This is a genomic window from Rhizorhabdus dicambivorans (assembly GCF_002355275.1).
In the GTDB taxonomy this organism is placed as follows: Bacteria; Pseudomonadota; Alphaproteobacteria; order Sphingomonadales; family Sphingomonadaceae; genus Rhizorhabdus; species Rhizorhabdus dicambivorans.
Genome location: NZ_CP023449.1, coordinates 2,328,596 through 2,384,123 on the forward strand (window position 1 = coordinate 2,328,596; position 55,528 = coordinate 2,384,123).

Below are 55,528 nucleotides of genomic sequence, written 5' to 3' on the forward strand. Positions count from 1 at the left end.
GGCATGCCGCAGGCTCAGGTACCGCAGGATGTGGTGATGTTCCTGGCCCGCCGGATCAGCGCCAATGTCCGTGAGCTGGAAGGCGCGCTCAACCGCGTCGTCGCCTATGCGGCCCTGTCGGGCAAGCCGGTCGATATCGATTTCACCCAGGCGACCCTGGCCGACATATTGCGCGCCAACCAGCGCCGCGTGACGATCGACGAAATCCAGCGCAAGGTCTCCGATCATTACCGCATCCGCCAGGCCGAGATGTCGAGCGCGCGCCGCGCGCGCGAGGTCGCCCGGCCCCGGCAGGTGGCGATGTATCTCGCCAAGCAGCTCACCCCCCGCTCGCTGCCCGAAATCGGCCGGCGTTTCGGCGGACGTGACCACACCACCGTGATCCACGCGGTCAAGCAGATCGAGAAACTGCGCCAGACCGATGCCGAACTGGACGCCGACGTCAGGCTGCTGATCCGCCAGCTCGAAGGCTGAGCATATCGTCGCCCGCCGGGGCGACGTATGTGGATGGGCGAAGCCTCTCGCGCAACGCCGCAATCCGCCCTACATGAGCCCCATGTCGGCCCCGCTCTACAACGCGCAGATTCTCCGCCTCGCCACCAGCATCCCGCATCAGGAGCGTCTCGCCCAGGCGCAGGCGACCGTGTCGAAGCGCTCGCCGGTCTGCGGCAGTCGCGTGACCGTCGACGTCACGATGGACGGCGAGGGCAGGGTGGCGCAGCTGGGGCAGGAGGTGCGCGCCTGCGCCCTCGGCCAGGCCTCCGCCGCACTGATGGGAGAGCATGCGATCGGTCGTACGCCGCGGGAGCTAGCGGCGGCCCGCGACGCGCTCGCGGCGTTCCTCGCCGGCGGCCGCGATGATCCCGGCGACTGGCCGGGGCTGGAAATCTTCGGCCCGGCCCGGCCGCACGCCGCGCGTCATCCGTCAATCCGGCTCGCCTTCGAGGCGGTCGCGGAGGCTGCGGCGCAGGCGCTGTCCGAACCGGTGCGATGAGCGAAGCGCCCGAAGCATTGCTGCTATGGGATGGCGTGCTGCTGCTCGGCGCCGCGATCGTCTTCGTTCTGATCTTCCGCCGGCTCGGGCTCGGCGCCACGCTCGGTTATCTGGTCGCGGGCGCGCTGATCGGGCCGCAGGGGCTGGCGCTGATCGGCGACGCCGAATCGAAGCTCGGCATCGCCGAACTCGGCATCGTCCTGCTGCTGTTCCTGGTGGGGCTGGAACTCAATCCCAACCGGCTGTGGCGGCTGCGTCGCGACATCTTCGGCCTTGGTTTCGTCCAGGTCGCCGCCTGCGGGATAGCGATCAGCGCGGTCATCTACGGTACCACGGCGTTCAGCGCGGCGGCGGCGATCGCGCTCGGTCTGCCGCTGGCGCTGAGCTCGACCGCGCAGGTTCTCCCGATGCTGCAATCCGCCGGCCGCCTCAACACGCCGCAGGGCGAACGTGCCTTCTCCGTGCTGCTGTTCCAGGATCTGTCGCTGATCCCGCTGATCACCATCATCGCCACCCTGTCGCGCACCCCGCCCGCGCCGGGAACGCCGCCGGGCTGGCTGCTGGCGATCTATACCGTCGCGGCGGTGGTCGGGCTTGTCCTGGCCGGGCGCCTGATCCTCAACCCGCTGTTCCGCCTCGTCGGCAACCTGGGCGAGCGCGAACTGTTTGTCGCCGCGGGCCTGTTCACCGTGCTGGCCAGCGCCGCCCTGATGGAAGCGCTGCACCTCTCGACCGCGCTTGGCGCCTTCGTGGCCGGGGTGATGCTAGCCGACTCGCCTTATCGGCATGAGCTCGAGGCCGATGTCGAGCCGTTCCGCACGATTTTGCTCGGCCTGTTCTTCATCGCGGTCGGCATGATGCTGGACCTGCACGTCATCGCCGAGCGGCCCCTGTTCGTCATCGCGATGGCGCTGGCCGTGGTCGCGACCAAGGCGGTGGTGATGTTCGGGGTGGCCAGGCTGTTCGGCGTGCCGAACCGCGCGGCCCTCGGCTTCGGCCTGCTGCTCAGCCAGGGTGGCGAGTTTGCCTTCGTCCTCTTCTCGCAGGCAAGCGAGGCGCTGCTGATCCGGCCCGAGGCGGCAAGCCTGTTCGGGGCGATCGTGACGCTGTCGATGGCGACCACCCCCTTCCTGATGATGATCTCACGCCGCTTCATCACGCCGCCGCCGGCGAAGGAGGAGCGCCCCGGCCCGGATGGATCGCTGAGCCCCGCGGCGATCGTCGTCGGCTACGGCCGCTTCGGCCAGACGGTGTCGCAGATGTTGCTGGCGGCCGGGGTCAAGGTCAGCCTGATCGACACCGATATCGAGACGATCGATGTCGGCCGCCGCTTCGATCTGAACGTCTATTATGGGGACGGCACGCGCGTCGATCTGCTCCGCCAGGCGGGGGGCGATCAGGCGCGTGCCATCCTGTTCTGCATAAATGGCGACGGGTTGGGGAAGAAGCAGCTGCAGCCGGTGCTCGACGCCTTCCCCAACGCGGCGGTGCTCGTGCGCGCCTTCGATCGGCGCCATATGATGGTGCTGTCGCGGCTCGACCTGGCGGGGACGGTGCGCGAACTGTTCGAATCGGCGGTGCTGCTGGGCCGCGAGGCGCTGGAGATATTGGGCGTCGGCGAAGCCGATATCGTGACGATCGAGGCCGAATATCGCCGCCGCGACGGACTGCGGCTCGAAGCGCAGATCGAGACGGGGGACCTTACTGTCAGGCGCGACATGATGTTCAACCATGAGCGCAGCCTGGATCTGCACCATGAGGAGGAGAAAGACGATGGCACGCGGCAAGGCGACCGGTGATCCGCTGGCGGCGCTGCTGGCGCTGTCGGGCGCGATCGCGGTGATCGCGGGCGCCTATGGCGCGCATGGTGCCTTTGGCAAGGCGGCCGAGTGGCTGACCACCGGCGCGCATTATCAGATGATCCACGCCGTGGCGGGGCTGGTGATCCTGCAGAAGGGCCGGGGCGCCGCCGGCCTGCTGCTGATCGGGGCGGCGATCTTCGCCGGCACGCTCTACGCGATGGCGCTGGGCGGCCCGAAATGGCTGGGCGCCGTCACCCCGTTCGGCGGGCTGGCGATGATCCTCGGCTGGATGTGGATCGCGGTGGCCTATCTGCGGGGGCGCTGACCCCGCTTATTCCGGCTTTGTCGGCGGGGCCTCGGTTTCCGGCTGTACCGCTTTGGGGTGCTTCTTCTCGCCCACGGCCCCTGCCACCAGCGAATCCAGCGTCGACCCGTCGAAGCCCAGTTCCTTCATCAGCCCGTCGACGATCGGCGCCTGCGCGCGATAACGCAGCGCCGCCGCCACCGCCGACTGGGCGAGGTTGGTCTCGCCGCCGGCCGTCACGATCTCTCCGCCGCCGCCCCCCGCGCCGGTGATCCCGTCGACCTGGACGATCCTGATCGAGTCGATCGCCTCCATCGGCTTCGCGGCTTCCCGAACGATGTCGGGCAGCACTTTGAGCAGTTCGAGCTTGGCGTGGAGCGAGATATTCTCGGATGACAGGAGGTTGGCGGCCTCGTTGACGGCGCGCTTGCCGGCAGCCTCCACCTCGAACCGGACCCGCGCGGCTTCGGCGCGCAGCTTTTCGGCCTCGGCTTCGCCCTTTGCTGCGGCGCGCAGCGCCTCGGCGCGGTCGGCGGCGGCCTGCTTTTCCGCCTCGGCCTCCACCTTGACCCCTAGTGCCTGACGCTCGGCCTCCTTGGCGGCCTGGATCAGTTCGATCCGCTTGGCGCGCTCGGCGACCTCGGTTTCGCGTGCGGTGACGACCTGTTCCTCGGCGGCGACGGCCTCGGCGCGGGCCTTGTCCGCTTCCGCCTTGGCCTGGCTTTCCTCGCGGCTCTTGTTCTGGACCGCGATCTGCTGCTCCTGCCGGGCGATCTCCAGGGCCTGCTGCTGGGCGATCTTCGCTTCCTGCACCGCGCGATCCGCTTCGATCTGGGCGGCATCGGTCAACTGCTTGGCGGAGATGCGCGCCTGCTCGGCCTCGCGCTGGCGCTCCGCCTGCTGACGGGCGACCTCAGAGGATTGCTCGGCGCGGCGCATCTCGATCTCGCGCTCCTGCTCCAGCCGGGCGAACTCGCTGTCGCGCGAGATGAGGAACGACTGGCGCTGCGCCTCCAGATTCTTCGCTTCGATCTGGACGCGGGTATCCTGTTCGATGTCGTTGCGGGCCTTCTTGCGCAGTTCGATCTGCTCGGTGAGCTTGGTCAGGCCCTCGGCGTCGAACGCATTGTTGGCGTTGAAATGCTCGATCGAGGTCTGGTCAAGTCCAGTCAGCGAAACCGATTCCAGTTCCAAGCCGTTCATCGCCAGATCGGCTGAAGACACCTGCTGCACCTTCTGGACGAAATCGGAGCGCTGCTCGTGCAACTGGTTCATCGTCATGCCTGCCGCGACCGAGCGCAGCGCGTCGACGAACTTGCCCTCCACCAGCTCCTTCAGATTTTCCGAATGCATGGTGCGCATGCCCAGCGTCTGGGCGGCCATCGCGATCGCCTCGCGATCGGGGCGGACGCGGACGTAGAATTCCGCCTTCACGTCGATGCGCAGCCTGTCGAGCGTGATCAGCGCATCGGCATTCTTGCGTTCCACGGCGAGCCGTACCGTGTTCATATTAACTGGCATCGTCTCATGAAAGACCGGCAGCACCAGCGCGCCGCCGTTCATCACCACTTTCTCACCGCCGAAGCCGGTGCGCACGAAGGCGATCTCCTTCGACGCGCGCCGGTACAGCCGGGCGAGGATCAGGCCCAGGATCATCAGGGCGACGACAGTGATGGCCGGCGCCAACACATAGATGTTGCCCAGGGAATTGAGGAATCCGCCGCTCGGGACGGTCGCAGGCAGGTTGCTCATCGGTCTATCCAGTTGGAGAAGGGGGGACGGTCGCTGGAAATGGCGCGGAAGACATGGCCCTCGCGGCGGACGAGCAATATCTCGTCCCCTTCGGCGAAGCGGGCATCGGGCATGTCGGGCTCGGCCATCACATAATGAGTCTGGCCGTGGAAATCGCGGACCCTGGCCTTGGCGGGAGACCCCTGGGAGGCGGTGCCGACGATGATCTCGGCATGGAGGCCGACGAGCTGGTCGATCCCGATCGCGGTCGTCTCGTCGCGCGGTATGATCCGTCCCAGCAGCCGCGCGGACAGGCTGGTTGTGGGAAGGGCGGCGGCGCCCGCGGCGGGGATGGCTATCCAGCCGGGCAGCAGGGCGCCCGTCATCCCCAGCACCGCCTGCTGGCCGATCAGGCCGATCAGCCCGAAGCTGGCAAGGAAGACGACGAGCAACATCAGCAGCGGGAGCTGGCCCACGCCCAGCCAGTTCAGCCAGCCCCCATCGCCATCGATGTCCATGTCATGGCCGATCGCGCTGCCGCCAAGGCCTACAGCCTCGACCAGCCCGATCAGCATCATGATCGCGAGCGCGATGACGAACGCCAGATTTTCACCCGCTCCGAGAAAGCTCAGCACCGAATCTCCCCCCAGGGGCCGTAGCGTAGCCCAGCCCTACCGCAGGTCAAATCAGGGGAAAGATCGGAATCGGTTAGGAGGAAAAGTCAGCCCCGGTCGCTGTCCAGGAACGCTGCCACCGCCGACAGATCGACATTCTTCTCGAGGAAGGTCTGGCCGATGCCACGCGCGAGCAGGAAGGGGAGGCGGCCACCTTCCATCTTCTTGTCGTGCAGCATGTGCGACACGAGCTTCGCCCCGCTCGCGTCGATCCCGGCGGCGTGCAGGGTCGCGGGGAGGCCGGCGGCGGCGATGTGGGCGGTCACTCGGGCCGCCTCTTCGGCGGTGCACAGGCCCTGCGCGGTGGAGAAGCGGAAGGCGAGGGCCATGCCGGCGGCCACCGCCTCGCCGTGGAGCAGCCGATCCGAGAAGCCGGTTTCGGCCTCCAGCGCATGGCCGAAGGTGTGGCCGAGGTTGAGCAGGGCACGGCGCCCGCTGGTCTCGCGCTCATCCTCTCCGACGATGCGGGCCTTGGCGGCGACGCTGGCGGTGATGGCGTGGGTTCGGGCGTCGGGATCGCCGGCCAGCAGCTTGCCACCATTCGCCTCGCACCACTGGAAGAACGGCGCGTCGTCGATCAGGCCATATTTGATCACCTCGGCATAGCCCGCGCGGACCTCGCGCGGGGGCAGGCTGTCGAGCGTGGTCGGGTCGATCAGCACATGGGACGGCTGATAGAAGGCGCCGATCAGGTTCTTGCCGGCCTTGCTGTTGATCGCGGTCTTGCCGCCCACCGAGCTGTCGACCTGCGAGAGCAGCGTGGTCGGCACCTGGACGAAGCGGCAGCCGCGCTTGAGGATCGAAGCCGCGAAGCCGACGAGATCGCCGATCACGCCACCGCCGAGCGCGACGATGGTGTCGTTGCGCTCCACGCCATAGTTGAGCAGCGCGTCGGTGAGCTTTTCGAGCATCTTCCAGCTCTTGGTGGCCTCGCCGGGAGGCAGCACCTCCACGGCGCTGGCGATGCCTGCCGTCGTCAATGAGGTTTCGAGCCTATAAAGCTGATTGGGAACGATATTCCTGTCAGTGACGACGATGAACCGGCCTCGCGCGGCATAGGGTGCCAGCAGTTCGCCGGCCCGGTCGAGCGCGCCATTCTCGATATGGATGTCGTAGCTGCGATCCCCCAGCGAAACCCGGACGCTCATTCGGCCAGCGCCTTCAGGATCGCGTCGACGGTCGCGTCGTGCGGCAGCGGCTGGCTGCGGACGTGGACGGGGGCCAGCGCATAGACGGGGTTGCGGACCGCAGCGAGCTCGGTGAGCGCCTCGCGCGGGTCGCGGTCCTTGAGCAGGGGGCGAGTGCCCTCGCGCCGGCTCACCCGGTCGGCCAGCACTTCGATATCGGCGTCGAGCCAGATGGCGAGCGCGCGATCCAGGATCAGCTGGCGGGTCTCTTCCTGCATGAAGGCGCCACCGCCGGTGGCGATCACCTTGGGCCGGCCGTCGATCAGCCGGCCGATCACGCGGCGTTCGCCGTCACGGAACTCCTTCTCGCCGAATCGCGCGAAAATCTCGCTGATGCTGAGCCCCGCCGCGCGCTCGATCTCGGCATCCGCGTCGACGAAGGGAAGGTGGATGCGCGCTGCCAGACGCTTGCCGATGGTCGACTTGCCCGCGCCCATCAGGCCGATCAGAACCAGCGGCCGGTCAAATCGGGGTAGATTGGGGGGCAGGCTTTGCGGCATGTCGTCGAGGGCTATACACATGGGCGCCCCCTCGGGCAAAAGCGCGTCCATTGCAACCTGCCCCGTGAGAGCCAGGGCCCATTACCTAGTCGAAGGACATCCATGTCGCGGTTCAGCTTCATCCTGTTGAGTGTCGTCGTCGTCATCATCGTGGCGCTGGTCGGCTTGAGCTTCGTCAATACCGAGAAGCCGCCGGTGACCGTCGAGAAGGCGATGCTGAATGAAGCCCAGGCGCAATAACGCCGTAGGGCGCAGGAAGACCGCCTGGGCGCTGGCGGGCGGCGTAGCGCTGCTCGCGGCGGCGGCCGCGCTCGCTCAGGAGTCGCTGCTGCCCGAAGGCTTCGGGCAGCCCGGCCCCACAAACCGTCCCCAACAGGCGGCGCCCGCCCCGGCGCAGCCCGCTACGCAGGCGCCTCGGCCCGCGGCACCGGCGCCGGGAGCGCCCGCGCTGGTGCTGGATCCGGCGATCTTCGCGGCGGCGGCGCCGCCGGCCGAGCCGGAGCCGCAGGAGGAGTTGCCCGATTCGGCGCGCCGCTCGATCGATCAGGTCGGGCCCTTCGCGGGTTTCGGCAAGGCGGCCTGGGGCGATCAGGATGGCCGCTTCCTGTCGACGCTCATGCGCCGGCTGGATGTGCCGCTCGCCTCCCGCTGGGCGTCGATTACCTTGCGCCGCGCGTTGCTGAGCCGTGTGCCGACGCCGTCCAGTGTCTCGGCGCCCGACTGGGTTGCCGAGCGCGCATGGCTGCTGCTGCGCATGGGCGAAGCCGACGGGGCCCGGATGCTGATCCAGGGTGTCGACGTCGATCGTTTCAACGCCAAGCTCTATGCGGTGGCGGGGCAGAGCGCGCTCGCCAACGCCGATGCCGCCGGGCTGTGCCCGCTGGCTGATGGCGGATCGATCCGCAGCCGCGAGCCGATCTGGCCGATGGCACGCGCGATCTGCGCGGCACTGTCGGGAGACACCGCGATCGCCGATGTGCTGATGGACCAGGCGCGCCGCCGCACCCGCGATGCGCAGGGCATCGATGTCCAGCTCGCCGAGCGGATGATGGGCGTTAACGGAGCTGGCCGGCGCAGTGTCAGCGTCGAATGGACCGGCGTGAACCAGCTCACCGCCTGGCGGTTCGGCATGGCCAGCGCGCTTGGCCTCACCATTCCATCCGATCTCTACGGCACTGTCGGCCCGCAGGTGGTCGCGTGGAGCGCGCGGGCGCCGATGGTGCCGCCCGCCGAGCGTCTCGAAGCGGCGATGACGGCCGCGCGGATCGGGGTCTTCTCGAACTCGGCGCTGGTCGATCTCTACGCCCAGTCGGGCGATGACAGCGATCTGACCAGCGATACGCCCGCCGGGCGGCTGCGCATGTGCTATGTCGCCGATGGCGATGGTGCGCGGGTCTCCACGATGCGGGGCTTCTGGACCGGCGAAGGGCTAGACGACAAAAGCAAGGTCGATCGCTATGCCGGCCTGATCCTGACCGCGCGGGCCGCCGCGCGGATCGTTCCCGACGCCGATCACGCCGCCGACGCGGCCGAACTGATCGCATCGATGATGGCCGCCGGGCTCGATCGTAAGGCTGCCGCCTGGGCGCCCGTCGTCGCGGGCATGTCGGCCGAGAAGGGCGATGCCGCCTGGGCGATCCTGGCGGTCGGCACGCCCGCCGTCTCGGTCGATCTATCGGGCGACCGGCTCGCTTCGGTGGCCGATCGCTGGAGCGAGGCGAATCCGCAGAAGCTGCGGCTGTTGCTGGCGGCACTGGCGGGCCTCGACCGGCTCAGGACCGAGGATCAGATGCGGTTGCTCCAGGATCATCGGGTGGGCTTCGATAACCGCTCCAACTGGGGCCGGCTGCTGCTCCAGGCCGCCGATCGCAAGGAGCCGGCGACGGTCGCCCTGCTCGTTGCGGCCGGGTTGCAGAAAACCGGCTGGGGGGGGGTCAATTCGGCGATGTTCGCGACGATGATCCGCGCGCTTCACGATGTCGGCCTCGATGGCGATGCGCGCATGATCGCCGCCGAGGCGATGTCGCGGTTGTAGTGGAGAGAGCGCCGAAGATCCTCCCGATGCGCAGCACGGAGAGGGGGACCGCGGCGAAGCCGTGGCGGAGGGGCTTGCTCGGTCGTCGGATCACCCCTCCACCATTCGCTTCGCGAACGGTCCCCCTCCCCACCGCTGTGCGGCAGGGAGGATCCCTGCCGTGAAGGACTCCGAAGCCATCGCCCAGTTCCTGGAGATGCTGGCCGCGGAGGGCGGGGCGGCGAAGAACACTCTGCTTGCCTATGGATCGGACCTGCGCGGTGCATCCGAAGTGGTGGCCGGCGGGCTGGTCGGCGCCGATGCGGCCGTGCTGCAGAGGCTCGGCGGCGAATGGATGTCGCTGAGCCGCACGAGCGTCGCGCGCAAATCATCGGTGCTGCGGCGCTTCTACGCCTTCCTGGAGGAGGAGGGAATCCGCCACGACGATCCATCCGACGCCTTGCCGCGCCCGGCGGTGCAGCGCGCGCTGCCGCGCACGCTGAGCCACAAGGATGTCGAGCGGCTGTTCGACACGCTGGAGGAGCGCCGCCGCGACCGCAATGCCGATCCGCTGACCCTGCGGCTGATAGCATTGGTGGAGTTGCTTTACGGCTCCGGGCTGCGTGCGACCGAGCTGGTCTCGCTGCCGCGCCACGCGCTGCGCGGCGACCGGCCCTTCCTGATCCTGCGGGGCAAGGGCGGGCGCGAGCGGCTGGTGCCGATTTCCGAACGCGCGCGGGCGGCGGTCGCCGATTGGGGGCTTCACGTTCCGGCCGACCAGCCCTGGCTGTTCCCTTCGGGGCACGGCCATCTCAGCCGGGTGCGGCTGTTCCAGCTGGTCCGCGAACTGGCCGCCGAGGCCGGCATTCCTCCCCAGCGGATCAGCCCGCATGTGCTGCGCCACGCCTTCGCCACCCATCTGCTGGAAGGCGGGGCCGATCTGCGTGCGTTGCAGACGATGCTCGGCCATGCCGATATCGGCACCACCCAGATCTATACCCATGTGAACAGCGCGCATCTGGTCGAGCTGGTCAACAGCCGCCACCCGCTGATGGACGCGGCACGGCGGCGCTGACCAGGGAGTTGCGGATCGGACCTTCGACATCCTCAGAGCCAAGGGCGACTGATACGGTAGCAGGCTTGCCTGCCGACAGGTGCTGACATAGTCCCTGACCCGGCGCGATGCCGCGCGGGGGAGGGTGTATGGCGGGCGAAGTGGTGTTCGACGCGAAGCGCGATCGGCTGGTCATCTTCGCGTCGACATTGGGCACCGTGTTCGAATGGTATGATTTCTTCGTCTACGGCACCCTAGCCAACATCGTCGCCGGGCATTTCTTCCCTTCCGACAATCCGGTTGTCAGCTTCCTGATCTTCCTCGCCAGCTTCGGCGTCGGTTTCGGGATGCGGCCGCTAGGCGCGGTGTTGTTCGGGGTGCTCGGCGACAGGCTGGGGCGCAAATATACCTTCCTCGTCACCATCGCGCTGATGGGCGTTGCCACCGCTGCGGTCGGGATATTGCCGACCTATGAAACGATCGGCATCGCCGCGCCGATATTGCTCGTGCTCTGCCGAGTCCTGCAGGGGCTGGCACTGGGCGGCGAATATGGCGGGGCGGCGATCTACGTCGCGGAACATGCGCCGAAGCACCGGCGCGGCTTCTACACCAGCTTCATCCAGTCGGGGGTGATAGGCGGTTTCCTGCTCAGCCTGATCGTGGTCCTCGCCTCCAGCCTGTTCGTCGACAAGCAGGCCTTCGCGGCCTGGGGCTGGCGCATTCCCTTCCTCTTCTCGCTGGTGCTGCTCGGCGTTTCGCTGTGGGTGCGGCTGAAGCTTGACGAGAGCCCGGTGTTCAAGGCGATGAAGGAGGCCGGCGAGATCGCGAGCAATCCGCTGCGCGAAAGCTTCGATAGCTGGGCGAGGGTCAGGATGATCCTGATCGCCCTGTTCGGTCTGGCCGCCGGCCTGACCGTGATCTTCTACACCGGTCAGTTCCAGGCGCTCTATTTCCTCCAGAACAGCCTCCGGGTCGACGACGATGCCGCCCGGATACTGATCGCCACCTCGGCGGCATCCAGTTTCGGCTGGTTCGTGCTGTTCGGCTGGCTTTCGGACAGGGTCGGGCGCCGAAAACCCATTCTGATCGGCTATGTGCTGACCCTGCTGCTGATCTTCCCGCTGTTCCACTGGATGGCCGATGCGGCCAATCCCGGCCTGGCCGCGGCGATGGAACGCGCGCCGGTCGTCGTGCAGGGCAGCGATTGCCGCTATGATCCCTTTGCCAAGGAGCAGGCCGGAGCCTGCGGAAGGCTGCTCGATCTGCTGTCCAAGAAGGGGGTCGCCTATGGCACGATCGATGCCCCATCGGGTACGGCCCCGTCGGTGACGATCGGTGGACGGGTAGCGGATGCCCGGAATCCGGCAGCACTGGACGCATCGCTTTCGGCGGCGGGCTATGACCTCGAAAAGGTCACGCCGCCCATCGGCGCGGGGGTCAGGATCATTTTGTGTCTCACCGCGATCGGCCTTTTGTCGGGGATGACCTTCGGTCCGTCCGCCGCGCTGATGGTGGAGATGTTCCCGGCGCGGGTCCGCTACACGTCCATGTCCATCCCTTATCATATCGGCACGGGCTATTTCGGCGGATTCCTGCCCCTCATAAGCCAGTATATCGTCGCGAAGACCGGCGATCCCTTTGCGGGGCTGTGGTATCCGGTGGCCGTGGTGGCGGTGTCGCTGCTGATCACGCTCATCTGGCTGCCCGAAACGGCGGGCAAAGAACTGGAATAGCCGGAGCGGGACCGCTATCGCGCTCCGGTGATCCCGAACGATGCTCCCCTCAGGTTGATTCTGGACGGTGCCGCCCTTGTCGCCAACTGGCGCTGGGCGTCCGCGACGGCCGCCGCGCCCGCCGGGGCCGCGGTGAAGGCCGACGGCTATGGCCTCGGCGCGCATGAGGTGAGCCGGCGGCTCGCCGCAGCGGGCTGCCGCGACTTCTTCGTCGCCACCTGGGCGGAGGCCGATGCGCTGGGGGCGCTTCCATTCGGTGCGGGCCTCTCGGTGCTGCACGGCGTGCGGGAGGAGGATATGGCCGCGGCGCTGGCTTCGACCGCGCGGCCCGTGCTCAACACGCCCACGATGGTCGCGCGCTGGAAGGCTGAAGCGCCAGGGCGGCCCTGCGACGTGATGGTCGACACCGGCATGAACCGGCTCGGCCTCAGCCTTGCGGATGCCATGTCGGGACTGCTCGACGGGCTCGAGATCGATGTGCTTATGAGCCATCTCGCCTGCGCCGACGAGGTGGACCATCCGTTGAACGAACGCCAACGCGCCAGCTTCGCCGAGCTTTCGGCGGCCGTTCCCGCCAGGCGTTACAGTCTCGCCAATTCGGCCGGCGCCTGCCTGGGCCCCGATTATGGTTTCGGCCTGATCCGGCCCGGACTTGTCCTCTATGGGGGCATCCCGCACCCGGCGGCGGCGGGTCACGTCGCCCAGGTCGCCGGGATCGAGGCGCAGATCCTTCAGATCCGTGACCTACTGGCAGGCGATACCGTTGGTTATGGCGCGACCTTTACCGCCGTGGCGCCGGCCCGGGTCGCGATCCTCAACCTCGGCTATGCCGATGGCTATCTGCGCGCCTTTGCCGGCCATGGCGTAGCGTGGGCGGGGGAGCGGGCTTGCCCGCTGGTCGGGCGCGTCTCGATGGATCTGACTGCCGTCGATATCGGCACGGCCGATGTGGGCGAGGGGGACTGGTTGACGGTCGACTATGCGCTCGACCGCGCCGCGCAGGCGACGGGCTTGTCGCAATATGAGTTGCTGACGGGGCTGGGCAGCCGCTATCAGCGGCTCTGGAACGACTAGGACATTCGCGATTTTGCAGCCTCTTATCGCCTTTTTCGCTTCGATCGGCCGGTTTTTCCTCGCGGCGCTTGCCGGCATCGGCAGGGTTACGATGTTCGCCGCGACCACGGTGTCGCGTGCCGTCCGTCCGCCTTATTATCCGGCGCGGCTGTTCGAACAGCTGCTGCAGATCGGCTGGTTCTCGCTGCCCGTCGTCGGCATGACCGCGATCTTCTCGGGCGCGGCGCTGGCGCAGCAGACCTTCACCGCCGGCTCGCGCTTCAACGCCACCTCCACCGTCCCCGCGATCGTCGTGCTGGGCATCGTGCGCGAACTGGGACCCGTGCTGGTCGGCTTGATGGTGGCAGGCCGGGTCTCGTCGGCGATGGCGGCCGAGCTCGGGACGATGCGCGTCACCGAGCAGCTCGACGCGCTGACCACCCTGCGCACAGATCCCTATCGCTATCTGATCGCTCCCCGGCTGATCGCCGCGCTGATCGCGATTCCGCTGATGGTGCTGATCGCCAACGCGATCGGCATCTTCGGCGGCTATTTCGTCGCGGTCTACAAGCTCGGCTTCAACGCGGTCGGCTATCTCGACACCACGCGGCAGTTCCTCACCGCGACCGACCTGCAGATGGCACTGGTCAAGTCCGCCTTCTTCGGGTTCTTCATCGCGCTGATGGGCTGCTATCACGGCTTTCGCGCCCAGGGCGGCGCCGCTGGCGTGGGGCGTGCCACCACCGATGCGGTTGTCTCGGCCTTCATCCTGATCCTGCTCAGCAACATGATCATCACGCTGATGGCGTTCGGCTGATGGCGGAGGATTTCAAGATCGTCCTGGAGGACGTGGCCAAGGCTTTCGGCTCGAACCGCGTCCTCGACGGCGTCAACCTGGAGATCGAGCGCGGCGAATCGATGGTGATCATCGGACAGTCGGGCAGCGGCAAATCGGTGATGCTCAAGACCATCCTCGGCCTGATCAAGCCCGATCGTGGTGCGATCCGCGTGGACGGGCGGGACCTGACCCATATGTCGAACCGCGAGCTGGAGGCAGCGCGCGCCAAGTTCGGCATGTTGTTCCAGGGTTCGGCGCTGTTCGATTCCCTCCCGATCTGGCGCAATGTGACCTTCGCCCTGACCCAGGGGCGTGCGCGCGATACTGCGAATATGCGTAAGATCGCGGCTGAGAATCTCGAACGGGTCGGACTGGGCAGCAGCGTTCTCGACCTGAGGCCCAGTGAGCTCTCGGGCGGGATGCAGAAGCGCGTGGCGCTGGCCCGCGCGATCGCGCCCCGCCCGGAGATCATCTTCTTCGATGAGCCGACCACCGGCCTGGATCCTATCCGAGCCGACGTGATCAACGATCTGATCGTCGAACTGGTCGAGGAACTGGGCGTGACCGCGCTCACCATCACCCATGACATGGCGTCGGCGCGCAAGATCGCGCATCGGGTGGCGATGCTCTATCAAGGCAAGATCGTCTGGCGCGGCCCGCGCGATCGTCTCTACGACAGCGGAAACCCTTATGTGGATCAGTTCGTTCAGGGCCGAGCCGAAGGCCCGATACGATAGATTCATCTTCGACGCTTTCGATTAGTGAAAGCGCATTTTCTCATTGGATCGATCAGCGTCGCTTCGGCAGACAGCGCGCTCCTATTCAAGAGAAGGACCCAAGATGCTCGGACGAACCGTTCCCGATGTAACCCTGAAGACCCGCGTGCGCGACGAGAGTGTGGGCGGTCCCAATCCCTTTCGCTGGGAGGATGTTCACACCGGCGAACTGTTCAAGGGGCGTCGCACCGTCGTCTTCGCACTGCCGGGCGCCTTCACACCGACCTGCTCGACCGAGCAGTGCCCGGCCTATGAGCGCAGCTATGACGCGCTCAGGGCCGCGGGCGCCGACGAGGTCTATTGTCTTTCGGTCAATGACTCCTTCGTCATGTACCAGTGGGCGAAGCATCTCGGGATCGAGAAGACCAAGATGCTGCCCGACGGGTCGGGCGACTTCACCCGCCGCATGGGCATGCTGATCAACAAGGATCATCTCGGTTTCGGTGATCGTTCCTGGCGCTATGCGATGGTCGTGGATGACGGCAAGGTCGTCGCCTGGTTCGAGGAACCCGGAATCAACGACGCCGGGACCGACGACGACCCCTATGGGGAAAGCGCGCCCGAAAAGGTGCTCGAATGGCTCAAGGCGCATCCGGTGAAGCAACACGCCGCGGCGTGACGGAATAAGTATCTGTAGTTGCGCGTAAAGACATTGGAGGCCGGGATCCCCGCGATCCCGGTCTTCACCATTTTCAGCGCGCCGGATCAATCCCGAGCGCCTGTTCGACCCGCGCGATCCAGCGCTTCACCGCGGGATAGCCGTCCAGCTGGAAACCGCCTTCAGGGGCGACCCGGGTGTAGGCGACGAGGGCGATGTCCGCGAGGCTGAAGACATCGCTGGCCAGGAAGGTCCGGCAGCGCAAGGTATCGTCCATCAGCTTGAGTGCCGCCTTGCCACGTTCGACGATGCGCGGCTCCAGTTCGGCCGGATTCTTGCCCAGATAGCGCAGCTGGAAGCGCGCGACCGCCACATAGGGTTCGTGGCTATATTGTTCCCAGAACAGCCACTCGTGCATCTTCGCCCGGCTGTAGCCATCGGTGGGGATGAGGTCCGAACCCTCGGCGAAGGCCAGCATGATCGCGTTGGACTGCGCCAGGCACCGGCCGTCGTCGAAGCGGACCAGGGGCACCTGACCGGCCGGGTTCATGGCGAGGAAATCCGGTGCCCGCGTCTCGCCGTTGAGAACGCTGGTCTCGATCCACTGGTAGGAAAGGCCACGCAGGTCGGCGGTCCACTTCACCTTCAGGCAGTTTCCCGAGACCGAATCGCCATAGATGCGCACCGATTCTTCCCCTTCCATCTCTTTCGCCGGGCATAGAGCCGCTTGTCAGCGTAAAGAAACAAAGGTGCAACGCGCTTTGATAAAGCCCCCTTATCGTTCTGGGATCGCTGGACCTTTGTGCAAGGTTCGGAACCCGGCCCAGACCCTTGTCACAAAGGCGTAAGCGTTCGTCGGGGCGGCTGTAACAAAAGCGAATCATAGGCTCCGCACGTCACCCAGCCAGGAGACGAGCGATGAACGCCATCACCCGGATCGCGGCCGCGCAAGGCGCCCGCCCGGCCTTTCCCGAAGCCCGCCGCGAGCGCCGCCGTTACCGGACCATCTGGGTCTCGGACATCCATCTCGGCACGCGCGGCTGCAACGCCCAGATGCTGATCGATTTCCTGGACTCTACCGACAGCGACACGATGTATCTGGTCGGCGACATCATTGATGGCTGGCGGCTCAGGCGAAGCTGGTACTGGCCCTCGGCGCACAATGACATCGTCTGGCGGGTGATGAAGCGCGCCAAGCGCGGCACCCGTGTCGTCTACATTCCGGGCAACCATGACGAGATGTTCCGGCAATTCTCGGGCCTCACCTTCGGCGGGATCGAGATCCGCCGCAGCGCGATCCACCAGACCGCCGACGGCCGCCGCCTGATGGTCACCCATGGAGACGAGTTCGACACGGTGGTGATGTGCCACCGCTGGCTCGCCTTCGCCGGGGACTTTGCCTACGAGACGCTGATGCGGCTGAACGTCTTGATCAACGCGGTGCGGCAGAAATTCGACCTGCCCTATTGGTCGCTGTCGAAGCACGCCAAGCAGAAGGTCAAGAACGCAGTCGAGTTCATCTCGCGCTTCGAGGAGGCCGTCGCGCACGAGGCGGGGACGCGCGGTGTCGATGGCGTGGTCTGCGGCCATATCCACACCGCAGAGATCCGCCAGTTCGGGGACATCGTATATTATAATGACGGCGACTGGGTGGAAGGTTGTACGGCGCTGGTCGAGCATTTCGACGGCAGGATGGAGGTGCTCCACTGGGCCGACGAGATGGCGGCCCGCAAGCGTGCCGAAGCGGAGGCGGGCCTGTCGGCGGCGGCGCTGGCGGCCTGATGCGCATCGCCATCGCCACCGACGCCTGGGCCCCGCAGGTCAACGGCGTCGTCCGCACGCTCCAGTCGGTCACTGCCGAACTGGTTGCAATGGGCCATGATGTCTGCGTGATCGCCCCCGATCAGTTCCGCACCCTGCCATGCCCGAGCTATCCCGAGATCAGGCTGGCGCTGACCACCCATTTCGGGGTCGGCCGCCGGATCGCCGAGTTCGGCGCGGAGGCGATCCATATCGCTACCGAAGGGCCGATCGGACTCGCCGCGCGTCGCCATTGTCTGAGCCGCCGCTTCCTCTTCACCACCGCCTATCATACCCAGTTCCCGGACTATGTGGCGGAGCGGACCGGAATGCCGGCCGACTGGTTCTGGCACTACATGCGCTGGTTCCACGGCCCATCGTCGGCGGTGCTGGCCTCTACCCCGTCGGTCGAAGCGATCCTGCGGGCGCGTGGGGTCGGCCCGGTCCGGCGCTGGGGCAGGGGCGTGGACCTCGACCTGTTCACGGCCGGGCGTGCCGGGCACCCCGCGCTCGCCAATCTCCCTCGACCGGTACAGCTCTATGTCGGCCGGGTTGCGGTCGAAAAGAATATCGAGGCTTTTCTGGCGTGCGACGTGTCGGGCTCCAAGGTGGTCGTCGGCGACGGCCCGGCGCGAGTGGCGCTGGCGCGCGCTTATCCGAACGTGCGCTTTCTCGGCGCGCTCCATGGCGAGGAACTGGCATCGACCTATGCCGGGGCGGATGTGTTCGTCTTCCCAAGCCGCACCGACACCTTCGGGCTGGTGATGATCGAGGCGCTGGCCTGCGGCACGCCGGTCGCGGCCTATCCGGTGACCGGACCGATCGACGTTCTCGACCCCGCTTCCTCTGGCATGGACGAGAATCTCGGTGTCGCGATCGCCAGGGCGCTCGCCTGCGATCGCGCGGCGGCCGCCGCCTATGGCGCGACCTTCGGCTGGCGCCGCAGCGCCGAGCAGTTCCTGGACGCACTGATCCCGCAGGGGGAGGGGAAGAAGCGGCTGTCGGCATAGGCTTTCTACTTCCGCCGCTTTCGCGTGAGAGGGCTGGTGAGGAAGAAGGGGTCCGAATCTAAGAGTTCTTGCCCTCCGCCACGGCCTTCACTACATCATCGTCCATGCTTCGGCCGCTCCGTGACGGGGCGGCCCTTTTATTTTTGGAGGACCGTCATGGCCCAGCCGCTCATGCCCCATGCGACCGCTTCGTGGCTGGTCGACAACACCGCGCTCAGCTTCCCGCAGATCGCCGAGTTCTGCGGGCTGCACATCCTGGAGATCCAGGCGATCGCGGACGACATGGCGGCGACCAAGCTGACCGGCCGCGATCCGGTCCGCGCCGGCGAACTGACCATGGCCGAGATCGAGAAGGGCCAGAAGGACCCGAACTACCGCCTCGTCATGCAGAAGGGGCCGGACCAGCTGCGCCGTACCAAGGGGCCGCGCTACACGCCGGTTTCCAAGCGCCAGGACAAGCCCGACGGCATCGCCTGGATCATCCGCAACCATCCCGAGGTGTCGGACGGCCAGATCTCCAAGCTGATCGGCACCACGCGTACCACCATCGCCGCGATCCGTGACCGGACCCACTGGAACATCGCCAATATCGTTCCCAAGGATCCCGTGACGCTGGGCCTCTGCTCGCAGCGCGAGCTGGACGCGGTCGTCGCCAAGGCGGCCAAGGCGGCGGGCATCGAGGCGGTGCCGGACACCCGTCTGGAAGGCGATCGCGAGGAGTTGATCGCCCAACTGCGTGCCGAGCGCGATGCCGCCGCCCGCAGTGCCGATGCGATCCACGCCAGCGAGGAATCGACCTTCGGCGGTGCGACCTTCATCGATCCGTTCAAGAAATAGGCGGTATCGCAAGACGGCTTGACCCTACCGTCTGCCGAGACCAAGAACCCTCCTATGGATGACAGCGCTGTTCCCGCCGATCTCAGCTTCGAAGAGGCCCTCAAGCAGCTGGAGGCTATCGTTCGGCAGCTCGAATCGGGCGACGTGCCGCTCGACGAGTCGATCACGCTCTATGCCAGGGGTGACGCGCTCAAGCGCCGCTGCGAGGAGCGGCTGAAGGCCGCACAGGCCCGGATCGAGAAGATTAGTCTCGGCGCCGACGGCGCGCCGCGAGGGACAGAGCCCTTCAACGCAAGCTGATCCATGGGCGATTTGCTGTCCCTGGAGCTGGCGCGGATCGCGCAGGAGATCGACAGCCGCTTCGACGCGCTGTTAACCCCGCCCGACGACAGCCGCCGCACACTTTACGAGGCGATGCGCCATGCGGCGATCGGCGGCGGCAAGCGGTTACGGCCGTTGTTGGTCTGCGGCGCGGCGCGGCTTTTCGCCGTCGATCCCGAATGCGCGCTACGGGCGGGCGTCGCGGTCGAGGCGATCCATGTCTACAGCCTGGTCCACGACGATCTGCCGGCGATGGACGACGACGACATGCGACGGGGGCGTCCGACCGTCCACAAGGCCTTTGACGAGGCGACCGCGATCCTGGTCGGCGATGCCTTCCAGGCGCTGGCCTTCGAGATATTGGCGGCACCCGCCACCCATGGCGATCCGTTCGTCCGCGCGGAACTGGTGGCGGCGCTGGCGGCTGCATCGGGCCCGGCGGGGATGGTCGGCGGCCAGGCGATGGACATGGCGGCGGTGGCGCTGATGCACGATCTGGCGACGATAAGCCGGCTCCAGCAGCTCAAGACCGGGGCGCTGATCGGCTTCTCGATCGAGGCCGGCGCGATCCTCGGCAAGGTGCCGCCGGAAGGGCGCACGCGGCTGCGCGGCTATGCGCATGATCTGGGGCTGGCCTTCCAGATCGCCGATGACCTGCTCGATGCCGAAGGCGATCCGGTCGCGATGGGCAAGGCGGCCGGCAAAGACGATGCCGCCGGCAAGGCGACCTTCGTTTCGCTGCTGGGGATAGATCGGGCGCGAGCGCAGGCCCGGCTGTTGTCGGAACAGGCGATCGAGCATCTTGGCAATTTCGGGCATGAGGCCGATCTGCTACGCGAGATCGCGGCCTATGCGGTCGATCGCGACCGCTGAACGCCAAGGGGGGGAGTATATCATGCGTATCGGCGTCTATCCCGGCACTTTCGACCCGATCACCCTGGGGCATATGGATATCATCCGGCGCGGGGCGAAGCTGGTCGACAAGCTCGTCATCGGCGTCACCACCAATGCGTCGAAGTCGCCGATGTTCACCGTCGAGGAGCGGCTTGCGATGGTCCGCCGCGAGACCGCCGATCTGGGCGGGGGCATCGAGGTCGTGGCGTTCGATTCGCTGCTGATGGACTTCGCCGAGAAGATGGGTGCGTCGGTGATCGTGCGCGGTCTGCGCGCCGTCGCCGATTTCGAATATGAATATCAGATGGCGGGGATGAACCAGCAGCTCAACAACCGGGTCGAGACCGTCTTCCTGATGGCCGACGTGGCGCTGCAGCCGATCGCGTCGCGTCTCGTCAAGGAGATCGCGATCTATGGCGGGGCGATCAGCCGCTTCGTTCCGCCGACGGTGGTGCAGGAAGTCGTCGCGCGTGTCGAAAAGATCGGTAAGAAGGGAAGCTGACCCGGTTCAGCCGAGCGCAAGCCGCCCCGCTCTATGGGGCCGTCAGGTGCGTGGGAGAATGGATTTGAAGCGTTCGAAGTTCGTCCTTGCGGCTATGGCCGGCCTGTTCGCCGCCGGCACCGCGCTTGCCCAGATCGCGCCGGCAGACGTACCGCCGCCGCCCGATCCGCAGAATATCCTGAATCTCGACCTGTCGACCGGCGGGCGGGTGAAGGTCCAGCTGCGCCCCGACAAGGCACCCAATTCGGTCGAGCGGATCAAGACGCTGGTGCGCCGTCATTTCTATGATGGGCTCAGCTTTCACCGAGTCATCGAAGGTTTCATGGCCCAGGGCGGCGATCCCAAGGGCACCGGCGAGGGCGGCTCCGACCTGCCCGACCTGAAGGCCGAGTTCAACGATCTGCCGCATGTGCGCGGAACCATGGCGATGGCCCGGGCCGAGGGCCTCGATACGGCCAACAGCCAGTTCTACCTCATGCTCCAGCCCAATCTGACGCTCGACGGGAACTATACCGCGATCGGCCGGGTGATCGCGGGCATGCAATATGTCGATGCCCTGGAGAAGGGCGAGCCGCCGGCCAACCCCTCCAAGATCGTCCGTGCGTCGATAGAGTCGGATGACCAGGGACAGGCTCCGGTTGCCTTTGTGCCGCCTGCCGCGCCCGCCCCCGCGCCCACGGTCGTCGCTGCGCCGACCAAGGAATCGAAGAAGGCCGCCAAGGAGGCTGAGAAGGCCCAGAAGAAGGCGGCGAAGCAGGCGCGCGAGAAGGCCAAGGACGGCGCCACCCCCAATGAGCTTCCCGCGCCGGCTGCGGCGCTTGGCGGCGAGGCGGCGGCTGAGCCAGCGCTCGCGGGCCCCGACACTTCGGCCGCGGTCGAGGCGGTCTCTGGCGGTCCGGCCACCGATGCCGCCGTCCAGAGCCTTGCGAGCGACGAGGCCATCGCCTCTCCCAAATAATGCGCGTCGATCTTTTCGATTTCGATCTGCCGCCCGAGAATATCGCCCTTAGGCCCGTATCCCCGCGCGACAGCGCTAGGATGCTGGTGCTGGAGGGTGCGGAGGGTATTTTCGACCGATCGGTTTCGGACCTGCCGGGTCTGCTGCGCGGTGGCGACTGCCTTGTGTTCAATGACACCCGCGTGATTCCGGCTCAGCTGGAGGGGCGGCGCGGAGAGGCGCGGATCGGCGCCACTCTGCACAAGCGCGAAGGGCTGCGGCAATGGCGCGCCTTCGTGCGCAACGCCAAACGGGTGCGGACCGGCGACCGGATCGATTTCGGCGTGGGCGTGTCGGCGATTGCCGCCGATCGCGGCGAGGACGGATCGATCCTGCTCGATTTTGAGGGGAGTGAGCCGGTCGAACTGCTGCTCGAACGCGCCGGCACCATGCCGCTGCCGCCCTATATCGCCGGCAAGCGCCCCACCGATGAGCGCGACCATGAGGATTACCAGACGATGTTCGCGCGGGAGAAGGGGGCGGTAGCGGCTCCCACCGCCGCGCTCCATTTCACGCCCCGGCTGATCGAGGCGCTCGCCGTCGCCGGTATCGCCACCGAGACTCTCACCCTTCATGTCGGCGCGGGAACCTTCCTGCCGGTGAAGGCCGACGACACCGACGATCACCGCATGCACGCCGAATGGGGCCGGATCGACATGGCCACCGCCGATCGGCTCAACGCGGTGCGGGCGAAGGGCGGCAGGGTCATCGCGGTCGGCACCACCAGCCTGCGGCTGATCGAGAGCGCGGCCGGGGAGGATGGGCTGATCCACCCCTTCGAGGGCGACACCGCGATCTTCATCACCCCCGGCTACCGCTTTCGCGGGATCGACGGGCTGATGACCAACTTCCATCTGCCGAAGTCCACCCTGTTCATGCTGGTGAGCGCGCTGATGGGGCGGGAGCGGATGCAGGCGGCCTATGCGCACGCCATAGGCACGGGATATCGCTTCTACAGCTACGGGGACTCCAGTCTTTTGCTGCCTTGACGGCGGGGGAGGCGGCGGTCGAGTATCGCGCCATGCTCAAAATCCTCATCGCATCCACGGCGCTTTCCGCGTTCGCCGCGCCGCTTTCCGCCCAGACCGTCTCTACCCGCCAGATCGGATCGGCCACGCTTCAGAACGTGCCCGATATTCCGGCCGCCGTCAGCGAGGCGGTGCAGCGCTATCAGAACAGCCGGGCGGCCCAGTTCGAGGATTGGCTGCCCGACGGATCGATGCTGATCGCCACGCGCTTCGGCGCCACCCAGCAGATCCACCATGTCGCGGCGCCGGGCGGCGCGCGCACCCAGATCAGCTTCGGCGCGGAGCCGGTGGCCGAGGCGCGCGTGATCCCCGGCAGCGACCGCTTCGTGCTGACGCGCGACAATGGCGGCGACGAGTGGTTCCAGCTCTATGCGCGCGGCCTCGCGGGGACCGCGGTCCAACTCACCGAGCCCGGCACGCGCAACCAGTCGCCGGTGTTCAGCCGGGACGGCTCGCTGCTGCTATGGGCCAAGGCCGTGAAGGGGTCGGCCGCCTATGACCTGCTGGCCGTGGATCCCAAGGCGGGCGGGGCGCCCCGGACGCTGTACCGGTCGGACGGGGCGATCGGTCCGGCGGACATCTCTGCGGACAAGGCCAGGCTGATCTTCGTGCGCAGCTTTTCCAATACCGAGGACCAGCTGTTCGAGCTGGACGTCGCCACCGGCGAGGCCACCCGCATTGCGCCCAGGGCGAACAAGGCGGTCTATCAGGATCCCCGCTATCTGCCGGGAGGGCGGAGCCTGATCGCGATCTCCGACCGCGACAGCGATACGCGCCAGCTGATCGAGGTCGATATAGCGACCGGCAAGGCGACCGTGCTCACACCCGGCCTGAAATGGGATGTGGAAAGCTACGACCTGACCGATGACGGTCGGGTGCTGGCCTACGCCATCAACGAGGACGGGTTCTCCCGCGTGGTCCTGCAGGATCGCCTGACCCGCCGCGCGCTTCCGCAGCCCGAATTGCCCAAGGGGGTACTGACGGCACTCAAATTCTCAGGCGACGGCAAGCGGCTGGCGGTGGGGCTCACCTCGGCCACCTGGGCGGGCGACGTGTGGAGCTGGGACGTCGAGGGCGCCGCGCTCACCCGCTGGACGACCTCCGAACTGGGCGATCTCGATCCGGCCCGCCTCGCCGAGCCCGAACTGATCCGCTTCCGCTCGTTCGACGGCCTGTCGGTTCCCGCCTTCGTCTATCGCCCCAGGGGTGTCCCGGATGGTGAGAAGACTCCGGTGGTCATTGACATCCACGGCGGGCCGGAGGCGCAGACCCGGCCGATCTGGAACTATGGCGCGCAATATTTCGCCGATGTGCTGAAGGCGACGGTGATCCTGCCCAATGTTCGCGGCAGCGATGGCTATGGCAAGCGCTACCTCAATCTCGACAATGCGGAGAAGCGGGAGGACTCGGTTCGCGACATCGGCGCGCTGCTCGACTGGATCGCCGCGCAACCCGGGCTCGATAAGGATCGGGTCGCCGTCTACGGCCAGTCCTATGGCGGCTATATGAGCCTGGCGGTGATGTCCCATTATTCGGATCGGCTGGTCGGCGGGGTCGAGCGTTACGGCATCAGCAACTGGACCTCCTTCCTCCAGAATACCGAAGCCTATCGCCGCGACAACCGCCGCGCCGAATATGGCGATGAGCGCGACCCCAAGATGGCGAAGATCTTCGAGAAGATATCGCCGATGAACAATGTCGCGCGCATCACCAAGCCGATGCTGGTGATGCAGGGCGCGAACGATCCGCGCGTGCCGCAGTCCGAATCCGAACAGGTCGTGGCGAAGCTGCGCGCCGGTGGCAACGAGGCCTGGTATGTGCTGTTCGCCGATGAAGGCCATGGCTTCCTGAAGAAGCCGAACAACGACCTGCGCCGCGAGGTGGAGACGGTGTTCCTGCGGCGCCTGTTCGACGGCAAATAGCAACCGCCGGCGCGGTGGCCGGAGCGGGTCTGGCGGAGGCTATTTCCGCTCGGCCGCAGTCTCGTCGCGCTTCGCCTTGAACTCGGCGTCGGCGCTCCACTCGGGCCAGGCGCGGCTGTCGGCCAGGGTGCGGCCCGTATTGTAGAGCAGGGTCAGGTCGGGGAGCATGTTCGACAGATCCCAGCCCGCCTCCCATTGGTCGGCCGGCTGGTGATAGCGGTCCTTGGTATAGGCGGCGCCCAGCGCCTTGCCCCGCTCGATGCCACCATTGTCCAGGTCCGTGCCGGGCTTGAACGAGATCGCCGGTACACCCTGCTTGGCCATCGGGAAATGGTCGGAACGGTAGAAGCCGCCGGTCTCGGTCCTGGGATCGGGGACATAGGTGCGACCGAGCTTCGTGCCCTCGGCGACCAGCATGTCGAGCAGGCCGAGCCTGGCGACGCCGGAGATGGTATAGTCCTTCGCCTTACCTTCGGAGAGGATGTTGTCCATGTTGATGACGCCGGCGGTGGTCGCCAGCGGATAGACCGGGTTGGCGCCATAATATTCGGAACCAAGCAGGCCTTTCTCCTCGGCCGTGACCGCTAGGAAGACGATCGAACGGTCGGTACGCGGCTGTTTGGCGAAGGCGCGGCCCAATTCGATCAGTGCGGCGATGCCGGAGGCGTTGTCCTTCGCCCCGTTGTAGATGCGGTCGCCCTTCGCATCGGGCAGGCCGACGCCGAGATGGTCCCAATGCGCCGAATAGATCACCGTTTCGTTCGGGTGTCCCTTGCCGGGCAAACGGCCGAGAACATTATATGAGGTGATCTTCTCCGCCTTCACGGCATAGGAAGCATCGAGCGTGGCGTTGAGCACGACGGGCTTGAAGTCCTTCTTCCGCGCGGCGGCTTTCATTGCCTCGAAGTCCAGGCCGGCGGCCTTGAACAGATCGGCGGCCAGATCACGCTGGATCCAGCCCTCCATCGGCACATGCTCGGCGGCCGGATCGGCGCGGACAATGTCGAACATCGTGTTGGTGTTCGAATTCTTGACCGTCGGCCAGCCATAGGAGGCGGGCGCATATTCGTGGATCACCAGCACGCCGGCCGCGCCCTGGCGTGCGCCTTCCTCATATTTATAGGTCCAGCGGCCATAATAGGTCATCGTCTTGCCGCCGAAATCGCCTTCGCCGCCTTCGAAATCGGGATCGTTGACGAGGACCACCATGATCTTGCCCTTGAGGTCGGCCCCCTTGAAATCGTCCCACCCGCGCTCCGGCGCTTTGACGGCATAGCCGACGAAGACGAGCGGCACGCCCTTCAGGTCGACCCTGTCCTGTCCGTTCGTCGCGGCACGGACGGCGATCTCCTCGCCCTGAGTCAGCGGGCGGGCGCTGCCGCCGATCGTCAGCGACAGGCTGGGCGTGCCGACGATGTCGGACTTGAGCAGCGGCACATCCTGCGTCCATTTGCCGCCGGGGCCGCCCGGCTGGAGGCCGGCGGCCTTCATGCGCTGTTCGATGAAGGCGATCGTCTTCTTCTCGCCGGCGCTGGCCGGTGCGCGGCCCTCAAACTCGTCGGAGGACAGGGTCTTCACGTCCTGGTCGAAACGGGCGATGTCGAAGATCGGGCTCCCGGCCAGCGCGAGCGCGGGGGCGAGCAGGAGCGGGGCGGTCAGGAAAGCGGTGAGCTTGCGCATGGGGATGATTCCGATTGCGAAATGAGTGGCCTGTGAAGGCAATACACCGACGCTAATCGGAAATTCGCGTTCATGTCTAGGCGTCGCCCCGGCGGAGGCCGGGGCCGTCAGAGACTTTTGTCTTAGATCTTGGCGAAAGCCGATTGCGGCCCCGGCCTCCGCCGGGGCGACCGCATCTCTCAGTTGTTTCCGCCGATCAGGTCGCCCAGTCCACCAAGCACCGATCCCTCGCCGCGATTCTGCCCGCCACGGCCGCCCGCCGCCGCCAGCATCCGCCCGGCGAGACGCGAGAAGGGGAGGGACTGGATCCAGACCTTGCCGGGGCCGCGCAGCCGGGCGAAGAACAGGCCTTCTCCGCCGAATATCATGCTCTTCACCCCACCCGCGCCGATCAGGTCGAAATCGACGCTGGGGGTCATCGCGGCGAGGCAGCCGGTGTCGACATGGAGCTCCTCGCCCGCCTTCAGCTCGCGTTCGACCACGGTGCCGCCCATCTGCACGAACACCCAGCCGTCGCCGTCAAGCCTCTGCATGATGAAACCTTCGCCGCCGAACAGGCCGGTCATGATCCGGCGCTGGAAGTGCACGCCGATCGAGACTCCCCGCGCGGCCGCGAGGAAGCTGTCCTTCTGGCAGATCAGCGAACCGCCGACATCGTCCAGCTTGATCGGCAGGATCGCGCCGGGGGTGGGGGAGGCGAAGGCGACGCGGGCCTTGCCTTGGCCGTGATGGGTGAAGACGGTGGTGAACAGGCTTTCGCCCGTGACCAGCCTCTTGCCGGCACCGAGCAGCTTGCCCATGAAGCCGCCATCCGATCCGCCGCTGCCGTCGCCGAACACGGTGGTCATCTCGACGCTGGCGTTCTTCCAAACGAGCGCGCCGGCCTCGGCCACCGCGCTCTCGCCGGGATCGAGCTCGATCTCCAGGAACTGGAGTTCCTGGCCCTTGATCTCGAAATCTATGTCGTCGGCGACGCTCGCGTTGCGCTGGTGATGCTGTTGCTGCTGCCAGGGGCTTTCGAAGGGCATGGGGAGGCTCCGTTATGACAATTCTGGCGACACACGTTCGTCCCGAGCGAAGTCGAGGAACGTCGGCGCGCGTAAACGTGTCTCGACTTCGCTCGACACGAACGGGTGCGGTCTATCGCAATGGGTTGCTACGCCGCAATGTCACCCCAGCACCGCGAGCAGATCCTTGGCATCGACGGCCTGGCCCGGCCCGACCAGCAGTTCGACCACCGTTCCCGCCTTCTTGGCGAAGACCGAGACCTCCATCTTCATCGCCTCCAGCGTCATCAACAGCTGGCCTTCCTCGACCTTCTCGCCGGCGGCGACGTTGATGGTGGAGACCACGCCCGGCATCGGCGCGGCGACATGAGCGTCATTGGCCGGGTCGGCGATCCGGCGGGCGGGGCGCGCCGCCGTCGCGCGGCGGTTGGGCGTGGTGATGATGCGCGGCTGGCCGTTCAGCTCGAAGAACAGGCGGACGCTGCCGTCCTCCTCGGTATCGCCGATCGCCTGGAGGCGGACGACGAGCGCCTTGCCCTGCTCGATCTCGACGCTGATCTCGTCGCCGGGGGCCATGCCGTAGAAATAGACCGGGGTCGGCAGGGTCGCGACCGGGCCATATTGGCGCTGCGCCTCGGCGAAGCCGGTGAACACCTTCGGATACATCAGATAGGAGGCGAACTCATTCTCGCTGAGCGCGCGGCCGCACTGCTCCTCGGCGGTCCTGCGGGTCGCCGCCAGATCGGCGGGCGGCATCAGGCTGGCGGGCCGCTCGGTATAAGGCTTCTCGTCTCCCAGCACCCGCCTGGAAATATCGGCGGGCCAGCCCCCCGGCGGCTGGCCGAGGTCGCCGCGCAGCATCTCCACCACCGAAGCCGGGAAGGCGATGTCGCGGCTGCTGTCGAGCACGTCGGCGGGTTGCAGATCCTGCGCCACCATCATCAGCGCCATGTCGCCGACGACCTTGGAGGAGGGCGTCACCTTGACGATGTCGCCGAACAGCATGTTGGCGTCATGATAGGCGCTCGCCACCTCGTGCCAGCGGCTTTCGAGGCCGAGGCTGCGGGCCTGCTCGCGCAGATTGGTGAACTGGCCGCCTGGCATCTCGTGCAGATAGACCTCGGAAGCTCCTGATTTCAGGTCGCTTTCGAAGGCGGTGTACTGGGTGCGGACGGCTTCCCAGTAGAAGCTGAGTTCCCGGATCACCTTGCCGTCGAGGCCGGAGTCGCGCGGGGTGTTGCGCAACGCCTCGACCACCGAGCCGAGGCAGGGCTGCGAGGTGGTGCCCGACATCGCGTCGATCGCGCCGTCCACCGCGTCGACCCCCGCGTCGAGCGCCGCCAGCAGGGTCGCCGCCGCCGCGCCCGAGGTGTCGTGGGTGTGGAGGTGGATCGGCAGATCGGTCGCATCTTTCAGCGCCTTGACCAGCACCGTCGCGGCCGCCGGCTTGAGCAGTCCGGCCATGTCCTTGATCGCGAGGATATGGCAGCCGGCGGCCTCCAGCTGCTTCGCCAGGTCGACATAATAGGCCAGGCTGTACTTGGCCCGATCGGGATCGAGGATGTCGCCGGTGTAGCAGAGCGCGCCTTCGGCGACCTTGCCGCTCTCGACCACCGCATCGATCGAGACCCGCATATTCTCGACCCAGTTGAGGCAGTCGAAGATGCGGAAGATGTCGATGCCCTGCGCCGCCTGGGCGATGAAGTGCTGCACCACATTGTCGGGATAGTTGGTGTAGCCGACGCCGTTGGCGCCGCGCAGCAGCATCTGGGTCAGCAGGTTTGGCGCCCGCTGGCGGATCGCGGCGAGCCGCTTCCACGGATCCTCCTGCAGGAAGCGCATCGACACGTCGAAGGTCGCGCCGCCCCAGCATTCGAGGCTGAACAGCTGCGGCAGGCCCTTCGCATAGGTCTCGGCGACCGCGACCATATCCTTCGACCGCATACGGGTAGCGAGCAGCGACTGGTGCGCGTCGCGCATCGTCGTGTCGGTGAGCAACGCCTGGGGCTGTGCCTTCATCCAGGCGGCGAGGCCCTTCGCACCCTCCTTCTCCAATATCTGGCGGGTGCCGGGCCGGATCTCGCCGCCGAGCTGGGGCACCTTCGGCGGACGGGCCGAGGCGGGCGGCTTGGCGCGGCCGACCACATCGGGATGGCCGTTGACGGTGACGTCGCCGATATAGCGCAGCAGCCGGGTCGCACGGTCCTGCCGCTGGGCGGGGGCAAGCAGTTCGGGCGTGTCGTCGATGAACTTGGTGGTATATTTGTTCGCGACGAAATCGGGGTGGGTCAGCACATTCTCGACGAAGTTGAGGTTCGTCGCGACGCCCCGGATGCGATATTCGCGGAGCGCGCGGACCATGCGCGAGACCACTTCGGGCGCGGTCGGCGCCCAGGCGGTGATCTTCTCCAGCAGCGGATCATAATGGCGGGTCACCACCGCGCCCGAATAGGCGGTGCCGCCATCGACGCGGATGCCATAGCCGAAGGCACCGCGATAGGCGGTGATCCGGCCATAGTCGGGGATGAAGTTGTTCTCCGGGTCCTCGGTGGTGATGCGGCACTGGAGCGCATGGCCGTTGAGCCGGATCGCTTCCTGCGGCGGCACCCCGGTCTCTTCGGGGACGCCGAGATGGCCGCCCTCGGCGATGCGGATTTGCGCCTTGACGATGTCGATGCCGGTCACCTGCTCGGTAACGGTATGCTCTACCTGGATGCGGGGATTGACCTCGATGAAGTAGAAGGCGCCGGTCGTCTCATCCATCAGGAATTCAACCGTGCCCGCGCCGACATAGCCCGTCACCCGGCCGATCCGGATCGCCGACTCGCACAGCGCCTTGCGGGTTTCCTCGTCCAGATAGGGCGCCGGCGCGCGCTCGATCACCTTCTGGTTGCGGCGCTGGATCGAACAGTCGCGCTCGAACAGGTGGAAGAGATTGCCGTGGCTGTCGCCGAGCAGCTGCACCTCGACATGGCGGGCGCGGCGGATCAGCTTTTCGAGATAGACCTCGTCGCGCCCGAACGCGGCCTTGGCCTCACGCTTGCCGGAACGGACCGACTCGATCAGGCCGGCCTCATTCTCGATCGGCCGCATGCCGCGACCTCCGCCGCCCCAGCTCGCCTTGAGCATCAGCGGATAGCCGACCGCCGCCGCGAGCCGCTTGATCTCCTCCTCGTCCTCGGGAAGCGGCTCGGTGGCGGGAACGACAGGCACCTTCGCCTGTTCGGCGATGTGACGTGCGGAAACCTTGTCGCCCAGCCGCCGCATCGTATCGGGCGAGGGGCCGATGAAGATGATGCCGGCGGCCGCGCAGGCCTCCGCGAAGTCCGGATTCTCGGAGAGGAAGCCATAGCCGGGATGGATCGCGTCGACCTTCGCCTTCACCGCGATGTCGATAATCCGCGCCCAGTCCAGATAGGCCGCGATCGGCCCCGCACCGTCGCCGAGATGATAGGCTTCGTCCGCCTTGAAACGGTGGAGCGACAGCTTGTCCTCCTCCGCATAGATGGCGATCGTGGTGATACCCAGTTCCGTCGCGGCGCGGAACACGCGGATCGCGATCTCCGAACGGTTGGCGACCAGCAGACGGCGAATCGGACGGGCCATGGACATTGCTCCTCTTGCCCCCAAGGGCGAGCGATCAGGCGGTATCGGGATAGTTACGCAACCGAACGGCGCGCTGTTGCATCGCACCACAGCCTTTCGTGCGCAAGCAGGGAAACAAGCTATCGGGCCAGCCCGCCTTGCCTTAGTGCGCCGCAGCGACTAAAGGCGCGCCCATCTTCCCACGAACCACTAAAATGGAGCCGCTCGGCCATGGCGACCGAACGTACTTTCTCGATCATCAAGCCCGACGCGACCCGTCGCAACCTGACGGGCGCGGTCACCGCGAAGCTGGAGGAGGCCGGCCTGCGCGTCGTCGCTTCCAAGCGCATCCACATGACCAAGGAGCAGGCCGAAGGTTTCTACGCGGTCCACAAGGAGCGCCCCTTCTTCGGCGAGCTGGTCAACTTCATGATCTCGGGCCCGGTCGTGGTCCAGGTGCTCGAGGGCGAGAATGCCGTCCTTCGCAACCGTGAAGTGATGGGCGCCACCAATCCTGCCAATGCCGACGAGGGCACCATCCGCAAGACCTTCGCGGAATCGATCGAGGCCAATTCGGTCCATGGCTCGGACAGTCTGGAGAACGCCAAGATCGAGATCGACTATTTCTTCAAGCCCGAAGAGATCGTCGGCTGACATGACGTCCGGCCCCGTCATTCGACGGGCGGGGCCTGACGACGCGTCCGCGCTGGCGATGGTCGGCGCGGCGACCTTCCTTGAAAGCTATGCGCATGTGATCGGCGCTGCCGACATGCTGGCGCATATCGCTGGGAAGAACAGCCCTGAGGCCTATCGCGCCTTTGCGACCGATCCGTCCTGTTCGCTGTGGATCGCCGAACTTCCGGAAACGGCGGCACCCGTCGGCTATGCCCTGCTCACGCCGCCCGATCTGCCGATCGAGATCGATGATCGCGATATCGAGCTGCGGCGCATCTATCTGATGTCCAAATGGCAGGGCAGTGGGCTCGGTCGCCGGCTGATCGAGGCCGCGATCGATCATGCGCGGCGGTTGGGAAAGAAGCGCTTCCTGATCGGCGTCTATTCAGGAAATGAAGGAGTGATCGGCTTCTACCGGCGGATGGGCTGCGGCCAGCTGGGGACGCGGCAGTTCCAGGTAGGCGATGCGGTGTTTGACGATCTTGTGCTGGGAATGGGTCTTTAAATCTTCGTCGCTCCGGCCTTCGCTGGGGTGACCGAGAAATCAGAACGCCATCATCGCCGCGAGCTTGGCCGGCGCCGCCAGCCGCCAGCTTTCCCGCAGGCGGTGCTCCACCGTCTCCCAATCGGTATCGGGCTGGTCGAGCCGGATGCCGACCCAGCCGGAGGGTCCCAGATAGGGCGGCTTGAAATAGATGTCCGGATCGAGATCGATCAGCATCTCCTGCTCCTCGATCCCGCTGGTCTTGACGAGGACGGCGGTGCGGTCGTCGCTGTGGTGGTTGTGCCAGAAATAGGCGAACATCCGCTTGTCGGCGACGCGCCAGCAGGGCGAGCCATGCGACACCTTCTCCTCGACCTGGGGCAGGGCGGCGGCAAGGGCGCCAATGCGGGCATGGACCGCTTTCGGATCGTTCGATGCCATCACCTGCTCCCCTTGTGCCGCGCCTTCCACAGCGCATCGAGCCGCGCACCCGCCATTTCGGCGGGCGAACGCCCGATCAGCGACAGCCCGCGCAGCTTGATCGAGGTGCCGCCGAGGAAGCTGCTGCTGGTGCCATAGCCGATATCGTAGAGGGTCACATCCTCCGCCACCTCACCATCGACGGTGAAGCGAGTGGTGATTGCGACCGGAAGGCGCGCATCGCCACGCGGCTTCTCGGTCTCGCCGGCCGCCTTGCGCGCCGCTTTCAGTCCGTCCTCGAACCAGCGTGCGTCGATGCGAGGATCGGTGCTGTCGACCGGATCGACGCCCAGCGCCTTCGGGAAGGCGATGGTCTGGCCTTGGATCACCTGTTCGCCGGTGGGCTCCAGCGCCAGCCGGTCGCCATCCTTCTCCACCCGGGCGCGCAGCACCAGCGTACGAGCCTTGGCGCTCGCGGAGCGGCTTTCAGCGGATCGGGCCTCCTCGCCCTGCCGGCGCTCGCTATAGTTGTTCCACAGCGTCAGCGCGGAGATCACCAGCGCGGAGACGCCCAGTATCTCGGCAAGGGTGAGCCATCGTAACCTGCGCCGCCGTTCGGCGGCCTCGACGCTTTCGTCAGCCATGGTCCCGGATATAGGCGGCCAGCGCCTCGGGATAAAGGCGGTGCTCCTCGATCAGCACCCGGTCGGCGAGGGTCTCCGCCGTGTCCCCGGGCCGAATCGGAACGCGCGCCTGTGCGATCACTTCGCCGTCGTCCAGCTCGGCGGTGACGAGGTGGACCGAGCATCCCCCCTCGGCATCGCCCGCCGCGATCGCGCGACCATGGGTGTCGAGGCCCTTGTAGAGCGGCAGCAGCGAGGGGTGGATGTTGACCATGCGGCCCGCCCAGCCGGCGACGAAGCCTTCGCTGAGGATGCGCATATACCCCGCGAGCGCAACATAGCGGGCGCCCGCCTTGCGAAGCTCCGCATCGATGATCGCATCGAAATCGGCGCGGGCGAGGCCCTTGTGGCTGTGCGCGAAAGTGGCGATGCCGGCATCGCGCGCGAAAGCGAGGCCCGGGGCGTCGGGATTGTTCGAGGCGACGAGTACAACCTCATAGGGGCAGTCCGCGGCGCGCGCGGCCTCTAGCAGCGAGGCCATGTTGCTGCCGCGACCCGAGATCAGGATGGCGAGGGGGGCTTTCTGTTTCATCCGTCGCTCCGGCGGAGGCCGGAGCCGCCACTGGCTTGGGGCGGCCCTGCGCTTCGATCTCTTGCGGCCCCGGCCTCCGCTGGGGCGACGGGGGAGAAGTGCCTCACCCCAGATGAGTCGCCGACCATGCCGCCCGCGCGCTCCAGGTCTCGTCGCTACCCTTGACGGTGCAGCCCTTGTCGCCGGCCTCGATGCGGCCGACGGTCAGCACCGTCTCGCCCGCCTCGGTCAGCGCGGCCGTCACTGCCGCGACGTCGGATTCGGCGACGACCACCGCCATGCCGACACCGCAATTGAAGGTGCGCGCCATCTCCTCGGGCTCGATATGACCCTGTGCCTGGAGGAAGGCCATCAGCCTGGGCTGTTCCCAGCCATCGGCGTCGACATGGGCGTGCAGGCCATCGCGCAGGACACGCGGGATATTCTCCAGCAGGCCGCCGCCGGTGATGTGCGCCATCGCCTTGATCTGGCCGGCGCGGACCAGCGGGTGCAGCGGTTTCACATAGATGCGGGTCGGCTCCATCAGCGCGTCGATCAGCAGGCGCTCCTGATCGAACAGGGCGGGGCGATCGAGCTTCCAGCCCTTGTCGGCGGCGAGACGGCGGACCAGCGAATAGCCGTTGGAATGGACACCCGAGGAGGCAAGGCCGAGGATCACGTCCCCCGCGGCGAGGCGATCGCCGGTCAATTGCTCGCCGCGCTCGACCGCGCCGACGCAGAAGCCCGCCAGATCATAGTCGCCATCGGCATACATGCCCGGCATTTCGGCGGTCTCGCCGCCGATCAGCGCGCAGCCTGCCTGCCTGCAGCCATTGGCGATCCCGGCGATGACCCGCTCGGCAACGCCGTTGTCGAGCCGCCCCGTCGCGAAATAGTCGAGGAAGAACAGCGGCTCGGCGCCTTGGACGATCAGGTCATTCGCGCACATCGCGACGAGGTCGATGCCGACGCCATCATGACGGCCGCTGTCGATGGCGAGCTTGAGCTTCGTCCCGACGCCGTCATTGGCCGCGACCAGCAGCGGATCCTTGTATCCCGCCGCCTTCGGGTCAAAGAAGCCCCCGAAGCCACCGAGATCGGCGTCCGCACCCGGCCGGCGGGTCGACTTGGCGAGCGGGCCGATCGCCCTGACGAGCGCATTGCCCGCCGCGATCGAGACGCCCGCCTGGGCATAGGTATAGCTCTGCTGGTCTTCGCTGCTGCTCATGTTGGGAGGCCCTAGACATATCGGACTTGGATTTCCACGGCCAAGTCGCCAAAAGGCGGATCGTGACCTTAACCGACCGACTTTTCCGCCCTGCGCCGCTTTCGATCCTGTGCGTCGTCCTGTTCGCCGCCGGGATCGCCGTCGCCCAGCTGGAGCGGCCGGATGATCGCGGCGTGCCGCCGATCGACGGCTCCGGCAGCTATGAGGTCAACGGCGTCCATGTCGATGTCGCCGCACGCAACGCCGATCAGGCGCGCAGCGGCGGCTGGCGCGAGGCGCAGCGCAAAGGCTGGAAGATGCTTTGGGCGCGGGTCAACGGAAAGCCGGTCGAGAATGCGCCGGGCCTGCCCGATTCGACGCTCGATTCGATCAGCGGCGGTATCGTCGTGGAAAAAGAGCAGATCGGCCCGCGCCGTTATATCGCGACGCTGGGCGTGCTGTTCGATCGTGCCCGGGCGGGAGAGCTGCTGGGCGTCAAGGGCGCGATGCGGCGGTCCGCACCGATGCTGGTGATACCAGTCGAATGGAGCGGCGGAACGCCGATCAGCTTCGAGCGGCGTACCGAATGGCAGAAGGCCTGGGCGCGCTTCCGCGCCGGCAACAGCCCGATCGACTATGTCCGTGTCTCGGGCACCGGGCCCGATCCCGTGCTGCTCAACGCTGCGCAGACGCGGCGGCCCGGCCGTGGCTGGTGGCGGATGCTGCTCGATCAATATGGCGCCGCCGATATCGTCGTTCCGGAGGTCACGCTGTTCAGGCAATGGCCGGGCGGACCGGTGATCGGCCGGTTCGTCGCCCGACGGGGGCCGGACGGGGCGGTGGTCGACAGCTTCACCCTCACCGCCGACAATGGCGATGCGCTGCCGGCGATGCTGGATCGCGGCATCGACCGGATCGACCGTGCCTATACCCGCGCGCTGCAGGAGGGCGCCTTCCGTCCCGATCCGTCGCTGGTCATCGAGACGCCCGTGGCCGAAGTGCCGATCGACGACGTGCTTGCCGAGATCGCGAGTGCGGCGACCGCGAATATCACGGTGCAGGCCGAGACGCCCGATGCCGGTGCCCTGCGAGGGACGGAGGGGGCACTGCGGGGCATGACCGGCGTAACGAGCGTGCAGACCGGTAGCCTCGCCCTGGGAGGGGTCTCGATTTTCCGGGTCAGCTTCTCGGGCCCGCCGGCCGCCTTCCGCGAGGCGCTGGTGGCGCGGGGCTGGCAGGTCGAGGATGTCGGGGGCGGGGGCCTGCGCATCCGGCGTGGCGGGGCGCCCACCGCCCCATGACGGATCAGATCGCGCTGCCCTTCGCCTGGCCCGCCGACGAGGACGAACGCGACTTCATCATTAGCGATGCGAACCAGGCGGCGGTGCGCCATCTGGAACATTGGTCGCTTTGGCCCGTGATGGCAACGGTGCTGACCGGCCCGCGCAAGTCGGGACGCAGCCTGCTCGGCCGGATTTTCGCGAACAAGACCGGCGGCTGTTTCATCGACGACGCCGAGGAACAGGATGAGGAGCGCCTGTTCCACGCCTGGAACGCCGCCCAGGCCGATCACAAGCCGTTGCTGCTGGCGGCCGACCTGCCGCCCGCGCGGTGGCGGATCAAGCTGCCCGATCTGCGCTCGCGGTTGCTCGCTACCCCGGTCGTCGAGATCGAGAAGCCGGACGACATATTGGCGCTGCGGCTGATCGAGAAGCTGATCCAGGCGCGCGGCCTGATCGCCCGGCCCGAGGTGGTACGCTATGTCCAGGTCCGCATCGAGCGCAGCTATATCGCGATCGGGCGGATCGTCGACGCGCTGGACGAGGCCGCGCTGGCGCGGCGTCGGCCGATCACCCTGGCCGTCGCGCGCGAGGCCCTTGCGACGATGGGTGTCACGGAGGATACATATAGGCTGCTATAGTAGGCGGTCATGGAACATATCGAGCAGACGCAGCATGATGAGGAACTGGTCGGAGCGATCGAGCCCGCCGACCCGATCGGTCCGCGCGAACGCTATTTCAACCGTGAACTGAGCTGGCTTGCCTTCAACCAGCGGGTGCTGGAGGAGGCGTCGAACCCGGCGCATCCGCTGCTCGAACGGCTCCGCTTCCTGTCGATATCGGGCAGCAACCTCGATGAATTCTTCATGGTCCGCTTCGCGGGGCTCAAGGCGCAACAGATCGAGGGCGTCGAATCCATCTCGCCCGACGGGCTGACCCTGTATCAGCAGATCGAGGGCGCCAGCGCCCGCGCCGACCAGCTGATGACCGACCAGCAGCGCGTCTGGGATCGGCTGCGCGAGGACCTGGCCGCCGCCGGCCTCGTCGTGCTGGAGGAGGGCGAGATCGCGGGCAATGATGCCGAGTGGCTCGAAAGCTATTTCCGCGATCATATCTTCCCGGTGCTGACACCACAGGCGCTCGATCCCGCCCATCCCCTCCCGTTCATCCCGAACAAGGGCTTCAGCCTGCTGTTCGACCTTACCCGGCTGTCGGACAACGAGCAGATCTTCGAGCTGCTGATGGTGCCCGCGACCCTGCCGCGCTTCATACGCCTGCCGGGCGGGGGTGCCCGCTACGTCGCGATCGAGACGATGGTGCGCCGCTTCACCAGCGTGCTGTTCCCCGGTTATGAGGTGCGCGGCCATGGCGGCCTGCGCATCATCCGCGACAGCGATATCGAGGTGGAGGAAGAGGCCGAGGACCTCGTCCTCTACCTGAGCAGCGCGATCAAGCGGCGGCGGCGCGGCCGGGTGATCCGGATCGAACTGGAAGGCGGCATGTCCGCCTCGCTGGAGCGGCTGTGGAAGGACCAGATCGGCGGCGCGGATAACTTCGTCACCGAGTCGGGCAGCTTTCTCGGCATCGGCGACCTGGCCCAGCTGGTCGAGGAGGACCGGCCGGACCTCAAATTTCCAGCGTTCAGCCCGCGCTTTCCCGAGCGTGTGCGCGAGCATGGCGGCGACTGCTTCGCCGCGATCCGCGCCAAGGACATCGTCGTTCATCACCCCTATGAGACGTTCGACGTGGTGCTGGCCTTCCTGCGCCAGGCCGCGCAGGATCCCGACGTCGTCGCGATCAAGCAGACGCTCTATCGCGCCGGCAAGCAGTCGGCGGTGATCCGCGCGCTCGTCGACGCCGCCGAGGCCGGCAAGTCGGTGACCGCCGTGGTGGAGATCAAGGCGCGCTTCGACGAGGAGCAGAATCTGATGTGGGCCTCGCAGCTCGAACGCGCGGGCGTCCAGGTGGTCTATGGCTTCATCGACTGGAAGACCCACGCCAAGGTTTCGATGGTGGTACGCCGCGAGGGCGACGGGCACCGAACCTATCTGCATTTCGGCACGGGCAATTATCACCCCATCACCGCGCGCATCTATACCGATCTCAGCTTCTTTACCGCCGATCCCCGACTGGGGCGCGATGTGGCGCAGTTGTTCAACTACATCACCGGCTATGTCGAGCCGGTCGAGCTGGATCAGCTGACCATCTCGCCGCTCGGCCTGCGTGAGGAGCTCAGCCGGCTGATCGACGCCGAAATCGACCATGCCCGCGCCGGGCGCGACGCGGCGATCTGGGTGAAGATGAACTCGCTGGTCGATCCGGCGATCATCGAGAAGCTCTATCGCGCCAGCGCGGCCGGTGTGCAGATCGACATGATCATCCGGGGCATATGCTGCCTGCGTCCCGGCGTGCCGGGCTTGTCCGAGAATATCCGGGTGAAGTCGGTGGTCGGTCGCTTCCTGGAGCATAGCCGGATCATCTGCTTCGGTAACGGCGCGGCCCTGCCCAACCGCAAGGCCAGGGTGCTGATCAGCTCGGCCGATTGGATGCCGCGCAATTTCGACCGGCGCGTCGAATTCCTGCTGCCGATCGAGAACCCGACCGTTCACGCCCAGATCCTCGACCAGGTGATGGTCGCCAACCTTATCGACGACGAGCAGAGCTGGCGGCTGTTGCCGGACGGGCGCTACGAGCGGATAACGCCTGGAAAACGTCCGTTCAACCTGCACCGCTATTTCATGACCAACCCGTCATTGTCGGGTCGCGGCGCGGCGCTGCGTCAGTCGGGGCAGGTGCCGAAACTGTCGCTCAGGCGGGGTTAGCCTCGGCGCCGTCCGTCATGCTGAACCAGCTCGGTGTGACGGGGAGGGGGGCTGCGGCAGCCATCGCGCCGCGATACCTACCGTCAGCAATGCGAGCCCATATCCCGCGAGCACGTCGCTTGGCCAATGCACGCCGAGCGCGATGCGGCTCCAGCCGATGGCGGCTGCCATCGCCAGCGCGAAAGGCAGTGACCAGGGGCGAAGGCGCGGGAAGACGATTGCCAGTGCCAGCCATGTCAGCAGCGTTCCCGCCGCGTGCGAGCTGGGAAAGCTGTGGGAGCTGACTTCGGCGAGGCGGCCGACGAGGGGCGGACGGGGGCGGACAAGAATCTCCTTCATCGCCTCCACCGCCAGCCGGCCGCTGCCGATCGTTGCGAACAGCCATAGCGCCTCGGCGTGCCGGCGCTGCGCCAGCAGCCAGGCGACGATGACGAGCGCAAGCGGGCCCAGCACCGCGAAGCCCCCGAGGGCGGTCAAGCCCCGGATGGCCGCCACGCCTCGCGCCCGCGCATCGAGCCGCAACCGTTCGAACAGGGTCAGGTCTGTTGCGGGTCCGCCGTGCCAGAGCAGTAAACCGGCGAGCAGCAGGACGAGACCGGCGATGACGAGGGACGTCGAGAGGCGCATGCCGCTTCGTGCCACGGCCATGCCGGCCGGCGCAACAAGCGCGCATCTACCGCGTTTGATCCGCCGCAGAAATCCGCTACACCCGCAGCCCTATGTCATCCATTTCGATGTTCCGCCGCGCCAGGCATCCGGCGCCCGGCCATACCCGCATGGGCATCATCGATATCGGCTCCAATTCGATTCGCCTCGTCATCTATGACGGACCCGCGCGTGTGCCCGCGGCCCTGTTCAATGAAAAGGTGATGGCGGGCCTCGGCAAGGGCGTTTCGCGCGACGGCATGCTCGATCCGGAAGCGATGGAGCGCGCGCTCACCTCGCTGCGCCGTTTCCAGCGACTGGGCGAGCAGATGGGCGTGCCCAAGCCGCGCACCGTCGCCACCGCCGCGGTGCGCGAGGCGTCGAACGGGCAGATGTTCATCGATCGCGTGCTCGATCTCGGCCTGCCCGTCGAGATACTTTCGGGCGACGACGAGGCGCGGATGGCCGGCCTCGGCGTGATCGCCTCGATTCCCAACGCCAACGGCATCGTCGGCGACCTTGGCGGCGGCAGCCTGGAGCTGGCCCGCGTGGTCGATGGCGAGGTGCGCGAGACCAGTTCCTTCCCGCTGGGCGTGCTGCGCATCGACGCGGTCAAGGCCAAGGGGCCGCGCGCGCTGGCCAGATTCGTCGCCAGGACGCTGGAGAAGAATGGCTGGGCGGGGAAGGGGCAGGGCCTGCCCTTCTACATGGTCGGGGGCTCCTGGCGCTCGCTCGCCCGGCTCGACATGCATCTGAACGGCTATCCGCTGCCGATCATCCATCATTATTGGATGCCGCCGGAAAATGCCCAGCATCTCGTCCGGGTGCTCGCGCATCTCGACCGCAAGCGGCTGCGCGACGTCGTCGGGCTTTCGGGCGCGCGTATCCCGACCTTGGCGCATGCGGCCTCGCTGCTCAGCCATGTCGTCCGCAATCTGGGCTCCAGCGAGCTTATCGTCTCGGCCTATGGCCTGCGCGAAGGCGTGCTCTACGGTGAACTGAGCGAATATCAGCGCGCACAGGACCCGCTGATCGCCTCGACCCGCGAGGAAGGTGCTCGCCAGGGTCGCTTCCCCGAACATGGCGACCTGCTCGAACGTTGGCTGGCGCCGCTGTTCAGCCATGAGAGCCCGGCCGATGCGCGCATCCGCCACGCCACCTGCCTGCTGGCCGATGTGGGCTGGCGCGCCCATCCCGAGTTCCGCGCCGAGCGTGGCGTCGAGACGGCGCTCCACGGCAACTGGGTCGGCATCGATTCGCGCGGCCGGGGCATGATGGCGCATGCGCTGTGGACGAGCTTCGGCGGGCAGGGGATCATATCGGTAATCAGCGGAATTTGTTCACCGTCCGAAATCGTCACTGCGGAGCGCTGGGGCCTCGCGCTGCGGCTCGGCCAGCGCTTCTCGGGCGGTGTCGCCGATGCGCTGGTGGGCAGCCGCCTGGCGCTGGCGGGCGATGCGGTCGAACTGATCATCGAGCGCGACAATGCTGTGCTCTATGGCGAGACGGTCGAGCGGCGGCACAAGACCCTGGCGGCTTCGTTCGGGCTTCAGGCGCGGCTGGCGGTCGGCTGAAAAAAAGTCACCCCGGCCTCGGCCCGAGGTCCCGCTGCCTTCGGAGCGCCCGATGTAGAAAGTCGAAAAGAAGCGGGATCCCGGGTCAAGTCCGGGACGACGATCCGGTTCGGAAGTCCGCGCTCACTCGCCCTCTATCTCCGACATCACCATCTTGCCGTTGCGCACGCTGAAGGCCAGCCGGCCCTCGACCAGCGCCAGCGCATCCTTGCCGAACACATCATGGCGCCAGCCTTCCAGCAGGGGCAGCTTGCGCACGCCGGCGGCGAGCAGTTCGAGGTCCTCGGCGCGGGCGATCAGGCGCGGAGCGACATCGGCATCGCGCGCGCGGACCTTGAGCAGCAGCTTGAGCAGATCGGCGATCAGCGCGCCTTCCTTGCCAAGGCCCGGCTTGCGGTCCTCGCGCGGCGGCATCTCGCTGTCGGACATCGGCTCGGCGTCGCGGATCGCTGCCATCAGGCGGGCGCCGATATCGTTGCCCGACCAGCTGGGCGACAGGCCACGCACCTTCGACAGGTCGGATTGCTCGCGCGGCGGATGCGAGGCGATGTCGGCGATGGTCTCGTCCTTGGCGATGCGGCCGCGCGGCAGGTTCTTCGAGCGCGCCTCGCGTTCGCGCCACGCGGCGATCGCCTTCAGCCGGCCCAGCACTTCGGGCTTGCGGCTCGGCAGGCGGATGCGGGTCCAGGCCAGTTCGGGCAGGTTGGCATAGCTGGCGGGATCGCCGAGCCGCTCCATCTCATTGTCGAGCCAGCCGCCGCGCCCGGTCTTGCGCAGCCGCTCCAGCATGCGCGGGAAGATCGCGGCGAGATGGGTGACGTCGCCGATCGCATAGTCGATCTGGCGACGGTCGAGCGGGCGGCGTGCCCAGTCGGTGAAGCGCGCGCCCTTGTCGAGCTTGATGCCCAGCATCGTTTCGATCAGGTTCGAATAGCCGATCTGTTCGCCCAGCCCCATCGCCATCGCCGCGATCTGGGTATCGAACAGCGGGTAGGGGGTCTTGCCGGTCAGGTTGTGGACGATCTCCAGATCCTGGCCGCCGGCGTGGAAGACCTTCAGCACCTCCTCATTCTCGACGAGCAGGTCGAGCAGCGGGGTAAGGTCGATGTCCTTCGCCTTGGGATCGATCGCGGCGGCCTCCTCGGCATCGGCGATCTGGATCAGGCAGAGATCGGGCCAGTATGTGCTCTCGCGCATGAACTCGGTATCGACCGCGACGAACGGAGACCGCGAGAGGCGGGTGCACAGATTGGCAAGCGTGGCGCTGTCTGTGATCAGCGGATGAATATGCATGGTTTCGTCCATAGCCGGGTTACAACGCTTGACAAGCGCCGCGCGCCCGCGCGAAGCGCTCGCCACGCAAATTCACCTGAAAGTAGATCATTCATGCACGCCTATCGCACCCATAATTGCGGCCAGCTCCGCGCCGCGGACGTCGGATCGCAGGTCCGCCTGTCGGGCTGGGTCCATCGCAAGCGCGACCATGGCAATCTGCTGTTCGTCGATTTGCGCGATCATTTCGGGCTGACCCAGATCGTTACCGACATCGAGTCGGAAGCGTTCAAGCAGCTTGAGCGTCTGCGCGTGGAATCGGTCGTGACGATCACGGGCGATGTCGTCGCGCGGGCCGGCGAAGCGGTGAATCCCAACCTCAAGACCGGCGAGATCGAGGTCCGCGCGCGCGACGTCTCGGTCCAGTCCAACGCGCAGGAACTGCCGCTGCCGGTGGCGGGCGAGGCCGATTATCCCGAGGATATCCGCCTGCGTTACCGCTTCCTCGATCTGCGCCGCGATCGCATCCACAGCAACATCGTGCTGCGCTCCAACGTGATCAGTTCGATCCGCCGCCGCATGATCGATCAGGGTTTTACCGAGTACCAGACCCCGATCCTCACCGCCTCCTCGCCGGAGGGCGCGCGTGACTATCTGGTGCCGAGCCGCGTGCATCCCGGCAAATTCTACGCGCTGCCGCAGGCGCCGCAGATGTTCAAGCAGCTGCTGATGGTGGCGGGCTTCGACCGCTATTTCCAGATCGCGCCCTGTTTCCGCGACGAGGATGCCCGCGCCGATCGCTCGCCGGGCGAGTTCTACCAGCTGGATTTCGAGATGAGCTTCGTCACGCAGGACGACGTGTTCGCGGCGATCGAGCCGGTGCTGCACGGGGTGTTCGAGGAATTCGCCAACGGCAAGGCGGTCACGCCCGCGCCGTTCCCGCGCATCGCCTATAAGGACGCGATGCTGCGCTACGGTTCGGACAAGCCCGACCTGCGCAACCCGCTCGAAATCACCGACGTTACCGACCATTTCGTGGGCTCGGGCTTCGGCCTGTTCGCCCGTATCGTCGAGGGCGGCGGCGTGGTCCGCGCCATTCCCGCGCCGGGCGCAGGTGCCAGGAGCCGGAAATTCTTCGACGACATGAATGACTGGGCGCGCGCCCAGGGCCATGCCGGCCTCGGCTATATCAACATCAAGAGTGGCGAGGCCGGCGGCCCGATCGCCAAGAACCATGGCGAGGAGGCGACCGCGAAGCTGATCGCGGCGCTGGGCCTCGGCCCCGACGACGGCGTCTTCTTCGCTGCGGGCAAGGAACTGGCGACGGCCAAGCTGGCGGGCGCGGCGCGCACCCGCGTCGGCGAGGAACTGGGCCTGATCGAGCAGGGCGTGTTCAAGTTCTGCTGGGTCGTCGATTTCCCGATGTTCGAATATGACGAGGACGCCAAGAAGGTCGACTTCAGCCACAACCCCTTCTCGATGCCGCAGGGCGAGATGGAAGCGCTGGAGACGAAGGACCCGCTCGATATCCTTGCCTATCAGTACGATATCGTCTGCAACGGCGTGGAGCTGTCCTCGGGTGCGATCCGGAACCACAAGCTCGAGGTGATGTACAAGGCGTTCGAGATCGCCGGCTACACCCAGGAGCAGGTCGAGGAGAATTTCCCCGGCATGATCAATGCCTTCAAGTTCGGAGCGCCGCCGCATGGCGGATCGGCCCCCGGCATCGATCGCATCGTCATGCTGCTGGCCGACGAGCCCAACATCCGCGAGGTCGTCCTCTTCCCGATGAACCAGAAGGCGGAGGACCTGATGATGAACGCGCCTTCAGCGGTGTCGCTCAAGCAGCTTCGCGAGCTGAACATCAGGATCGTCGAACCTCAGAAGAGTTAGAACACTTCGTCGCCCCGGCGGAGGCCGGGGGCGACGAGTATGTCGCAGCCTGTGACCCGTCCCATAGCAGGACGGTCCCGAAACTATTTACCAACTCCCGCGCTTATAGGATGCTTGCCCAGGGTTTATGGGGAGCGTTCCGGCCGGGGAGTTGTGTGCGTGGCGATCGATCTCGACGATTACGAGAAAGGCGAGAAGTTCGACGGCGACTATGACGCCGCGCTGGTCGACGTGCAGACGCGCCTGTCGCGGCTGCATGTCGCGCATGTCGTCTGCCAGCAGCGCAGCATGATCCTGTTCGAGGGTTGGGACGCGGCGGGGAAGGGGGGCGCGATCCAGCGGCTCACGACCGGCTGGGACCCGCGCCATTTCCATGTCTGGCCCATCGCCGCGCCGACCGACGAGGAGCGCGAGCAGCATTTCCTCTGGCGTTTCTGGCAGAAAATCCCGCGCAAGGGCCGGATCGCGATCTTCGACCGCACCTGGTATGGCCGGGTCCTCGTCGAGCGGGTCGAAGCCTATGCCAGCGAGCGCGAATGGCGCCGCGCCTATGACGAGATCAACGAGTTCGAGGCGCAGCAGCAGACCGATGGGGTCAACATCGTCAAACTGTTCCTCCACGTTACGCAGAAGGAACAGGACGAACGACTGGCCGCGCGGCTGGAGCACCCGTGGAAACGTTGGAAGGTCACGCCCGAAGACTTCCGCAACCGCGCCCGGCGGGATGATTACCTTGCCGCGATCAAGGACATGTTCCGGGAGACCGACACGCGCTGGGCGCCGTGGAAGGTGATCGACGGCAACGACAAGAAGGCGGCGCGCATCGCCGCACTGACCCACATCGCCGATGCGCTCGAACGCTGCGTTCCGGTGGATGCGCCCGAACTTGACCCCGATTTCGAACGCTATGCCCGCGCCCAGCTCGGCCTGTCGAAGAAGCCGTAGGAACAGGCCCGGACTCCCCCTTGCGGATGTTACGCCTTTGTTGCAGCATCCGCGCCGCGGCCCAAGGCCGGCCGCTGCGGCCTTGTGTCGCGTGCCGTGGCTAGAGACATAACAGGTAGGGGATGATCGCATGAATAAACAGGAGCTTATCGGCACCGTCGCCGAAGCGACCGGCATGACCAAGAATGATGCTTCCAAGGCGGTGGAAGCGGTGTTCGATTCGATCACGGGACAGCTCAAGAAGGGTGACGAGGTGCGTCTCGTCGGCTTCGGCACTTTTTCGGTCAGCAAGCGCAAGGCGTCCACCGGCCGCAATCCGCGTACGGGCGAGCCGATGAAGATCAGCGCGTCGAGCCAGCCCAAGTTCAAGCCCGGCAAGGGCCTCAAGGACGCCGTCAACTAAACGGGGTACACGCCCGGTTCTGGCAGCCGGGTGACGGGGGGGCAAGGCCGCCGCGCCTTGAGGCGCGTGCGGCCTTCGCTTTTCGGTCATCCGCCCGCGCTTTGCGGGATGCCGATGCGTCCCGTCGTTTTCCGCCTTTACAGCTCGAAAGTCCCGCCCTATCCGCTCAGCCATCCCCGGGGTCCGCCCCGCCGGACAACGGCAGCGTGGGCGCATAGCTCAGCGGTAGAGCACACCCTTCACACGGGTGGGGTCGCAGGTTCAATCCCTGCTGCGCCCACCACGCTGCCGGTTCCTCCTCATCCCTGCTTCGTCGCCGCCCTGGACTCGGGCCTGTCATCCGGTGCGTTTGAGTGCCGGAGGATATGCTCAGATCGCGTGACCCTGTCCCCGCAGCTCCATCACCAGGGCGTCGCGATCGATGCGGCTTTCGGGATGCAGCGCGGCGATCGCCATCGGCAGCCGCCAGGCATCGATCGCTTCCTCGCTCATGCCGGTCGCCTCGCAATAGCGGCGGAGATAGAGGTTGGCGGCGGCATTCCTGAAGCGGCGTAGCCAGGGAAAGCGGCGCATCATACCACCCAGGCCGCCGAAGCGGAGCAGCAGCTCGGTGCGGGCGACATCGCCTGCCGGATCGCCGCGGCTTCCGTTGGACCAGTCGATCGCGGCGATCCCCTCATCGGTGAGGATCGCATTCTGGGGGTGGAAGTCGCCATGGCAGAGCCGGTCGCCTTCGGGGATCGCGTAGAGCCGGTCGAGTGCCAGCCGGCGCATATCCTCGCCGACCTCGGCGTGAAGGATGCGGACGTGGACGATGATGTGCTGGGCATGGTCCAGCCCGGCACCACTGCAACGGTGCATCCGTGCATGATAGGCGGCGAAGCGACCGAGCAGGGACCGCGAGCGAAAGGGGCGCAGCAGCAGATCGCGAAGCAGCGGCGTGCCCGCCAGTTCCTCGAAGATGATGCCCAGCCGGCCTTTATGCTCCCGCTTGCCGAGCGCGCGGGCGACGCGCAGGCCTTGCCGCTGGGCGTGGCGCACGCCGTCATGCTCGCGCTCGATGACGCCCGGATCGAGCCCTTCCCGGTACAGTTTGAGCACGCGCCCGCCGGCCAGCCGGAACACTTCGGCGCTGCAGCCGCTGCCGATCAGGGCGAGATAGTGCGGTACGCTCATCGATTTGTGTCTCTAAACAGCAACATAACGCAAGTCCTTACGCAGCTGCAACATAAACGGGACAGGGCGTTGACAGGTTGCGGTGTGCCGGTCCATCGGCACAACTCTCGACAAGCCGCTATGGACGCACGATGAACGGACCCGCCGCGCTGACCCTGTCCCTGCTGATGCTGGCAGGCCTGCTGCTGGGCGGTGGCGGGGTATGGATGATGGTATCCAGGCGCGACTATAAGCGCGGCTGGCTGATGATCATCGCCGGCACGGTCATGTTTGCCAATGTCGCGATCTGGACGATGTAGGGCCTGACCCCCTCCCCTTGGACGGGGAGAGGGCCGGGAATATCAGCGGTCGCCCGAGAGGCGCATGTCCAGATAATCGTCCACCGACTTCATCAGCTCCGGCATCTCGTCCGCGAAGAAATGGTTCGCGCCGGGAATGGTATCGTGGTGGATGGTGATGTGGCGCTGGGTGCGCAGTTTGTCGACCAGCTTCTGGACGGCGCCCGGGGTAACGACCTCGTCGCTGTCACCCTGGATGATGATGCCTGACGAAGGGCAGGGCGCCAGGAACGTGAAGTCGTACATGTTGGCGGGCGGGGCGATCGAGATGAAGCCCTTGATCTCGGGCCGCCGCATCAGCAGCTGCATGCCGATCCAGGCGCCGAAGCTGAAGCCGGCGATCCAGGTGGTCTGCGCCTCCGGGTGGATCGACTGCACCCAGTCGAGCGCCGAGGCGGCGTCGCTCAGCTCGCCGATACCGTTGTCGAAGGTGCCCTGGCTTTTGCCGACGCCGCGGAAGTTGAAGCGAAGAGTCGCGAAACCGCGGCGCACGAAGGTCTGGTAGAGCGACTGGACGATGCGGTTGTTCATCGTGCCGCCGCCCTGCGGGTGCGGGTGGAGGATCATCGCGACGGGCGCGCGCGGGCGCGGGCCCGGATTGAAGCGACCTTCGAGGCGGCCTTCGGGGCCGGGGAAAATGACTTCGGGCATCGATATCCTTCGGGACATGGTAAGCCGGGCGCACCGGATGGCGCGCCGCCGATCGAAGGCCTATATAGAAAGCCGCGCCGCCCGCGCAATCAAATGGAGCATGACCGCGCTTGGCTATCCCCCGACTCTATCTCGATCATGCCGCGACCACCCCGCTTCTCCCCGCCGCCCGAGCCGCCATGGCGGAGGGGCTGGAGCGTTGGGCCAATCCCTCCTCGCCCCATGCCGAGGGCCGCGCCGCCCGCGCCGCGCTGGAGGATGCGCGTGCGCGGATAGCGAGGGCGCTGGGCGCAACGGGCACGATCCTCTTCACCAGCGGTGCCACCGAGGCGCTCGAGATCGCGCTGCGGCGGGGCAGGGGCGAGCGGTCGCTGGTTTCGGCGGTCGAGCATGACGCGGTTCGCCGCGCCGCGCCCGCTGCCGGGCGCCTGCCGGTGTCGGCGGACGGCATCGTTCAGCCGGGCCCGCTGAAGGCGGGAACGCTGGTCGCGATCCAGGCTGTGAACAACGAGACCGGCGTGATCCAGCCGCTGGGCGAACTCGGCGTCGTGGTTCGCGAAGCTGGTGGACTGCTGTTGGCCGATTGCGCCCAGAGCGCCGGCAAGATGCCGCTGCCGGACGCGGATTTCATCGGTATTTCCGCACACAAGCTGGGCGGCCCACCCGGCATCGGCGCGCTGATCGTCCGGGATCTTACCACGCTCGAACCGAGTGGCGGGCAGGAGCAGGGCTATCGCGGCGGCACCGAGAATCTGCCGGCCGTCCTCGGCTTTGCCGTCGCGGCAGAGGCCGATGCCGCGTGGCTCGACCGTGCGCGCATCCTGCGCGCCCGGCTCGATGCCGCGATCCGCGAGAATGGCGGCGCGATCGTCGCCGACGGCGCCGAGCGGCTACCGACCATCGCCAGCTACCGGATGCCCGGCGTCGCCGCTACCGGCCAGTTGATCCGCTTCGATCTGGCCGGCATCGCCGTGTCGGCGGGAAGCGCCTGTTCGTCGGGAAGCCTCAAGCCCAGCCATGTGCTGGCGGCGATGGGCTGGAGCGAGGGCGACGCGCGCGAGGTGATCAGGGTCAGCTTCGGTCGTGACACCAATGAAGCTGATATCGACCGTTTCATCAGCGAGTGGCGTGCGATCGCTGAGTCCGCCAGGGCCCGTGCGGCGTGATCTATCTCGACTATCAGGCGACCACGCCGCTCGCGCCCGAGGCACGCGAAGCCATGCTGCCCTGGCTGGGCGACAAGTTCGGCAATCCGCATTCGCCGCACCGCATGGGTCGCGAGGCGGCGGCGGCGGTCGAGGTGGCGCGCGGCCAGGTGATGTCCGCTTTGCTCCCTCCTTTGGTTTCCGATCAGCCTCATGTCGAAGTAATGGAAGAACTAGAGGCGTCATATCCCGGGCACCTGGATCATCTTGAAGATCGGGAAACATCGCCTTGGATAACGGGCCGCTCCCCGTGGGATGCCACCGTGGATTCCGGGCGACTCTTTTTCACGAGCGGCGCAACCGAGGCTCTGAATTGGGCGATAAAGGGCACGTTTGAAAGGGCCGAGCCCCATCGGCGCAGGATCGTTACCGTAGCAACCGAGCATGCAGCGGTTCTGGATACGATCTCGTCGCTTGCAAGATATGGTGCAGAGATCGTCGTGCTACCGGTCGACAAGGCGGGGTGTATCGATCCTCACCATGCCCAAGAGGCAATCGACGAACGAACAGCCTTAGTCGCGATGATGTATGTGAATAATGAAATCGGCACCCTGCAACATATCGGTTTGCTTCGTATAAGTGAGCGCGCGCGGGCCGTAGGAGCGCCTGTGATATGCGATGCTGTTCAGGCGTTTGGAAAGATGGACGTTCCGGTCAGTTTCTGTGACCTGATAGCGATTTCCGCGCACAAGATGCATGGTCCAAAAGGTGTTGGGGCCTTGTGGGTTCGTTACGGACATGAACCGAACGCGATCTTGCATGGTGGCGGCCAAGAGGGGGGATTGCGCTCGGGTACACTAAGCCCAGCACTTTGCGCGGGTTTCGGAGCGGCGGCCGCACTCGCGAGGCATCATGACAGCGGGCAGAGAATTTTTGAGCTTTTCCAAGAAGTTCGGGACCGTTTTCGTGACGATGGTTGGCGCATCAATGGTGCGCGTGGGGCGCGCTGGTATGGGAATCTGAGCTTCCGGAAGAGCGGCATCAATGCGGCCCGCCTGATTTCCGATGTGCGCGGAGTGGCCTTCTCAGCAGGCTCGGCCTGTGCCAGCGGATCGGGCCGGCCAAGCCATGTTCTGAAAGCCATAGGGCTTACCGATGATGAAGCTCGATCGACCATTCGGCTTGGTTTTGGGCGCTATACGACCGGAGACGAACTTCACAGAGCCGTGACGATGATCCTCGACGCAGCCGCCAGACAGCGTATGTGGGCGGCATGACCAGGGTCGTCTTCCTTTCCGCCGACGGCGAGCATCGCAGCGAGACCGAGGCCGCGCCGGGCCAGCGGTTGCTGGAGGTGGCGCAGGCCGACGGTCAGCCACTGGAAGGCACCTGCGAGGGGCAGATGGCCTGCTCGACCTGCCACGTCATCGTCGACGCCGCCGATTTCGCCAAGCTGGCCCCCGCCTCCGAGATGGAAGAGGACCTGCTCGACCTCGCCAGTCATGTGACGCGCTATTCCCGGCTTGCCTGCCAGATACATCTGGCCGACACGCTCGACAGCCTGACGGTGCGGATGCCGGCGGGCGCGCGGAACATGCAGGGGCGGTGATCCATAGCGTCGCCCCCGGCGGAGGCCGGCGCTGCCACGGGGTTCGGGCGCCACCTCGTCCCATAAACTCTGACGGCCCCGGCCTACGCCGGGGCGACGGATATCGCCACGGCTTGCATCCCCGCCGCGCTTCCCCCATATGCGCCGCGGGAGTCGGGCGGACGGTGCCGTCGCCAACCCGGTCAGGTCCGGAAGGAAGCAGCCGCAACGATTTCGTATCGGGTCGTTCGGCTCCCACCTCTTAAATTGAAAAGGACAAGCGCGGCCTCTCTGGCTAAGCTCCCGTCATGTCCGAATCCCCGACTCCCTATCGCGTCCTCGCGCGCAAATATCGGCCGCAGAATTTCAGCGAACTGATCGGCCAGGACGCGATGGTGACGACGCTCGCCAATGCGATCCGGCGCGGCCGGCTGGCGCACGCCTTCTTGCTCACCGGGGTGCGCGGCGTAGGCAAGACATCGACCGCGCGGCTGATCGCCAAGGCGCTGAACTGCATCGGTGCGGACGGGCAGGGCGGGCCGACCATCGACCCTTGCGGCGTCTGCGAGCCCTGCGTCGCGATCGCCGAGGGGCGGCATATCGACGTGGTCGAGATGGACGCCGCCAGCCATACCGGCATCGACGATGTCCGCGAGATCATCGAGGCGGTGCGCTATGCCTCGGTCTCGGCGCGCTACAAGATCTACATCATCGACGAGGTCCACATGCTGTCGAAGCCGGCCTTCAACGGCCTGCTCAAGACGCTGGAGGAACCGCCGGCCCATGTGAAATTCCTGTTCGCCACGACCGAGGTGAACAAGGTTCCGATCACCGTGCTGTCGCGCTGCCAGCGTTTCGATCTGCGGCGCATCCCGGCCGACAAGCTTGCCGCCCATTTCCAGCACGTCGTCGATGCCGAGCAGGTCGAGGCCGAGCCCGAGGCGCTGGCGCTGGTCGCGCGCGCGGCCGAAGGGTCGGCGCGCGACGGCTTGTCGATCCTCGACCAGGCGATCGCCCATGGGTCGGGCAAGGTCGAGGCGGCGCAGGTGCGGGACATGCTGGGCCTCAGTGACCGTGGCGCGATCCGGCGACTGTTCGGTGAACTGCTGAAGGGCGATGCGCAGGCGGTGCTGGCGGCGGTGCGCGGCCAATATGATCTGGGTGTCGAGCCGGCGGCGATGCTGCACGGGCTGCTGGAAACCTGTCACGGCGTAACCCGCGCCAAGGTGGCGGGGACCGAGGACCCCGCGCTCTCGGTCGAGGAGCGGGAGGCCTATGCCGAATGGGCGGGCCGGCTCGGCTTCGCGCCGCTGCACCGGCTGTGGCAATTGCTGCTCAAGGGCCATGGCGAGGTCCAGTCGGCGGCGATGCCGATCGAGGCGGCTGAGATGGCCTTGCTGCGTGTGGTCCATGCCAGCCAGCTCCCCGATCCCGGCGAACTGGTGCGCAAGCTCGCCTCGGGCGAACTGAGCCCGTCCCCGGCTCCCATATCTGCTTCCGCGCCCACGTCGGGGCCCGCGCCGACACCGGCGATGGCAGCGCCCCTGCCGTCTGCGCCCGCCGCCCCCGCGCCCGCCGTCGAGGCGCAGGCCCTGCCGAACAGTGCGAAGGGCCTCCACGCGCTGCTGCTGCGAGACAATGCGCTGCTCGCCCAGCTCTTCCATGATTATGCGGCGATCGTGCGGCTGGAGGGCGACGCGCTGACGATCACCCGTCATCCGCGTCTGCCGGCCAGCTTCGCCGCCGATCTCGGCGCGGTGCTGCTCAAGCGGACCGGAGTGCGCTGGACCATCGAGCTCACCGCCGAGACCGGCGCGCCTTCGCTGTTCGAGCGCGCCAATGCCGAAAAGGACGCGGCGCGTGCCGCCGTTCTCGAATCCCCGCTGGTCCAGGCCGCGCTTCAGGCCTTTCCCGAAGCCGAGCTGATCGACTACAGCGCCCCCGAACCACGGAGTCTCGCATCATGAAAAGCCTAGAGGAAATGATCGCTGCCGCGCAGAACGCCGCGCAGACGATCCAGACCCAGATGGAACAGGCCCAGACCGTCCTCGACACGATCGAGGTGGAGGGCGCCTCGGGCGGCGGCCTCGTCAAGATCCGCGCCACGGCCAAGGGACGCATCCTCGGCGTGTCGATCGACGATTCGCTGATGGTCGCGTCCGAGAAGCAGATGCTCGAGGACCTGATCGCCGCCGCGATCAACGATTGCCGCACCAAGGCCGACGCCAAGTCTAACGAGGAGATGGCGAAGCTGACCCAGGGGCTGCCGCTCCCGGCCGGCTTCAAGATGCCGTTCAGCTGACGTCGACGGTTCCAGCCGCAGCGTCATCCTGAACTTGATTCAGGATCAACCAAGCCGCATATCCAAGCCATGAGGTTTCAGCGCCGCGGCTGAACCTGTTGGTTCGCCCCCGTCGATCGGTGGATGCTGAAACAAGTTCAGCAGACGAGATGGGGCGATGATGTTCGCCAGCTATTTCAAGCAGCTGTCCTGCCCATAGCGCTGCACCTGGCCGATTCGCCGGGCGATACGGTCGCCATAGCGGCGGGTGAAGCCGGAGGGCGAGATCGCCTCGCGCTTCTTGGGCAGGGGCAGCACCGCGGCGATCCGTGCCGCTTCGGCCCGCGTCAGGCGTGCGGCGTCGTGGCGGAAATAGCGCATCGCTCCGGCATTGGCGCCATAGGTGCCGATCCCCGTCTCCGCGATGTTGAGATAGACTTCCATGATCCGCTGCTTGGGCCAGAGCAATTCGATCAGGACGGTGAACCAGGCCTCCAGACCTTTGCGCAAATAGCCGCCATTCTGCCACAGGAAGGCGTTCTTGGCTGTCTGCTGGCTGATCGTCGAGCCGCCGCGGATGCGCCGGTCGCCCTGGAAATTGCTCTCCATCGCCTTCTGGATCGCCTTGAAGTCGAAGCCGTGATGGGTGCAGAAATTGCCGTCCTCGGCGGCGATCGCGGCGCGCGCCATGTTCGGGGACATCTCGTCCAGCGGCATCCAGTCCTTGGTGATGCCGCGCCCGTCGATCGCATTGGCGAGCATCGTAGCCGTCACTGGCGGCGGCACGAAGCGATACAGCCCCACCCAGAGGATCGAGCCGATCAGGAAAACGAGGAGCGCGCGGATCGTCCAGCGGAGGGCGCGGCGGGCAAGGGTCTGTTGAGCCATCGATGGCCGAATATCAGCGCTCGGCGCGGACGATAAGCCCGCTTTTGGTGCGGATCAGCTCCAGCTTGGCCTTGTCCAGGCCGGTGATGCCGATCTGGCCGAGCAGCTTCTCCTTCCTGATCCGTTTGGTGGCCGGCACCTGCTCGATCCAGATCAGCACCGGGCAGCGGCCGGGCGCCACCGCGAGCGGCTTGTCGGGATGGAGGATGATGGGGTCGAAGCCGTGCGCGGCGCCGAGCCGCCGGTAGCCCAGGGTGAAGACCGGCTCCTCCCGCCGTGCGGCCCGCGATCCGCTGCCGTCGTCGAGCCGCCAGCCCGACGCCGCGTAGATCGGCGCACCCGGGCAATCCTGGGCCATGCGCGATAGTTGCTTGGCCCCGGTCTGCCAGGCGCCGCCCAGGCTGTTGCCGGTAACGGCCACGATCGTCGCCACGGCGGCGACGACCGACAATGCGGTCATCCACATCTTGCGATCGGCGATCAGATTTCCCGCGATCGCTATCAGCGCCGCGACCATCACCGCGATATCGGCGGTGTTGCTCGACGTGACCAGCCGCCGCTGAGCATCGATCTGCGTGACGGCCAGCAGCGATGCCGCCAGCGCGATGGCGAGGAGCGCCGCGAAGCCGATATCGCCCTTGTTCCAGCGCTGCCGGCCCAGCCAGGCGCCCGCGACCGCGATGGGATTATGCAGGATCGTCCCGAACAGCAGCGCGAAGACGATCGTGAAGGTCGATCCGCTCCCCATCTCTATCCAGTTCTGGAAGAGATCGAAGCTGCTCACCCAGGCACTGTTCTGCCAGGAGATCATGTAGACCACCGTGGCGACGGCAGCGACCGTGACGATCAGCAGCGACCGCGTCCAGCGCCTCAACCCCCGCGCGATCGCGGCGAGCATCGTCACCATCGCGATGACGCCGCCGAACAGCGCGCCGCCATAATCGAGCGTGATCGCAAGGAAGGTGGCCGGCATCGCGATCAGGGCAAGCCGGCCATCGTCGCGGCCGCGATAGTCCTGCTGGACCAGCATGACGTGGCGGGCGAGCATGACCTGCACCGAGAAGGCGCAGAGCTGCCAGAAATCGCCGCGATAGACGCCGAAGGCCTGCGCGGTCGCGGGGGTGGAGAGCATCAGCAGCAGGAAAATGGCATGGAACGGGCCATGTTCGGGCAGGCGCTTGCTGAAGCGGCGCGTCGCATAGACCAGCAGGATCAGGGCGGGGAGGTTCGATACCAGCCGGGCAATGGGGATGGAGGTGAGGCCGATGCGCGACAGCAGCGACGCCCACGCGTCGAACAGCGGGGGTCTGATGTCCTGGATCCAGTGGGTGTTGGCCAGCCTTTCGATCGGGATGGCGGGATTGGACAGCCACAGCGTCCAGTAATCGTCGAGCGAGGGCCCTTCGAGCAGGGCGGCCGCGGCCAGCGCCGTTGAGACGATAGCCAGCGCCACCGCTGCGGCTATGCCGAGCGAACCTGGCCTTGCCTCTGTTTCGTCCCCCATCATCGGCAGCGACCCTATCAGCGCTGGAGCGTGCTGTCAGTGGGCCACGTCACAGAGGGCTATGTGCGCGGCCAGAATGCCGCCTTGCGCCCAGTTGATCGATTTGCGCGCCTGGCCTGCGGCGGCTCCGGCGGCAGGGGAAAAAGAAAGGGCGCCCGCAGGCGCCCTTGGAAAGTCCGGTTTCGTCGCGTTCACATCGCCGGCAGCAGCCGCTTCTCGCCGGCGATGCGCATCATCGCCTTCTGCAGCTTGTCGAAGGCGCGAACCTCGATCTGGCGGACGCGTTCGCGGCTGACACCATA

At 66.6% G+C, this 55,528-nt stretch carries 53 protein-coding genes, 1 tRNA gene, 1 other RNA gene and 2 pseudogenes (2 of these 57 cut by a window edge); 38 read left to right on the plus strand and 19 right to left on the minus strand.

The window, feature by feature from the left end:
- The 4 genes from dnaA to CMV14_RS11040 all read left to right on the plus strand — a co-directional run.
- Positions 1–474 carry the end of a chromosomal replication initiator protein DnaA gene (gene dnaA / locus CMV14_RS11025; protein WP_066958950.1) on the plus strand. 939 nt of this gene lie to the left of the window's left edge, so only the last 474 of its 1,413 coding nucleotides appear in the window; the start codon falls outside the window, past its left edge; its stop codon occupies positions 472–474.
- 73 nt (positions 475–547) lie between these two features.
- Positions 548–994, plus strand: a complete 447-nt coding sequence (locus CMV14_RS11030) for an iron-sulfur cluster assembly scaffold protein (protein WP_083215639.1) — start codon at positions 548–550, stop codon at positions 992–994.
- Complete coding sequence (locus CMV14_RS11035) at positions 991–2,793, plus strand: cation:proton antiporter domain-containing protein (RefSeq protein ID WP_066958952.1); 1,803 nt, start codon at positions 991–993, stop codon at positions 2,791–2,793. Before CMV14_RS11030 ends, CMV14_RS11035 begins: the two co-directional genes overlap by 4 nt.
- Positions 2,768–3,121 (plus strand): DUF423 domain-containing protein, encoded by a 354-nt coding sequence (locus CMV14_RS11040; protein WP_066958953.1) that lies wholly within the window; start codon positions 2,768–2,770, stop codon positions 3,119–3,121. Before CMV14_RS11035 ends, CMV14_RS11040 begins: the two co-directional genes overlap by 26 nt.
- Before the next feature lie 6 nt (positions 3,122–3,127).
- Here CMV14_RS11040 and CMV14_RS11045 read toward each other — a convergent pair whose 3' ends face one another.
- The 4 genes from CMV14_RS11045 to CMV14_RS11060 form a co-directional block, all read right to left on the minus strand.
- Positions 3,128–4,852: a flotillin family protein gene (locus tag CMV14_RS11045; RefSeq protein WP_066958954.1), complete on the minus strand. Its 1,725-nt coding sequence runs from the start codon at positions 4,850–4,852 to the stop codon at positions 3,128–3,130.
- Positions 4,849–5,466: a YqiJ family protein gene (locus CMV14_RS11050; protein ID WP_066958955.1), complete on the minus strand. Its 618-nt coding sequence runs from the start codon at positions 5,464–5,466 to the stop codon at positions 4,849–4,851. Before CMV14_RS11050 ends, CMV14_RS11045 begins: the two co-directional genes overlap by 4 nt.
- An 86-nt stretch (positions 5,467–5,552) precedes the next feature.
- Entirely contained in the window at positions 5,553–6,653 is a 1,101-nt protein-coding gene (gene aroB, locus CMV14_RS11055; RefSeq protein WP_066958956.1) for a 3-dehydroquinate synthase, read from the minus strand.
- Entirely contained in the window at positions 6,650–7,192 is a 543-nt protein-coding gene (locus CMV14_RS11060) for a shikimate kinase (RefSeq protein ID WP_066959291.1), read from the minus strand. Before CMV14_RS11060 ends, aroB begins: the two co-directional genes overlap by 4 nt.
- A 102-nt stretch (positions 7,193–7,294) precedes the next feature.
- Here CMV14_RS11060 and CMV14_RS26730 point away from each other — a divergent pair, with 102 nt between their 5' ends.
- The 8 genes from CMV14_RS26730 (at position 7,295) to CMV14_RS11095 (ending at position 15,279) form a co-directional block, all read left to right on the plus strand.
- The gene (locus CMV14_RS26730) at positions 7,295–7,432 is read left to right on the plus strand and encodes a hypothetical protein (RefSeq protein ID WP_176488931.1); all 138 of its coding nucleotides are present in this window, start codon (positions 7,295–7,297) and stop codon (positions 7,430–7,432) included.
- A complete protein-coding gene (locus CMV14_RS11065) occupies positions 7,413–9,227 on the plus strand; it encodes a hypothetical protein (RefSeq protein ID WP_066958957.1) in 1,815 nt (604 codons plus the stop codon). The genes CMV14_RS26730 and CMV14_RS11065 overlap by 20 nt, the downstream gene beginning before the upstream one ends.
- 160 nt (positions 9,228–9,387) lie before the next feature.
- Complete coding sequence (locus CMV14_RS11070; RefSeq protein ID WP_083215640.1) at positions 9,388–10,281, plus strand: tyrosine-type recombinase/integrase; 894 nt, start codon at positions 9,388–9,390, stop codon at positions 10,279–10,281.
- A 128-nt stretch (positions 10,282–10,409) separates the two neighbouring features.
- Positions 10,410–11,993 (plus strand): MFS transporter, encoded by a 1,584-nt coding sequence (locus CMV14_RS11075; RefSeq protein ID WP_066958958.1) that lies wholly within the window; start codon positions 10,410–10,412, stop codon positions 11,991–11,993.
- 54 nt (positions 11,994–12,047) lie between these two features.
- The gene (alr, locus tag CMV14_RS11080; protein ID WP_238147264.1) at positions 12,048–13,067 is read left to right on the plus strand and encodes an alanine racemase; all 1,020 of its coding nucleotides are present in this window, start codon (positions 12,048–12,050) and stop codon (positions 13,065–13,067) included.
- A gap of 10 nt (positions 13,068–13,077) precedes the next feature.
- Positions 13,078–13,863 carry an MlaE family ABC transporter permease gene (locus CMV14_RS11085; protein ID WP_066958960.1) on the plus strand — a complete coding sequence of 262 codons (786 nt, stop codon included), beginning with the start codon at positions 13,078–13,080 and terminating at the stop codon, positions 13,861–13,863.
- The gene (locus CMV14_RS11090) at positions 13,863–14,621 is read left to right on the plus strand and encodes an ABC transporter ATP-binding protein (protein WP_066958961.1); all 759 of its coding nucleotides are present in this window, start codon (positions 13,863–13,865) and stop codon (positions 14,619–14,621) included. The genes CMV14_RS11085 and CMV14_RS11090 overlap by 1 nt, the downstream gene beginning before the upstream one ends.
- Positions 14,622–14,724: 103 nt before the next feature.
- Positions 14,725–15,279: a peroxiredoxin gene (locus CMV14_RS11095; RefSeq protein WP_066958962.1), complete on the plus strand. Its 555-nt coding sequence runs from the start codon at positions 14,725–14,727 to the stop codon at positions 15,277–15,279.
- A 73-nt stretch (positions 15,280–15,352) separates the two neighbouring features.
- Here the strand turns inward: CMV14_RS11095 and CMV14_RS11100 are convergent, their stop codons facing one another.
- The gene (locus CMV14_RS11100) at positions 15,353–15,961 is read right to left on the minus strand and encodes a glutathione S-transferase family protein (protein WP_238147265.1); all 609 of its coding nucleotides are present in this window, start codon (positions 15,959–15,961) and stop codon (positions 15,353–15,355) included.
- A 215-nt stretch (positions 15,962–16,176) separates the two neighbouring features.
- Here CMV14_RS11100 and CMV14_RS11105 point away from each other — a divergent pair, with 215 nt between their 5' ends.
- The 9 genes and pseudogenes from CMV14_RS11105 to CMV14_RS11145 all read left to right on the plus strand — a co-directional run bounded on the left by CMV14_RS11105 (position 16,177) and on the right by CMV14_RS11145 (position 24,569).
- The gene (locus tag CMV14_RS11105) at positions 16,177–17,040 is read left to right on the plus strand and encodes a UDP-2,3-diacylglucosamine diphosphatase (protein WP_066958963.1); all 864 of its coding nucleotides are present in this window, start codon (positions 16,177–16,179) and stop codon (positions 17,038–17,040) included.
- On the plus strand, positions 17,040–18,068 hold the full coding sequence (locus tag CMV14_RS11110; protein WP_066958964.1) for a glycosyltransferase family 4 protein: 1,029 nt from the start codon (positions 17,040–17,042) through the stop codon (positions 18,066–18,068). Before CMV14_RS11105 ends, CMV14_RS11110 begins: the two co-directional genes overlap by 1 nt.
- A gap of 156 nt (positions 18,069–18,224) precedes the next feature.
- On the plus strand, positions 18,225–18,905 hold the full coding sequence (locus CMV14_RS11115) for a DUF1013 domain-containing protein (RefSeq protein ID WP_066958965.1): 681 nt from the start codon (positions 18,225–18,227) through the stop codon (positions 18,903–18,905).
- A 54-nt stretch (positions 18,906–18,959) separates the two neighbouring features.
- Entirely contained in the window at positions 18,960–19,205 is a 246-nt protein-coding gene (locus CMV14_RS11120; RefSeq protein ID WP_066958966.1) for an exodeoxyribonuclease VII small subunit, read from the plus strand.
- A 3-nt stretch (positions 19,206–19,208) separates the two neighbouring features.
- Positions 19,209–20,099: a polyprenyl synthetase family protein gene (locus CMV14_RS11125; RefSeq protein ID WP_066958967.1), complete on the plus strand. Its 891-nt coding sequence runs from the start codon at positions 19,209–19,211 to the stop codon at positions 20,097–20,099.
- Between the two features lie 22 nt (positions 20,100–20,121).
- Positions 20,122–20,622 (plus strand): pantetheine-phosphate adenylyltransferase, encoded by a 501-nt coding sequence (coaD, locus tag CMV14_RS11130; RefSeq protein WP_066959296.1) that lies wholly within the window; start codon positions 20,122–20,124, stop codon positions 20,620–20,622.
- Between the two features lie 94 nt (positions 20,623–20,716).
- Positions 20,717–21,242, plus strand: a pseudogene (locus CMV14_RS11135) (peptidylprolyl isomerase); the annotation flags it as partial.
- Between the two features lie 337 nt (positions 21,243–21,579).
- Positions 21,580–22,608 (plus strand): tRNA preQ1(34) S-adenosylmethionine ribosyltransferase-isomerase QueA, encoded by a 1,029-nt coding sequence (queA, locus tag CMV14_RS11140; protein WP_066958969.1) that lies wholly within the window; start codon positions 21,580–21,582, stop codon positions 22,606–22,608.
- 32 nt (positions 22,609–22,640) lie between these two features.
- Positions 22,641–24,569: a S9 family peptidase gene (locus CMV14_RS11145; RefSeq protein WP_066959303.1), complete on the plus strand. Its 1,929-nt coding sequence runs from the start codon at positions 22,641–22,643 to the stop codon at positions 24,567–24,569.
- A gap of 39 nt (positions 24,570–24,608) precedes the next feature.
- Here the strand turns inward: CMV14_RS11145 and CMV14_RS11150 are convergent, their stop codons facing one another.
- The 3 genes from CMV14_RS11150 to CMV14_RS11160 all read right to left on the minus strand — a co-directional run bounded on the left by CMV14_RS11150 (position 24,609) and on the right by CMV14_RS11160 (position 30,862).
- Positions 24,609–26,249 (minus strand): M28 family metallopeptidase, encoded by a 1,641-nt coding sequence (locus tag CMV14_RS11150; protein ID WP_066958970.1) that lies wholly within the window; start codon positions 26,247–26,249, stop codon positions 24,609–24,611.
- 179 nt (positions 26,250–26,428) lie between these two features.
- Positions 26,429–27,277, minus strand: coding sequence for a TIGR00266 family protein (locus CMV14_RS11155; protein ID WP_066958971.1), 849 nt, complete (start codon positions 27,275–27,277; stop codon positions 26,429–26,431).
- Between the two features lie 141 nt (positions 27,278–27,418).
- Positions 27,419–30,862 (minus strand): pyruvate carboxylase, encoded by a 3,444-nt coding sequence (locus CMV14_RS11160; RefSeq protein WP_066958972.1) that lies wholly within the window; start codon positions 30,860–30,862, stop codon positions 27,419–27,421.
- A gap of 210 nt (positions 30,863–31,072) precedes the next feature.
- Here CMV14_RS11160 and ndk point away from each other — a divergent pair, with 210 nt between their 5' ends.
- Positions 31,073–31,495 (plus strand): nucleoside-diphosphate kinase, encoded by a 423-nt coding sequence (gene ndk / locus CMV14_RS11165; RefSeq protein ID WP_066958973.1) that lies wholly within the window; start codon positions 31,073–31,075, stop codon positions 31,493–31,495.
- Between the two features lies 1 nt (position 31,496).
- Entirely contained in the window at positions 31,497–32,021 is a 525-nt protein-coding gene (locus CMV14_RS11170) for a GNAT family N-acetyltransferase (protein ID WP_066958974.1), read from the plus strand.
- A gap of 39 nt (positions 32,022–32,060) precedes the next feature.
- Here the strand turns inward: CMV14_RS11170 and CMV14_RS11175 are convergent, their stop codons facing one another.
- The 4 genes and pseudogenes from CMV14_RS11175 to purM all read right to left on the minus strand — a co-directional run bounded on the left by CMV14_RS11175 (position 32,061) and on the right by purM (position 34,842).
- A complete protein-coding gene (locus tag CMV14_RS11175; RefSeq protein ID WP_066958975.1) occupies positions 32,061–32,441 on the minus strand; it encodes an MmcQ/YjbR family DNA-binding protein in 381 nt (126 codons plus the stop codon).
- On the minus strand, positions 32,441–33,064 hold the full coding sequence (locus tag CMV14_RS11180) for a hypothetical protein (RefSeq protein WP_066958976.1): 624 nt from the start codon (positions 33,062–33,064) through the stop codon (positions 32,441–32,443). Before CMV14_RS11180 ends, CMV14_RS11175 begins: the two co-directional genes overlap by 1 nt.
- 7 nt (positions 33,065–33,071) lie before the next feature.
- Positions 33,072–33,635, minus strand: a pseudogene (gene purN, locus CMV14_RS11185) (phosphoribosylglycinamide formyltransferase); the annotation flags it as partial.
- A gap of 103 nt (positions 33,636–33,738) precedes the next feature.
- Entirely contained in the window at positions 33,739–34,842 is a 1,104-nt protein-coding gene (gene purM, locus CMV14_RS11190; protein WP_066958978.1) for a phosphoribosylformylglycinamidine cyclo-ligase, read from the minus strand.
- Between the two features lie 62 nt (positions 34,843–34,904).
- Between purM and CMV14_RS11195 the strand changes: the two genes are divergently transcribed.
- Genes CMV14_RS11195 through CMV14_RS11205 form a run of 3 tightly spaced genes read left to right on the plus strand, consistent with a single transcriptional unit; the run spans position 34,905 to position 38,923 of the window.
- The gene (locus tag CMV14_RS11195; protein WP_066959305.1) at positions 34,905–36,122 is read left to right on the plus strand and encodes a hypothetical protein; all 1,218 of its coding nucleotides are present in this window, start codon (positions 34,905–34,907) and stop codon (positions 36,120–36,122) included.
- A complete protein-coding gene (locus CMV14_RS11200) occupies positions 36,119–36,742 on the plus strand; it encodes an HdaA/DnaA family protein (RefSeq protein WP_066958979.1) in 624 nt (207 codons plus the stop codon). The genes CMV14_RS11195 and CMV14_RS11200 overlap by 4 nt, the downstream gene beginning before the upstream one ends.
- Positions 36,743–36,751: 9 nt before the next feature.
- Positions 36,752–38,923 (plus strand): RNA degradosome polyphosphate kinase, encoded by a 2,172-nt coding sequence (locus tag CMV14_RS11205; RefSeq protein ID WP_066958980.1) that lies wholly within the window; start codon positions 36,752–36,754, stop codon positions 38,921–38,923.
- Between the two features lie 15 nt (positions 38,924–38,938).
- Here CMV14_RS11205 and CMV14_RS11210 read toward each other — a convergent pair whose 3' ends face one another.
- A complete protein-coding gene (locus CMV14_RS11210; RefSeq protein WP_066958981.1) occupies positions 38,939–39,571 on the minus strand; it encodes a phosphatase PAP2 family protein in 633 nt (210 codons plus the stop codon).
- A 71-nt stretch (positions 39,572–39,642) separates the two neighbouring features.
- Here CMV14_RS11210 and CMV14_RS11215 point away from each other — a divergent pair, with 71 nt between their 5' ends.
- Positions 39,643–41,142 carry a Ppx/GppA family phosphatase gene (locus CMV14_RS11215; protein WP_083215642.1) on the plus strand — a complete coding sequence of 500 codons (1,500 nt, stop codon included), beginning with the start codon at positions 39,643–39,645 and terminating at the stop codon, positions 41,140–41,142.
- Between the two features lie 123 nt (positions 41,143–41,265).
- Here CMV14_RS11215 and rnd read toward each other — a convergent pair whose 3' ends face one another.
- Positions 41,266–42,435 (minus strand): ribonuclease D, encoded by a 1,170-nt coding sequence (gene rnd / locus CMV14_RS11220; protein WP_176488932.1) that lies wholly within the window; start codon positions 42,433–42,435, stop codon positions 41,266–41,268.
- A 93-nt stretch (positions 42,436–42,528) separates the two neighbouring features.
- Here rnd and aspS point away from each other — a divergent pair, with 93 nt between their 5' ends.
- From aspS to CMV14_RS11240, 4 genes are all read left to right on the plus strand, one after another.
- On the plus strand, positions 42,529–44,307 hold the full coding sequence (gene aspS / locus CMV14_RS11225) for an aspartate--tRNA ligase (RefSeq protein ID WP_066958983.1): 1,779 nt from the start codon (positions 42,529–42,531) through the stop codon (positions 44,305–44,307).
- A 159-nt stretch (positions 44,308–44,466) separates the two neighbouring features.
- Positions 44,467–45,252, plus strand: coding sequence for a polyphosphate kinase 2 family protein (locus tag CMV14_RS11230; protein ID WP_066958984.1), 786 nt, complete (start codon positions 44,467–44,469; stop codon positions 45,250–45,252).
- Positions 45,253–45,382: 130 nt separating this feature from the next.
- On the plus strand, positions 45,383–45,655 hold the full coding sequence (gene hbs / locus CMV14_RS11235; RefSeq protein ID WP_066958985.1) for a non-specific DNA-binding protein Hbs: 273 nt from the start codon (positions 45,383–45,385) through the stop codon (positions 45,653–45,655).
- Positions 45,656–45,863: 208 nt separating this feature from the next.
- A tRNA-Val gene (locus CMV14_RS11240) sits at positions 45,864–45,938 on the plus strand.
- Between the two features lie 86 nt (positions 45,939–46,024).
- Here CMV14_RS11240 and CMV14_RS11245 read toward each other — a convergent pair.
- On the minus strand, positions 46,025–46,831 hold the full coding sequence (locus CMV14_RS11245; protein WP_066958986.1) for a phosphotransferase family protein: 807 nt from the start codon (positions 46,829–46,831) through the stop codon (positions 46,025–46,027).
- Between the two features lie 131 nt (positions 46,832–46,962).
- Here CMV14_RS11245 and CMV14_RS26735 point away from each other — a divergent pair, with 131 nt between their 5' ends.
- On the plus strand, positions 46,963–47,130 hold the full coding sequence (locus CMV14_RS26735; protein ID WP_176488933.1) for a hypothetical protein: 168 nt from the start codon (positions 46,963–46,965) through the stop codon (positions 47,128–47,130).
- Between the two features lie 42 nt (positions 47,131–47,172).
- Here CMV14_RS26735 and CMV14_RS11250 read toward each other — a convergent pair whose 3' ends face one another.
- On the minus strand, positions 47,173–47,820 hold the full coding sequence (locus tag CMV14_RS11250; protein WP_011950903.1) for an alpha/beta hydrolase: 648 nt from the start codon (positions 47,818–47,820) through the stop codon (positions 47,173–47,175).
- A gap of 110 nt (positions 47,821–47,930) precedes the next feature.
- Here CMV14_RS11250 and CMV14_RS11255 point away from each other — a divergent pair, with 110 nt between their 5' ends.
- The 6 genes from CMV14_RS11255 to CMV14_RS11280 all read left to right on the plus strand — a co-directional run bounded on the left by CMV14_RS11255 (position 47,931) and on the right by CMV14_RS11280 (position 52,855).
- Positions 47,931–48,986, plus strand: a complete 1,056-nt coding sequence (locus tag CMV14_RS11255) for a cysteine desulfurase family protein (RefSeq protein WP_066958987.1) — start codon at positions 47,931–47,933, stop codon at positions 48,984–48,986.
- The gene (locus CMV14_RS11260; protein ID WP_066958988.1) at positions 48,983–50,242 is read left to right on the plus strand and encodes a cysteine desulfurase family protein; all 1,260 of its coding nucleotides are present in this window, start codon (positions 48,983–48,985) and stop codon (positions 50,240–50,242) included. Before CMV14_RS11255 ends, CMV14_RS11260 begins: the two co-directional genes overlap by 4 nt.
- Complete coding sequence (locus CMV14_RS11265; protein ID WP_066959310.1) at positions 50,239–50,574, plus strand: 2Fe-2S iron-sulfur cluster-binding protein; 336 nt, start codon at positions 50,239–50,241, stop codon at positions 50,572–50,574. Before CMV14_RS11260 ends, CMV14_RS11265 begins: the two co-directional genes overlap by 4 nt.
- A gap of 145 nt (positions 50,575–50,719) precedes the next feature.
- Positions 50,720–50,816, plus strand: an RNA gene (gene ffs, locus CMV14_RS11270) — signal recognition particle sRNA small type.
- Positions 50,817–50,861: 45 nt separating this feature from the next.
- The gene (locus CMV14_RS11275) at positions 50,862–52,520 is read left to right on the plus strand and encodes a DNA polymerase III subunit gamma/tau (RefSeq protein WP_066958989.1); all 1,659 of its coding nucleotides are present in this window, start codon (positions 50,862–50,864) and stop codon (positions 52,518–52,520) included.
- Entirely contained in the window at positions 52,517–52,855 is a 339-nt protein-coding gene (locus CMV14_RS11280) for a YbaB/EbfC family nucleoid-associated protein (RefSeq protein WP_066958990.1), read from the plus strand. The genes CMV14_RS11275 and CMV14_RS11280 overlap by 4 nt, the downstream gene beginning before the upstream one ends.
- Positions 52,856–53,026: 171 nt before the next feature.
- Here CMV14_RS11280 and mtgA read toward each other — a convergent pair whose 3' ends face one another.
- The 3 genes from mtgA to rpoH form a co-directional block, all read right to left on the minus strand.
- Entirely contained in the window at positions 53,027–53,722 is a 696-nt protein-coding gene (gene mtgA, locus CMV14_RS11285; protein WP_066958991.1) for a monofunctional biosynthetic peptidoglycan transglycosylase, read from the minus strand.
- Between the two features lie 13 nt (positions 53,723–53,735).
- Complete coding sequence (locus tag CMV14_RS11290; RefSeq protein ID WP_066958992.1) at positions 53,736–55,229, minus strand: hypothetical protein; 1,494 nt, start codon at positions 55,227–55,229, stop codon at positions 53,736–53,738.
- Between the two features lie 188 nt (positions 55,230–55,417).
- Positions 55,418–55,528, minus strand: the 3' portion of a protein-coding gene (gene rpoH, locus CMV14_RS11295; RefSeq protein WP_066958993.1) for an RNA polymerase sigma factor RpoH. Its footprint extends 795 nt past the window's final position; the window shows 111 of its 906 coding nt (coding positions 796–906); its start codon lies beyond the right edge, outside the window; its stop codon occupies positions 55,418–55,420.

Coding starts and splice junctions, on each gene's coding strand:
- CMV14_RS11030 (WP_083215639.1), top strand. CDS start 548: ATGAGCCCCATGTCGGCCCCGCTCTACAACGCGCAGATTCTCCGCCTC.
- CMV14_RS11035 (WP_066958952.1), top strand. CDS start 991: ATGAGCGAAGCGCCCGAAGCATTGCTGCTATGGGATGGCGTGCTGCTG.
- CMV14_RS11040 (WP_066958953.1), top strand. CDS start 2,768: ATGGCACGCGGCAAGGCGACCGGTGATCCGCTGGCGGCGCTGCTGGCG.
- CMV14_RS11045 (WP_066958954.1), bottom strand. CDS start 4,852: ATGAGCAACCTGCCTGCGACCGTCCCGAGCGGCGGATTCCTCAATTCC.
- aroB (WP_066958956.1), bottom strand. CDS start 6,653: ATGAGCGTCCGGGTTTCGCTGGGGGATCGCAGCTACGACATCCATATC.
- CMV14_RS11060 (WP_066959291.1), bottom strand. CDS start 7,192: ATGCCGCAAAGCCTGCCCCCCAATCTACCCCGATTTGACCGGCCGCTG.
- CMV14_RS26730 (WP_176488931.1), top strand. CDS start 7,295: ATGTCGCGGTTCAGCTTCATCCTGTTGAGTGTCGTCGTCGTCATCATC.
- CMV14_RS11065 (WP_066958957.1), top strand. CDS start 7,413: ATGAAGCCCAGGCGCAATAACGCCGTAGGGCGCAGGAAGACCGCCTGG.
- CMV14_RS11075 (WP_066958958.1), top strand. CDS start 10,410: ATGGCGGGCGAAGTGGTGTTCGACGCGAAGCGCGATCGGCTGGTCATC.
- CMV14_RS11090 (WP_066958961.1), top strand. CDS start 13,863: ATGGCGGAGGATTTCAAGATCGTCCTGGAGGACGTGGCCAAGGCTTTC.
- CMV14_RS11095 (WP_066958962.1), top strand. CDS start 14,725: ATGCTCGGACGAACCGTTCCCGATGTAACCCTGAAGACCCGCGTGCGC.
- CMV14_RS11100 (WP_238147265.1), bottom strand. CDS start 15,961: ATGGAAGGGGAAGAATCGGTGCGCATCTATGGCGATTCGGTCTCGGGA.
- CMV14_RS11105 (WP_066958963.1), top strand. CDS start 16,177: ATGAACGCCATCACCCGGATCGCGGCCGCGCAAGGCGCCCGCCCGGCC.
- CMV14_RS11110 (WP_066958964.1), top strand. CDS start 17,040: ATGCGCATCGCCATCGCCACCGACGCCTGGGCCCCGCAGGTCAACGGC.
- CMV14_RS11115 (WP_066958965.1), top strand. CDS start 18,225: ATGGCCCAGCCGCTCATGCCCCATGCGACCGCTTCGTGGCTGGTCGAC.
- CMV14_RS11120 (WP_066958966.1), top strand. CDS start 18,960: ATGGATGACAGCGCTGTTCCCGCCGATCTCAGCTTCGAAGAGGCCCTC.
- CMV14_RS11125 (WP_066958967.1), top strand. CDS start 19,209: ATGGGCGATTTGCTGTCCCTGGAGCTGGCGCGGATCGCGCAGGAGATC.
- coaD (WP_066959296.1), top strand. CDS start 20,122: ATGCGTATCGGCGTCTATCCCGGCACTTTCGACCCGATCACCCTGGGG.
- queA (WP_066958969.1), top strand. CDS start 21,580: ATGCGCGTCGATCTTTTCGATTTCGATCTGCCGCCCGAGAATATCGCC.
- CMV14_RS11145 (WP_066959303.1), top strand. CDS start 22,641: ATGCTCAAAATCCTCATCGCATCCACGGCGCTTTCCGCGTTCGCCGCG.
- CMV14_RS11150 (WP_066958970.1), bottom strand. CDS start 26,249: ATGCGCAAGCTCACCGCTTTCCTGACCGCCCCGCTCCTGCTCGCCCCC.
- CMV14_RS11155 (WP_066958971.1), bottom strand. CDS start 27,277: ATGCCCTTCGAAAGCCCCTGGCAGCAGCAACAGCATCACCAGCGCAAC.
- CMV14_RS11160 (WP_066958972.1), bottom strand. CDS start 30,862: ATGGCCCGTCCGATTCGCCGTCTGCTGGTCGCCAACCGTTCGGAGATC.
- ndk (WP_066958973.1), top strand. CDS start 31,073: ATGGCGACCGAACGTACTTTCTCGATCATCAAGCCCGACGCGACCCGT.
- CMV14_RS11170 (WP_066958974.1), top strand. CDS start 31,497: ATGACGTCCGGCCCCGTCATTCGACGGGCGGGGCCTGACGACGCGTCC.
- CMV14_RS11175 (WP_066958975.1), bottom strand. CDS start 32,441: ATGGCATCGAACGATCCGAAAGCGGTCCATGCCCGCATTGGCGCCCTT.
- CMV14_RS11180 (WP_066958976.1), bottom strand. CDS start 33,064: ATGGCTGACGAAAGCGTCGAGGCCGCCGAACGGCGGCGCAGGTTACGA.
- purM (WP_066958978.1), bottom strand. CDS start 34,842: ATGAGCAGCAGCGAAGACCAGCAGAGCTATACCTATGCCCAGGCGGGC.
- CMV14_RS11200 (WP_066958979.1), top strand. CDS start 36,119: ATGACGGATCAGATCGCGCTGCCCTTCGCCTGGCCCGCCGACGAGGAC.
- CMV14_RS11205 (WP_066958980.1), top strand. CDS start 36,752: ATGGAACATATCGAGCAGACGCAGCATGATGAGGAACTGGTCGGAGCG.
- CMV14_RS11210 (WP_066958981.1), bottom strand. CDS start 39,571: ATGGCCGTGGCACGAAGCGGCATGCGCCTCTCGACGTCCCTCGTCATC.
- CMV14_RS11215 (WP_083215642.1), top strand. CDS start 39,643: ATGTCATCCATTTCGATGTTCCGCCGCGCCAGGCATCCGGCGCCCGGC.
- rnd (WP_176488932.1), bottom strand. CDS start 42,435: ATGCATATTCATCCGCTGATCACAGACAGCGCCACGCTTGCCAATCTG.
- aspS (WP_066958983.1), top strand. CDS start 42,529: ATGCACGCCTATCGCACCCATAATTGCGGCCAGCTCCGCGCCGCGGAC.
- hbs (WP_066958985.1), top strand. CDS start 45,383: ATGAATAAACAGGAGCTTATCGGCACCGTCGCCGAAGCGACCGGCATG.
- CMV14_RS11245 (WP_066958986.1), bottom strand. CDS start 46,831: ATGAGCGTACCGCACTATCTCGCCCTGATCGGCAGCGGCTGCAGCGCC.
- CMV14_RS26735 (WP_176488933.1), top strand. CDS start 46,963: ATGAACGGACCCGCCGCGCTGACCCTGTCCCTGCTGATGCTGGCAGGC.
- CMV14_RS11250 (WP_011950903.1), bottom strand. CDS start 47,820: ATGCCCGAAGTCATTTTCCCCGGCCCCGAAGGCCGCCTCGAAGGTCGC.
- CMV14_RS11265 (WP_066959310.1), top strand. CDS start 50,239: ATGACCAGGGTCGTCTTCCTTTCCGCCGACGGCGAGCATCGCAGCGAG.
- CMV14_RS11275 (WP_066958989.1), top strand. CDS start 50,862: ATGTCCGAATCCCCGACTCCCTATCGCGTCCTCGCGCGCAAATATCGG.
- CMV14_RS11280 (WP_066958990.1), top strand. CDS start 52,517: ATGAAAAGCCTAGAGGAAATGATCGCTGCCGCGCAGAACGCCGCGCAG.
- mtgA (WP_066958991.1), bottom strand. CDS start 53,722: ATGGCTCAACAGACCCTTGCCCGCCGCGCCCTCCGCTGGACGATCCGC.
- CMV14_RS11290 (WP_066958992.1), bottom strand. CDS start 55,229: ATGATGGGGGACGAAACAGAGGCAAGGCCAGGTTCGCTCGGCATAGCC.